Annotated in this window: 44 protein-coding genes and 1 riboswitch (1 of these 45 cut by a window edge); of the genes, 30 read left to right on the top strand and 14 right to left on the bottom strand. The window is 55.4% G+C overall.

Annotated features, from left to right (window positions below):
• Nucleotides 1–152: 152 nt before the first annotated feature.
• Nucleotides 153–423, top strand: a riboswitch (cobalamin riboswitch).
• A gap of 135 nt (nt 424–558) precedes the next feature.
• Both ACZ5CE_RS12440 and ACZ5CE_RS12435 read left to right on the top strand, forming a co-directional pair.
• Complete coding sequence (locus tag ACZ5CE_RS12440; protein ID WP_464575230.1) at nt 559–2,613, top strand: TonB-dependent receptor; 2,055 nt, start codon at nt 559–561, stop codon at nt 2,611–2,613.
• Between the two features lie 106 nt (nt 2,614–2,719).
• A complete protein-coding gene (locus ACZ5CE_RS12435; RefSeq protein WP_464575229.1) occupies nt 2,720–4,525 on the top strand; it encodes an ABC transporter transmembrane domain-containing protein in 1,806 nt (601 codons plus the stop codon).
• 54 nt (nt 4,526–4,579) lie between these two features.
• Here the strand turns inward: ACZ5CE_RS12435 and ACZ5CE_RS12430 are convergent, their stop codons facing one another.
• Together ACZ5CE_RS12430 and ACZ5CE_RS12425 are read right to left on the bottom strand one after the other, a co-directional pair.
• Nucleotides 4,580–6,553, bottom strand: coding sequence for a polysaccharide biosynthesis protein (locus tag ACZ5CE_RS12430; RefSeq protein ID WP_464575228.1), 1,974 nt, complete (start codon nt 6,551–6,553; stop codon nt 4,580–4,582).
• Nucleotide 6,554: 1 nt separating this feature from the next.
• Nucleotides 6,555–7,556, bottom strand: a complete 1,002-nt coding sequence (locus ACZ5CE_RS12425) for an MraY family glycosyltransferase (protein WP_464575227.1) — start codon at nt 7,554–7,556, stop codon at nt 6,555–6,557.
• 550 nt (nt 7,557–8,106) lie between these two features.
• On the opposite strand from ACZ5CE_RS12425, the gene ACZ5CE_RS12420 reads away from it, so the two are divergent.
• From ACZ5CE_RS12420 to ACZ5CE_RS12405, 4 genes are all read left to right on the top strand, one after another.
• Nucleotides 8,107–9,357, top strand: coding sequence for a dicarboxylate/amino acid:cation symporter (locus ACZ5CE_RS12420; protein ID WP_464575225.1), 1,251 nt, complete (start codon nt 8,107–8,109; stop codon nt 9,355–9,357).
• A 385-nt stretch (nt 9,358–9,742) separates the two neighbouring features.
• Nucleotides 9,743–10,588 (top strand): PA4780 family RIO1-like protein kinase, encoded by an 846-nt coding sequence (locus tag ACZ5CE_RS12415; protein WP_464575224.1) that lies wholly within the window; start codon nt 9,743–9,745, stop codon nt 10,586–10,588.
• Nucleotides 10,589–10,685: 97 nt separating this feature from the next.
• On the top strand, nt 10,686–11,876 hold the full coding sequence (locus tag ACZ5CE_RS12410; protein ID WP_464575223.1) for a sialidase family protein: 1,191 nt from the start codon (nt 10,686–10,688) through the stop codon (nt 11,874–11,876).
• A gap of 397 nt (nt 11,877–12,273) precedes the next feature.
• A complete protein-coding gene (locus ACZ5CE_RS12405) occupies nt 12,274–14,931 on the top strand; it encodes a TonB-dependent receptor (protein WP_464575222.1) in 2,658 nt (885 codons plus the stop codon).
• A gap of 114 nt (nt 14,932–15,045) precedes the next feature.
• On the opposite strand, the gene serB is transcribed toward ACZ5CE_RS12405, so the two are convergent.
• Nucleotides 15,046–15,876, bottom strand: a complete 831-nt coding sequence (gene serB / locus ACZ5CE_RS12400; protein ID WP_464575221.1) for a phosphoserine phosphatase SerB — start codon at nt 15,874–15,876, stop codon at nt 15,046–15,048.
• A 369-nt stretch (nt 15,877–16,245) separates the two neighbouring features.
• Here serB and purT point away from each other — a divergent pair, with 369 nt between their 5' ends.
• Together purT and ACZ5CE_RS12390 are read left to right on the top strand one after the other, a co-directional pair.
• Nucleotides 16,246–17,514 (top strand): formate-dependent phosphoribosylglycinamide formyltransferase, encoded by a 1,269-nt coding sequence (gene purT, locus ACZ5CE_RS12395; protein ID WP_464575220.1) that lies wholly within the window; start codon nt 16,246–16,248, stop codon nt 17,512–17,514.
• A gap of 77 nt (nt 17,515–17,591) precedes the next feature.
• Nucleotides 17,592–18,491 (top strand): SH3 domain-containing protein, encoded by a 900-nt coding sequence (locus tag ACZ5CE_RS12390; protein WP_464575219.1) that lies wholly within the window; start codon nt 17,592–17,594, stop codon nt 18,489–18,491.
• Between the two features lie 10 nt (nt 18,492–18,501).
• On the opposite strand, the gene ACZ5CE_RS12385 is transcribed toward ACZ5CE_RS12390, so the two are convergent.
• The 3 genes from ACZ5CE_RS12385 to recJ all read right to left on the bottom strand — a co-directional run bounded on the left by ACZ5CE_RS12385 (nt 18,502) and on the right by recJ (nt 25,710).
• Entirely contained in the window at nt 18,502–20,151 is a 1,650-nt protein-coding gene (locus ACZ5CE_RS12385; protein WP_464575218.1) for a sensor domain-containing diguanylate cyclase, read from the bottom strand.
• Nucleotides 20,152–20,297: 146 nt separating this feature from the next.
• Complete coding sequence (mfd, locus tag ACZ5CE_RS12380; protein WP_464575217.1) at nt 20,298–23,768, bottom strand: transcription-repair coupling factor; 3,471 nt, start codon at nt 23,766–23,768, stop codon at nt 20,298–20,300.
• 160 nt (nt 23,769–23,928) lie between these two features.
• A complete protein-coding gene (gene recJ / locus ACZ5CE_RS12375) occupies nt 23,929–25,710 on the bottom strand; it encodes a single-stranded-DNA-specific exonuclease RecJ (RefSeq protein ID WP_464575216.1) in 1,782 nt (593 codons plus the stop codon).
• A 351-nt stretch (nt 25,711–26,061) separates the two neighbouring features.
• On the opposite strand from recJ, the gene ACZ5CE_RS12370 reads away from it, so the two are divergent.
• Both ACZ5CE_RS12370 and ACZ5CE_RS12365 read left to right on the top strand, forming a co-directional pair.
• Nucleotides 26,062–26,394 (top strand): DMT family transporter, encoded by a 333-nt coding sequence (locus ACZ5CE_RS12370; protein WP_464575215.1) that lies wholly within the window; start codon nt 26,062–26,064, stop codon nt 26,392–26,394.
• A 430-nt stretch (nt 26,395–26,824) separates the two neighbouring features.
• On the top strand, nt 26,825–27,817 hold the full coding sequence (locus ACZ5CE_RS12365; protein WP_464575214.1) for a PEP-CTERM sorting domain-containing protein: 993 nt from the start codon (nt 26,825–26,827) through the stop codon (nt 27,815–27,817).
• Nucleotides 27,818–28,053: 236 nt separating this feature from the next.
• Here the strand turns inward: ACZ5CE_RS12365 and queF are convergent, their stop codons facing one another.
• Nucleotides 28,054–28,470, bottom strand: a complete 417-nt coding sequence (queF, locus tag ACZ5CE_RS12360; RefSeq protein WP_464575213.1) for a preQ(1) synthase — start codon at nt 28,468–28,470, stop codon at nt 28,054–28,056.
• Between the two features lie 98 nt (nt 28,471–28,568).
• On the opposite strand from queF, the gene smc reads away from it, so the two are divergent.
• The 7 genes from smc (at nt 28,569) to def (ending at nt 38,851) form a co-directional block, all read left to right on the top strand.
• The gene (gene smc, locus ACZ5CE_RS12355) at nt 28,569–32,132 is read left to right on the top strand and encodes a chromosome segregation protein SMC (protein WP_464575212.1); all 3,564 of its coding nucleotides are present in this window, start codon (nt 28,569–28,571) and stop codon (nt 32,130–32,132) included.
• A 13-nt stretch (nt 32,133–32,145) separates the two neighbouring features.
• Entirely contained in the window at nt 32,146–33,516 is a 1,371-nt protein-coding gene (locus ACZ5CE_RS12350) for a cell division protein ZipA C-terminal FtsZ-binding domain-containing protein (protein ID WP_464575211.1), read from the top strand.
• Entirely contained in the window at nt 33,517–35,589 is a 2,073-nt protein-coding gene (gene ligA / locus ACZ5CE_RS12345; protein ID WP_464575210.1) for an NAD-dependent DNA ligase LigA, read from the top strand.
• 182 nt (nt 35,590–35,771) lie between these two features.
• Entirely contained in the window at nt 35,772–36,656 is an 885-nt protein-coding gene (galU, locus tag ACZ5CE_RS12340; protein WP_464575209.1) for a UTP--glucose-1-phosphate uridylyltransferase GalU, read from the top strand.
• A 301-nt stretch (nt 36,657–36,957) separates the two neighbouring features.
• The gene (locus tag ACZ5CE_RS12335) at nt 36,958–37,506 is read left to right on the top strand and encodes a hypoxanthine-guanine phosphoribosyltransferase (RefSeq protein ID WP_464575207.1); all 549 of its coding nucleotides are present in this window, start codon (nt 36,958–36,960) and stop codon (nt 37,504–37,506) included.
• A 75-nt stretch (nt 37,507–37,581) separates the two neighbouring features.
• On the top strand, nt 37,582–38,328 hold the full coding sequence (locus tag ACZ5CE_RS12330; RefSeq protein WP_464575206.1) for an S-methyl-5'-thioinosine phosphorylase: 747 nt from the start codon (nt 37,582–37,584) through the stop codon (nt 38,326–38,328).
• Nucleotides 38,318–38,851, top strand: a complete 534-nt coding sequence (gene def / locus ACZ5CE_RS12325) for a peptide deformylase (protein ID WP_464575205.1) — start codon at nt 38,318–38,320, stop codon at nt 38,849–38,851. Before ACZ5CE_RS12330 ends, def begins: the two co-directional genes overlap by 11 nt.
• 28 nt (nt 38,852–38,879) lie before the next feature.
• Here the strand turns inward: def and ACZ5CE_RS12320 are convergent, their stop codons facing one another.
• The 5 genes from ACZ5CE_RS12320 to ACZ5CE_RS12300 form a co-directional block, all read right to left on the bottom strand.
• Nucleotides 38,880–39,503, bottom strand: a complete 624-nt coding sequence (locus ACZ5CE_RS12320) for a shikimate kinase (RefSeq protein ID WP_464577512.1) — start codon at nt 39,501–39,503, stop codon at nt 38,880–38,882.
• A gap of 276 nt (nt 39,504–39,779) precedes the next feature.
• The gene (locus ACZ5CE_RS12315) at nt 39,780–40,073 is read right to left on the bottom strand and encodes a hypothetical protein (protein WP_464575204.1); all 294 of its coding nucleotides are present in this window, start codon (nt 40,071–40,073) and stop codon (nt 39,780–39,782) included.
• Between the two features lie 82 nt (nt 40,074–40,155).
• Nucleotides 40,156–40,524 carry a hypothetical protein gene (locus ACZ5CE_RS12310; RefSeq protein ID WP_464575203.1) on the bottom strand — a complete coding sequence of 123 codons (369 nt, stop codon included), beginning with the start codon at nt 40,522–40,524 and terminating at the stop codon, nt 40,156–40,158.
• Nucleotides 40,521–40,889, bottom strand: a complete 369-nt coding sequence (locus ACZ5CE_RS12305; protein ID WP_464575202.1) for a phage holin family protein — start codon at nt 40,887–40,889, stop codon at nt 40,521–40,523. Before ACZ5CE_RS12305 ends, ACZ5CE_RS12310 begins: the two co-directional genes overlap by 4 nt.
• A gap of 21 nt (nt 40,890–40,910) precedes the next feature.
• Nucleotides 40,911–41,318, bottom strand: coding sequence for an ElaB/YgaM/YqjD family protein (locus ACZ5CE_RS12300; protein WP_464575200.1), 408 nt, complete (start codon nt 41,316–41,318; stop codon nt 40,911–40,913).
• A 387-nt stretch (nt 41,319–41,705) separates the two neighbouring features.
• On the opposite strand from ACZ5CE_RS12300, the gene rpsB reads away from it, so the two are divergent.
• The 13 genes from rpsB to ACZ5CE_RS12235 all read left to right on the top strand — a co-directional run bounded on the left by rpsB (nt 41,706) and on the right by ACZ5CE_RS12235 (nt 54,297).
• Complete coding sequence (gene rpsB, locus ACZ5CE_RS12295) at nt 41,706–42,443, top strand: 30S ribosomal protein S2 (protein ID WP_464575198.1); 738 nt, start codon at nt 41,706–41,708, stop codon at nt 42,441–42,443.
• A gap of 73 nt (nt 42,444–42,516) precedes the next feature.
• A complete protein-coding gene (gene tsf / locus ACZ5CE_RS12290; RefSeq protein WP_464575196.1) occupies nt 42,517–43,425 on the top strand; it encodes a translation elongation factor Ts in 909 nt (302 codons plus the stop codon).
• Nucleotides 43,426–43,433: 8 nt separating this feature from the next.
• Nucleotides 43,434–44,150: a UMP kinase gene (pyrH, locus tag ACZ5CE_RS12285; RefSeq protein WP_464575194.1), complete on the top strand. Its 717-nt coding sequence runs from the start codon at nt 43,434–43,436 to the stop codon at nt 44,148–44,150.
• A gap of 90 nt (nt 44,151–44,240) precedes the next feature.
• A complete protein-coding gene (gene frr / locus ACZ5CE_RS12280) occupies nt 44,241–44,798 on the top strand; it encodes a ribosome recycling factor (RefSeq protein ID WP_464575192.1) in 558 nt (185 codons plus the stop codon).
• Between the two features lie 109 nt (nt 44,799–44,907).
• A complete protein-coding gene (gene uppS, locus ACZ5CE_RS12275) occupies nt 44,908–45,705 on the top strand; it encodes a polyprenyl diphosphate synthase (RefSeq protein ID WP_464575190.1) in 798 nt (265 codons plus the stop codon).
• Nucleotides 45,706–45,755: 50 nt separating this feature from the next.
• Nucleotides 45,756–46,577, top strand: coding sequence for a phosphatidate cytidylyltransferase (locus ACZ5CE_RS12270; RefSeq protein WP_464575189.1), 822 nt, complete (start codon nt 45,756–45,758; stop codon nt 46,575–46,577).
• Nucleotides 46,574–47,761: a 1-deoxy-D-xylulose-5-phosphate reductoisomerase gene (gene ispC, locus ACZ5CE_RS12265; protein WP_464575188.1), complete on the top strand. Its 1,188-nt coding sequence runs from the start codon at nt 46,574–46,576 to the stop codon at nt 47,759–47,761. Before ACZ5CE_RS12270 ends, ispC begins: the two co-directional genes overlap by 4 nt.
• Before the next feature lie 227 nt (nt 47,762–47,988).
• Nucleotides 47,989–49,356: an RIP metalloprotease RseP gene (gene rseP, locus ACZ5CE_RS12260; protein ID WP_464575187.1), complete on the top strand. Its 1,368-nt coding sequence runs from the start codon at nt 47,989–47,991 to the stop codon at nt 49,354–49,356.
• A 3-nt stretch (nt 49,357–49,359) separates the two neighbouring features.
• Entirely contained in the window at nt 49,360–51,642 is a 2,283-nt protein-coding gene (gene bamA / locus ACZ5CE_RS12255; RefSeq protein ID WP_464575186.1) for an outer membrane protein assembly factor BamA, read from the top strand.
• Between the two features lie 211 nt (nt 51,643–51,853).
• Nucleotides 51,854–52,357, top strand: coding sequence for an OmpH/Skp family outer membrane protein (locus tag ACZ5CE_RS12250; RefSeq protein ID WP_464577510.1), 504 nt, complete (start codon nt 51,854–51,856; stop codon nt 52,355–52,357).
• Nucleotides 52,358–52,481: 124 nt separating this feature from the next.
• Nucleotides 52,482–52,919 carry a 3-hydroxyacyl-ACP dehydratase FabZ gene (gene fabZ / locus ACZ5CE_RS12245; protein WP_464577509.1) on the top strand — a complete coding sequence of 146 codons (438 nt, stop codon included), beginning with the start codon at nt 52,482–52,484 and terminating at the stop codon, nt 52,917–52,919.
• 93 nt (nt 52,920–53,012) lie between these two features.
• Complete coding sequence (gene rnhB, locus ACZ5CE_RS12240; protein WP_464575185.1) at nt 53,013–53,591, top strand: ribonuclease HII; 579 nt, start codon at nt 53,013–53,015, stop codon at nt 53,589–53,591.
• Nucleotides 53,592–53,817: 226 nt separating this feature from the next.
• Nucleotides 53,818–54,297: an FKBP-type peptidyl-prolyl cis-trans isomerase gene (locus ACZ5CE_RS12235; RefSeq protein ID WP_464575184.1), complete on the top strand. Its 480-nt coding sequence runs from the start codon at nt 53,818–53,820 to the stop codon at nt 54,295–54,297.
• Nucleotides 54,298–54,352: 55 nt separating this feature from the next.
• Here ACZ5CE_RS12235 and mutS read toward each other — a convergent pair whose 3' ends face one another.
• Entirely contained in the window at nt 54,353–56,953 is a 2,601-nt protein-coding gene (mutS, locus tag ACZ5CE_RS12230; protein ID WP_464577508.1) for a DNA mismatch repair protein MutS, read from the bottom strand.
• A 629-nt stretch (nt 56,954–57,582) separates the two neighbouring features.
• Nucleotides 57,583–57,671: the final stretch of a hypothetical protein gene (locus tag ACZ5CE_RS12225; protein WP_464575183.1), read on the bottom strand. It continues 109 nt past the right edge of the window; only the last 89 of its 198 coding nucleotides appear in the window; its start codon lies off the right edge, out of view — the gene reads right to left on this strand; its stop codon occupies nt 57,583–57,585.

Here is a 57,671-nt window from a genome sequence, read left to right as displayed (position 1 = left end):
GGGATATTTATCGGTCCACTATAGTTCTCAAGTCCTCGCGGCGTCAACTGGTCACGTTCATCTTCAGATGCCGCCTTTGCCCATTTTCCCACGTCTCCCGCGCAGCCGCTCGGATATCGAGGCTCGGGCGCCGGAGGGCGCCGTTTCTGGTAGAATTCCGCCACGTTTCAGGTGCTTTGATCGCTTTGAGCGATCGAGTTAAACGGGAACCAGGTAAAGGCAATCCTGAATTAGTCATTCGCCTGCGATTTGACGCAGAATCACGCGGCTCGCGAAGACTTGTTGAGAGATTTTCTGGATGCCTGGGCTGCCCCCGCAACGGTAAGCAAGTGTAGGCGTGCCAAGCAGCCACTGTGAATTTTCATGGGAAGGCGGTACGCAAGTCTTGCGAGCCCGGATACCGGCCTCGAACGCATACGGAAATATCGCGTGGGGCGGTATCCTGACCGATTCTCTTCGTTCAAGAAATCTCTCCACGGTATTTCCTTGTTTGCAATGGCGGACGGTGGGTCCGCTCAACAAGAAAATTCCATGGGTCCGTGCAAAAAAATAATCTGGATGGTTTTGACCATCCCTGGCTGCTCACTGCCTGTCTGTCTACTGGCGGCTGAATCGGAAGAAAAATTCGGGAAGCCGCTGGAGGAGGTGGTGGTAACGGCAACACGATTCACGCAGCGTGTGGAGCAATTGCCCATAGGGGTCTCCATTATCAGCGCGGAGCAGATAAAGAATAGTGCTGTATCCACCCTGCCGGAATTGCTGCAGCAATTGGCCGGAATTCATACCCGCAACCTGGACGGAAGTCCTGACCCGCAAATCGATATGCGGGGATTTGGCATTACGGGCAACGAGAACACCCTGGTGCTGCTTGATGGCCAGAGGATGAACGAAAAGGAACTGGTAGGCATACGCTGGTCCACTATTCCGCTCGATTCCATAGAACGCATCGAGGTGCTGCGCAATACCGGGGCGGTTACCTATGGGGGTGGTGCGACCGGCGGGGTGATCAATATCGTGACACGGGCAGCTCCGAAGCAGCATATCTCGGGGAGCGGGGGAATCTCCATTGGAAGCTATAGCGCGACCGAATTCAACGGCGCACTCAATGCGGCAGGAAAAAACCTTGCGCTGGCACTGACCGCCAATGCCCTGGAAACGGACAATTATCGCGTCAATAATGTCTTGCATCAAAAAAATCTTCAGGGCGACCTGCGCTATACGTTCGGGCCAAATGGCAGGACTCTGGTAAAGTTTGGCCTGGACGATCAAAAACTGGGACTGCCGGGCACGCGCACCGAAGCGCAACTGGAAACCGACCGAAGGGGAACCTCAAGACCGCGGGATTTCAGCACCCGCCAGGGAGCCTACGTCACCATGAGGGCGGAGCATACTGTTGGCATGGGTGATCTCGCCGCGGACCTGTCTTATCGAAACATTCACCGCACGGCGTTGTTCGATGACTACGCTATCGACTTTTTCAATTCCAAAACATTTATCAACACCCGTTCGGATGTATGGCTGTTCAATCCGCGTTTCAAGATGCCTTTTCAGGGCATGGGGCTGAATCATGAACTGGTGCTGGGGGCCAACCTGGAATGGTGGGATTATCATTCCAGGCGTTTCACCGGAGCGGAGACGGTACCGGGCGCCCTGTCGGCAAACATCCAGCAAACCGATGTGGTTGCGACCCAGCAGAACCGGGCCGTTTACCTGCAGCATATCGCGACTTTCCCGACGGATACGGTGCTGACGCTGGGCGGGCGCGCACAATGGGTACACAATAATGTCAACGATCGTTTCAACCCCGCGGCTTATGCCAGGGGGCGGCAGGACCGGCTGGTCTACGCCTACGATGTGGGGCTGCGCCAGCCCTTCAAGACGGTTTTCTCGTTTTATGGAAAATTTGGACGAAGCTTCCGCATCGCAACGGTGGATGAAACCTATAATCAGTTTGGCGGCCCCTCGTTCGATTCGGCTGTCAAGCTGCTGGAACCGCAAACTGCGCATGCCGCTGAAATCGGCCTGGAATATCAGGAAGGACCCGTTCGGACGCGCGCGTCGCTGTACAGGATCAATCTCAATAATGAGATCAGCTTCATCAATATCGATCCTTTCCTGTTTTTTTCCAATATAAACCTGCCTCCCACGCGGCGGCAGGGGGTCGAGCTGGAAGGTTCCTGGGCCGTCACAAGAGCGATAGATATATTTGGCAACTATACTTATAACGATGCGCGTTTTCGCGAAGGCACTTTCGGCGGGGTCGACGTTGCGGGAAACATCATTCCGCTGGTGCCTCGCCATAAGGTTTCAGCCGGCGGCACGGTGCGGTTTACCGATAATACCCGTCTTGCAACAGCCATGAACTATATAGGCGAACAGGTATTCGATAATGACCAGGCTAATACCGCGTCGCGGCGGATGCCGAATTATGTGACGGTCGACCTGAAGCTCACACACCAGATGAAGAGACTCCTGATCAGCATGGCCGTCAACAATTTATTCGACGAGAAATATTTTTCATACGGTATCCGCAATGCATCAGGCACGAGCTTCAATGCGCTTCCGGCGCGTGAGCGCAATATCTGGATTACCTTGAAATATCAATTTGATTAGATCGTCATTCGGTGTTGTCTGCCTGGTCATTTTTTGTTCCGTCAAGAAGTGACATAATGCCGTTTCTACGGATCACTCCTGCTTTTTTTCGTATTCCTGCTGAAGCATGCTGATGCAACCTGCGGAAACCATGAGCGGCTCCCGGTTTTATTCCTGTTTGAAGGAATACATCAGGCCCTATTGGCACGTGCTTGCGTTTGCCGCAATAAGCATGGTTGCAACCGCCGCTTCAGCGCCCATGCTGGCCGCGCTGGCAGTACCGGCGCTGGATGGCGTACTCGCAGGACAGGATGTCGAAACGATGCAACTGGTATTGCTGGCAATAATGGTGTTGTTTGCCGCTCGCGGCATGTCGGGTTTTATCGCGGCTTATTCGACGGCCTGGCTGGCAAATAAACTGATGCAGGATTTGCGTGGCGAGATATTCGATAAGCTGCTGACGCTTCGGGCAAGCTACTACGCATTTCGCGGCGGTGGCAACCCGGTTTCGAAAGTGATAACGGATATCGATCAGCTCGTCAGTTCCTTCACGAATGTGGCGACGGTCATGGTAAGGGACAGCTTCATTGTCGTAAGCCTGCTCGCATGGATGGTCTATCTCAATTGGAAACTTTCACTGCTGGCTGTATTGATGGTCTCGGTTATCGTGTTGATCGGGCAATTGATCAGTGATCGCCTGAAAAGGGCGGCCACGGAAGCATACGAAGCGGCGGATCATGTTACCGGTATCCTGAAGGAATCCATCGAGAATTACGCGGCGGTAAAACTATATGCCGGCGAGCAGTATCAGGCTGCCCGGATGCGGGAGGAGGCAGACAAGGTGCACGATACCCTCATGAGGCGAGCGGCTGCCGAGGCCCTGGCGATTTCTTTTGCGCAGGTTGCAGCCGGTATCGCGGCAGTCATCGTTTTTTATATTGCAACCCGCCAGGTGTTTGCCGGGGAAACGACGGCGGGAGGCTTTGCTTCTTTTGCTTTCGCCATATTGATGCTGATTCCGGCGGCGCGGCGCATTGCCGGGCTGGATGAATTTCTGCGTTCCGGCCTGGCGGCTGCTACCCGCATCTTTTCGCTGCTGGATGAGAAAGCTGAACCGGATAGCGGAACGATTCGCATGGAGCGCGCCAGAGGGCAGCTCAAGTTCGAGCACCTCACCTTTCGGCCGCCTTCGGTTCCGAAGGAACCCGATTCTCAGTCTTCTCATGGATCGAGCTGGTGCCACATCCCTCAACCAGGCGGCCCGCTGGAGGACATCCAACTGACAATTCAGCCGGGCGAGCAGGTTGCTTTGATAGGGCTTTCGGCAAGCAGCAAATCAACGCTTGCAGAACTGATCCTCCGCTTCATTGACCCGACTTCGGGAAGGATCCTGCTCGATGATCATGATATTGCGCATCTCACGCTAGCCAGCTTGCGCGGCAATATCGCGCTGGTATCCGAGAAAACGACGATATTCAGTGATACGGTTGCTGCCAACATTGCCTATGGCGAGATGGGCCGTGCAACCGAAGGAAGGGTTATGGCGGCGGCCCAGGCAGCGCATACCATGGAATTCATCAGGCATATGCCCCTGGGATTGCAGACTGTCGTGGGAGAGCGGGGAATACAGCTATCTGCGAGCCAGAAGTTGCGGGTATCCATCGCCAGGGCCCTGCTGAAAGATGCGCCTATCCTCATTTTCGATGAGGTGGCCGAGCCGTCGGCGGATCAGGAGTCGCTGCACCATGTTCTGGCGGCGTTGAGAACCGTAATGCACGGACGCACGACGCTTGTCATCGCCCGCTGCCTATCCACGGTGGAAAAAGCGGATCGTGTGGTGATGCTGCACCAGGGCCGTATCACCGAGGTGGTTCGCAGGGAATTACTCGCGACAAAAGAAGCTTATACCCGGCTGGAAAGCTACCTGGGCTAAAACCGGTTGTCTGGCGTGAATCGGGGGAAACTGGTCGTGGGGGGACCTGCCCGGTCAATCCGGATTCCGGTCGATGGCGCGTACCTGATCGTCAGGCTCCTGGCGCGCGTATTCAGGCACCCATCTGGTCAGTTCCTGTTTGACATCATCGTCATTCAATATCGGATGTGCTTGCAGCCAGATCAGTAAACTGGATAGCCATTGCCCATCCGCCGGGCGTGCCCGGGCTATGCGCAATTTGGGGTGAGGCGTCGGCAAACTGTTTTCGTCATCCGCCAGCAATTCCTCATGGAGCTTTTCTCCCGGACGCAATCCGTTATATACGATCTTGATATCTTCTTCGCCAAGCCCGGATAGACGGATCATGTCTCTTGCTAGATCGGCAATCTTGACGGGCGCTCCCATATCCAGTACGAAAATTTCTCCACTCTCTCCTTTTTTTTTCATCAGCGCGGCCTGCAATACCAGTTGGGTAGCCTCGGGGATGGACATGAAATAGCGCGTAATCTCCGAATGCGTGACGGTGACTGGTCCGCCCCTTGCAATCTGCTCGCGGAATTTGGGAATGACGCTGCCCGCGCTGCCCAGTACATTGCCGAAACGCACCATGACAAAAGAGGTGCCTGGCACGGCTTTCTGTTCATTGTTTTCGGAACGGCAAGTCGACTGCTGCAATGCCTGGCATACCATTTCCGCAAGCCGCTTGCTGGCGCCCATGACATTGGTAGGATTGACCGCCTTATCGGTGGAGATCAGAACGAACTTTTCCACACCATGCCGGATTGCGGCTTCGCCTGCGACATAGGTTCCGAGAACGTTATTCAGGATGGCTTGCCAGGCGTTCTCCTGCTCCATGAGAGGCACATGTTTGTACGCAGCCGCATGAAAAACGACCTTTGGCCGAAACCGGGAGAATACCTGCGCGACTCGCGCCCGATCCTTGATGTCGCCAATGGTATATATCGCCGGGACATCCGGGAAATCCGTCAGAAATTCCTGTTCCATTTTATAGAGCGCGAATTCATTCAGCTCGAATAGCACCAGTTGCCGAGGCTTGAATGGCGCAATCTGCCGGCAGAGTTCCGATCCTATCGAACCGCCAGCGCCCGTAACCAGAACCGTCGAGTCCGCCAGCAGATCGTGCAGGCCTTCGTTATCCAGCACCACGGGGTCGCGTCCCAGCAAATCGTCCGGTTCGACAGTCCGGATTTGCGAGACCGTGATTTTTCCGCTGATCAGATCCTCATAAGAGGGAACAATCAGCGCCTTTATCCCGGCGGTCGAACAGAGCTCCAGCGCGCGGTGGCGATCTCGATGAAGACGGTCGGGACGGCGGCGATCCACTTCCGGACGGTGGACATGGCGGCGATCCGGACTGGAAGGTGCCATGGCGATGATGGCGTGAGCTACGCCAAATCTTTTCGCGATGGCAGGCAGCTCATCGATTTTCCCCAATACCCGGAAACCATGCAGAAGAAGCCCCAGCTTGTGCGGATCGTCATCCAGCAGCCCCATTACCCTCCACTGCACGCTTCGGGCAAGCTCCTTCACCAGGCCGACCGCCATGTCTCCCGCGCCGAGGACCAGTACGAGCTTGCTTTCTTCTTTTTTGCGCCCATACAGCTTGTGTTCCTTCCATAAGCGATACGCGAGCCGATCGCCACCCATGATGAACAGGAGCAGAATGGGGGCCAGCAGCAATACGGTGCGCGGAACGCCTACCAGTACCTGCATCATATACAGCACCAGCGGCACCAGCCCGGCGGATATCATTATCGCCAGCACGATACGCCGCAGGTCGGGCAGGCTCGCATAATGCCAAAGCCCGTGATAAAGCCGGAATCCGAGAAACGTCATTGCATGCACGGGCACGACCCAAGGCAGAATTTCTTTCAGGGAAGAGAGGTACAGAGGAGGTATCTCAAAATTGAAACGGAACGAATAGGCGAGCCACCATGCGATGGCCGCCGCGAATAAATCGTGGACAAATGCAATGATCGTCCGTATGTTGGGAATTCGGGCAATCATGCTATAAGCTGTCCCAGCGCCGGGCCCAAAGGCGGTCGAACATGCCCATCATGACGAGATAGATTCCTGTCCATGCAACTCCCACTCCAAACTGGATGACAACATCATGTCCTGCGGCCCATATCGCGCTGGCGGCCGCCGCCAGCATCAGGATATAGGCGAGCAAAGCGGTATTGCGATGCCCAAGACCGCTTTGTACCATACGCTGATAGTAGTGTTCGCGATGAGCTTGCCAGAATTTATCGCCATGCAGAGCGCGTTTCGCAAGGGTAACCGAGGCATCGGCGATAAACGGAAAGAATACGAGCGCCGGCAGCCATAGAGGCCAGAGGCCGTCGGTCCAGCCGATGACGCCCAATGCGGCGGCCAGGAATCCCAGGGGAATCGCGCCGGCATCTCCCATGAAAATAAGCGCAGGATGAAAGTTGAATAACAGAAAAGCAGCGGCTGCGGCAGCGATACTGAAATTCATCATCGCAAACGGTTCATTTCCTGCCAGCCAGGCGGCACAGCCATAAGCTCCAAATCCAATGAGCGTCATGCCGCCAGCCAGGCCATCGGAACCGTCCATGAAATTATACAGATTGAGCATCCACGTAATCGCCATCGCGGCAATCGATGCCACCAGCCAGCCATGCTCCCCCGCCAATAATTCTGCGGAGAAGCAGGTTGCCGCAATAATATGCGCCAGCAGCCGTACCCAGATTGGGAGGCTGAGGACATCGTCGGCGAAAGATACCAGTACCAGAAGAATGACGCCCATCCATATGGATAGGGGAAGCAAGGGAGGGAGAAATGCCCAGGAAGCGAGTATTCCCGATATCAGGCCCACTCCGCCCGTGCGGGGAATGGCCTGGACATGAAGGGAGCGGGCATTGGGATGATCCAGTATCCGCAACGCCGTTCCCTTGATCAGCCAGCGGATCAAGCCCAGGGTTAGGGTAAATGCGACCAATGGCGCCATGGACATTGTGGCAAGTGAAAAAGAAAGGCCGGTCATCATGATTCCGGTTGCTCAGGGATTTCTTAAACCTAAATCCGGCAGTTGGACAGGGTAAAGTGCGCGGTTTTTGGGATGCAAGGCAAGACGCAACGACGCGGAACGGCCATTCCATTCCAGGGAGTTGCAACGCAGCCATGTGTCGCAAAAATCGCGCAATCTGCCCTGTAGCGAACTCACCATACAGGTGAACGTCGAGTACCGCGGAAAGTTTTTGTGGATCATAGCTCTAAACTGGAAATGAGTGGTCAGCTACCGGATTCAGGTTAAAACATCGCGCGATGTTTGCTGTGGATAATGTTCAGGCTACCGGTGGCGTGGGACGGAACTACAGGATACCGGCGAGCATGCTTTCTCGATGCATCTTTTCGATGCATAAGCGACGATGATGCCCAGTCCATCCTCAGGATCAAGGGAAACTTGAACCGGCTTCCTTCCTGTTTCTCAAATTCGAATCTGGTATCGTTCTGGTGGTTGAAAGGGATACTTGATTCCATGGCGGACAGGTCGCTCGATTCCGGATAAAAATTGTATTTCATAAGCAGGACCCGATGTGAAGAAAAGCTCACCACTTTCGCTTAACACCCAGATTCTCGTGGGCGCGCTGGCCGGCATCCTGCTGGGGCTGTGGATTTCCTCGTCCGGGAGCGAATCAGCCATTACCCAAGCCGGGCTTTATGCCGCGGGATTGGTCGGCGCCTTATTCATCGATTTGCTGAAAATGGTCATGATCCCGCTGGTGTTTACCTCGATTGCTGTAGGCGTGGCAAATCTGCGCGCCCACAGGCAGATCCACAAGGTGTGGAAGGCAACGCTGGGCTTCTTCCTGTTTTCAATGATGATCGCCATCATGCTCGGCCTTGCAGCCGCCAATATTTTCCGGCCGGGCGATGGACTGCAGCTTGCGATGTTTCAGGATGCCATTCAGGAATTTCAGGCAAGACAGTTGCCTTTGTCCGAGTTCTTTTCCCAGTTTTTGGGCTCGCTGTTTCAGAATCCAGTAGCCGCGCTGGCACAGGGGAATGTTCTGGCAGTAGTGGTCTTCGCTCTGTTACTCGGTATTGCGCTGGTGGTGGGTGGCGAGCGCTACAACAATATCCTCGTTCTGCTGCAGGAATTGCTGGAGCTGGTGCTGATGCTGGTGGGCTGGATAATGCGGCTTGCCCCGCTGGGTATCATGGCCTTGCTGTTGAAGCTGGTCGCTACCCAGGATATATCCTTGTTGGGAACGCTGGCAGAATTTGTCGTGCTGGTGGTTGGGACAACGTTGCTTCATGGCATGGTGGTATTGCCGTTGATTCTTTATCTCGTCACCCGCATGGCGCCGCTCAGATTCTGGCGTGGAGCGCGGGAAGCATTGATCACCGCTTTTGCCACCAGCTCCAGCTCAGCTACCTTGCCAGTAACCTTGCGCTGCGTGGAGCAGCACCTGCATGTCAAGCGCGATATCGCCGGCTTCGTCGTTCCGCTCGGGGCTACTCTCAACATGGATGGCACTGCGCTCTACGAGGCGGCTGCAGCATTATTCATCGCGAACCTGGCAGGTGTCGAGCTTAATCTGGCGCAACAGATGATCGTGTTCGTTACCGCCATGATTGCCGCCATGGGCGCACCGGGCATTCCCAGCGCGGGCATGGTGACCATGGTGATGGTGCTGCAATCGGTGGGCCTTCCCGCCGAAGCCATAGCCATCCTGATGCCGGTCGATCGGTTCCTGGACACCTTCCGCACCGCCGTCAATGTCGAAGGAGATATGGTTGCCAGCCTGGTGGTGCAGAAATGGGCAAAGAGCGACGAGGATTGAAGGCGCGCAAATCCTGCTGTGCCTTCCCGTAGCCAACTTGTTTCAACTTTCCTTGTAATTTCCCTTCCTTGCTCATAAAAAATCCAATCGGCGGGCGCGAAACAAGTGTCCAGCGCTTTCTTCGCAAGCTCTCAATCAGCTTGATCCCGACGCCAGGCGAGGTCATCGGGTGCGGCAATATGCCGCATTCCCAAGCCGGCCTTGCATCCCTACAATTAATCCGGTGGACAGATGAATATGGATTTTCCGGTAAAGGCCGCTACCGGGAGAGCTGGAATGCTTGCGGCACCGAAAGACTGTGCTTTTTCCGCGTCGTTATCGGTTTTTCTTTCCGATAGTATCTTCTTTTGAAGGAGGCGAGCAACCTGCGCGCTAATGGATCGTCATGAAAATCCCCAAGAGAATCGAACCGCTCGTTGAAGAAGGCCTGGTGGATGAGGTCATCTGTCAACTTATGAGCGGGAAGGAAGCGATGGTATACGTGGTTCGATGTGGCGCGGACATACGTTGCGCGAAAGTCTACAAGGAGATCGACAGGCGCAGCTTTCGCCACAGCATCGCCTACATGGAGGGCCGCAAGATCAAGAACAGCCGCCATGCCCGCGCCCTGGACAAGGGTACGCGTTATGGGCGCAAAGTACGGCACGATGCATGGCAAAGTGTGGAAGTGGACTCCCTGCATCGGCTTCTGGCCGCAGGTGTCCGTGTACCGCAGCCACATAGCTTTTTCGAAGGCGTGCTGCTCATGGAGCTGGTGGCGGATTCTGACGGGAATGCCGCATCACGCCTGAACGACATAGTGCTGACGGCCGGACAATCGCACAGGTATCACCAGGATCTGCTCAGGCAGGTGATACGCATGCTTTGCGCGGGCATCGTTCATGGCGATTTATCCAGATACAATGTGCTGGCCGGCAAGGAGGGGCCTGTCATCATCGATCTGCCCCAGGCGGTCGATGCTGCAAGCAACAGCAATGCCCACCGCCTGCTGCTCAGGGACGTGGATAACCTGACCGCTTATTTTGGTTGCTTCGCGCCAGAATTGCTCGAGACCGACTACGGAAACGAAATATGGTCTCTCTATCGGAGGGGCAATCTGCATCCTGACGTGAATTTGAGCGGAAACGCACAGCGAAATCCTTTTGATATGCCCAATGTCGCTCGAGCCGCGAAGAATGTGCTGAGGAGAGAACGTCCTCGGCAGCCTTACAGGCAGGCAATGAGGGGATAACAGGACAAAGGTTCCGGTTCCGAGCCTGCGACAATTTGTCGCATTTCCCTGAATCCGGAAATGGATTATTCTCTGTCCATTTGCTGGAGGGGCAGGCATGATCCGAATTATCGCCATTTTAATGTTGAGTGCGACAGCCGCGCTTGCAAGCCATCCTGACCCCGATGAGAGCCAGGATGCCGCCAAGCCCCGGCCTCCAAAAACAACACTGGCGGTTGGCGCCACGCTGGATCAGCAGGGACGGCTATGGGTAGCGAAAGTGGAAGATCAGCGCCTGCTGGTTTCCTGGTCGGACGATGGGGGAGAGAATTTTTCCAGCCCGGTCATGGTTACGTCTGAACCTGAAAATATCCCGGCGGATGGGGAAAATCGGCCGAAGATTGCCGTGGCGCGCGATGGCACTATCCTTTTGACCTGGATACAGTCTCTTCCGCAGAAATATGCCGGAAATGTCCGCTTTGCGCGTTCCATCGATTCCGGCCGGACCTTTTCCCCGCCCATTACCTTGAATGATGACGGCCGGGTGACCAGCCATCGTTTCGACACGCTGGCGATCAATGGCACAGGCGGTGCGGTTGTGGCGTGGCTGGATGCCCGCGACCGGGATGCCGCAAAGGAAAAAGGCGAAGCGTTTTCTGGCGTATCGATTTACACCGCCAGGTCCGGTGACAATGGCGCAAGTTTCGGCGCTAACCGGAGATTTCAGCAGCATACATGCGAATGCTGCCGTATCGCCACGGCGTGGACCGGCGAGGGCCCGATAGTTTTCTGGCGAAATATTTTCGATACCAATACGCGCGACTTCGCCATTGCATACCTGGACAAAGGGTGGGTGCGCCGCGCCACTCGCGACGAATGGAAAATCGATGCCTGTCCCCATAACGGGGGCAGCATCGCGGTCGATGGGCGGGGCCAGTTGCACCTCGCCTGGTTTACAAATGGAACGGTTCGCCAGGGATTGTTCTACAGAAGAATGGAAGGCAACTGGCAATCGGAACCGCTTGCTATCGGCAATGCCGCGGCGCAGGCAAACCATGCCTGGGTTGCCGCTGATGGCAGGACGGTTCTCCTGACCTGGCGCGAGTTCGACGGTACCGCCTACTCCGCACAAATGATGTACTCCAATGATTCGGGAGAATCCTGGAGCGAACCCCAGCGTTTGATGGAATCCGCCGGGGCGACCGACTATCCAGTTCCGTTGATCGACCGCAACAAGGTCCTGGTGGTGTGGAATACCGCAACCGAAGGCCTGCGGGTCTTGCGGTTCGACCGGTTGACCGGGAGATGATTTCAGGGGCGGGGACAAAACGGTTTTCCGGTAAAAAGAATGACATGATATGTTAAAAGCATACTAGGGCCTGTTAACACTTGTTTCTCACCCACGACGGCGATGGATCTCAGTCGGAACAAGGTACGAGCCGCACAGCAGAGTAAGCTCTGCAAGCGGCGAGTAACGATGGGTTGGGTGAAATTCCGTCCCGTCCCTCCGGATTGCGCACGAAAAAACGTGGGTGCGGTGTTGCAAAGCTGGGCCATAGGCCGGCTATGCCCTGCGCTTCGCGCCTTGCCCTCACGCTTTTTCGCACAGCAACGCGGGTGCGTAACAAATGTCAACAGTCCCTAGAACAGCATCCATAAGCTGGTAGTTATTAGAAATTAAAGACAGGCGAAGGCATTAGAACAATATGAAATCCATTTCCCTCGCCTTGGCGGGTTTGCTGTGCACATTTCTTGTTCCACCATGCAACGCGGAAAGTATGGAGCAATCCAGCGTTCCGGAGACGGAAGGGAACCCGAACGTTTCGCCCCCGGCATTTCCCAGCGCCAATGGCGCCTCAGATCTTGCTTCCAGGAGCGCCAAACCAACTGCTGGCAGCAGCAATTCGGTAATTCACGAGATTCCGGCTACCATCGTTTCGCGAAACGTGGCCGAGTTGAAGCAGGCGGCGCCCGCTTCGCCCGCTCCCGTGCGCCTTCCTGCTGATAAGGAGGTTAATGCTGAGGGAGCCGAAAAGGACGCAGCGGGAGATAAAGACAAGGAAAAAGGCGCGGTTGCGCCTCCAGTGATTCAGAAAGAAACGATATTCAAGGAAATGGTCGTAACCGGGGAGGTGGAGCGCGATTCCCATTATACTTCCCCTTCCACGCGCGTCACGCGCACCCAGATCGAGCGCCAGAACGCGCAGACCACGGAGGAAGTGCTCAAGTACCAGCCCAGTCTGCAGATCCGCCAGCGTTATGTCGGTGATCCCAACGGGGTTCTCGGCATTCGCGGCGCGGATATGTTTTCGACTGCGCGCAACATGGTCTACGCCGATGGGTTGCCGCTGCATAATTTTTTGCAAGCGTCATTCAACGGCGCGCCGCGCTGGTCGCTGGTCGGTCCCAACGAAATCGATGCGGTCGATGTCGTATATGGCCCTTTCTCGGCGGAATATAGCGGCAATTCCATTGGCGGGGTTGTCAACATCAAAACCCGCATGCCGCGCAAGCAGGAATTTTATATGGAAAGCAGCCTCTTCATTCAGCCCTACAATCTCTACGGGCCGGATAAGGGAACATTCATTGGCGACCGGCAATTCGTATCCTATGGCAACCGCTTCAAGGACGCACTGACAGTATTCCTGTCATACAACCGCCTTGAAGCGCAGAGTCATCCCATGAGCTATTTCATCGATAATACAGGATTGGGAATCCCTGGCAGCGGTACGACAGCTGTGACCGGAGGCATACGAACGCCGGATGCAAGAGGTACGCCCAGTCTTATTTATGGAGATACCGGACCGGAAAAAGTGAATACCCACTTGTTTAAGGGCAAACTGGGCTACGATATTACCTCCGATCTCCAGGCGATTTTCACGGTGGCTTACGAGGATCGGACGCGCAATCAGAATCATCCACGTAACTACTTGCAGGACGGCGCAGGGCAGCCATTCTGGGGTCCCGGGCAGTTGCCAAATGCCGCTTTCGATGGCTCATCATTTGACGTTACACGTAACCTTTTTGGCGCAAGTTCGGATAAACGCGAAACGCTGAATCTCGGCCTGCAACTGCGTGGTGCGCTGACTCCAAACTGGAACATCGATTCGACTATCAGTAATTTCGACGTCCTGAAAGACATTCGTGCGACTGCTTTTTTTAACAGAAACGATCCTGGAAATACGGGAGTCGGACAGCTCCAGGATTTCAAGAAATTCAGCTGGTTCAACTATGATCTCAAGCTGAGCACTCCTGCGTTATTCGGAAATGAAAAAATATCTCTGCTCGGCGGGTATCACTTTGATCTGTATAACTTGAGTTTCCGTCAGTACTCGCTTACGGATTATGCAACACTCACTCGTGGGGCACTGCAGGCGAATCGGAATAACGATGGCCAAACTTCGACTCACGCGGTTTTTGCCCAATCGGCTTATCGTTTCTTGCAGGGCTGGGACGTGACCGTGGGAGCGCGCCAGGAGTGGTGGTCGGCTACGAATGGCATTGTTGGCAGCGGCTCTTCCAATAATCCTCAAAGCACTGCGGTGCCGGATCGCAATATATCGGCGCTTTCCCCCAAGGTTTCCCTGGGCTATGAGCCTGGTCCCATGAAGATTCGCTATTCATTCGGACGAGCTCATCGCTTTCCGGTGATAGCCGAGTTATTTCAATCGCTTAATACACCACAGAGTATCACAAATGCGAATTCGCAGCTCAAGCCAGAAAATGGGGTGCACCATAATTTCATGGTCGAATATGGATTACCGCGCGGCTACATTCGCGTGAATGCTTTCCGTGACGATATCAAGGACGCTATTCAGCAAGTCCAAACAGTTTTAAACGGTGTGATACAGAATTCGTTTCAAAATATCGATCAGACGAGCACCACCGGCGTGGAACTGATATTCGATCAGCGCCGAATCTTCGGATCGAAATTCGATTTCATGTTCAATGGCACCTGGATGAATGCCAAGGTCGACAAAGGTCCCTTTGTTAACTTTACCGATCCAACTGGGAAACCAGCTGGTTTTAATCTGACTGGAAAGCAGCGCATCCGCCTGCCCCACTGGCGCGCCAACTTCTTTGCCACCTACAATGCTACCGAAGCATGGGATATATCGTTCTCCGGGCGTTACACCAGCGATTCGTTCAACGATCTGGATAACCGGGACCATGTGAACAACGTTTTTGGCGCGCAAAGCGACTTCTTCTTCATGGACTTCAAGACCAGTTACCGATTCAAGCTGCAGAATGGCCTGAAGAGCCGGGTTTCATTCGGCATTACCAATATCAATAACGATCAGGCTTTCGTATTCCATCCTTATCCGCAACGCACTTATCTGGTCGAGGCCGCCTTCAGCTATTGAGCATGGCATACCGAATGAGCGCGTATCCCGATGCGCTTCTCCTCCTGATAGCCTAATTTTCCAAACCTGGCCGGCGTATGCAGGATCGATAAAATTGAATGATGGCTGTGCCAGTTACGCGAACAGGTTCAGCACCCCATCCAGGCCGACGTGATTGAGTGCGTAAGTCGCCTTTTCCTGGACGATGGGCTTGGCGTGATAAGCGATGCTGACCCCAGCCGCCTCCATCATCCTGAGATCATTCGCGCCATCTCCTATGGCGATGACCTGCTCCCGTTTCAATCCAAGCTCGTTCCGGACTTGTTCCAGTGCCACGGCCTTGCCGCCCGCCCCTATTATTTCCCCTAGTACTTTTCCTGTCAGTTTGCCATCGACGATCTCCAGGGTATTGGCGGCCGTGTAGTCAAAGTGAAGATCTGTTTTGATCCTGTCGGTAAAAAATGTGAATCCGCCGGAGATGACCATCGTCTTGAGTCCGGCGGATTTCATTCCACGCAGCATTTTTTCCGCCCCGGGGCTCAGCCGGACCCGGCTTTCGTAAACCTCGTGCAGAGCGTGCTGATCCAGTCCCGCAAGCAGGGCGGTGCGCTGCCGCAGGCTTTCGGCGAAAACTATCTCGCCGCGCATGGTCCGCTGGGTGATCTCCGCCACTTGCGGCTTGATGCCTTGCATATCCGCTATTTCGTCTATCGATTCGATTGCAAGCAGGGTGGAATCCATATCCATTGCTACCAGCCCGAAATCCGCGAGCCGTACAGCTTCCCCGACAAAAGCAAAGTCAAGTTCGGCCTCGGCGCAATATTCCGCGATATGCTCGCGCTGCTTTGCATTTTTCAGCCGAAATGCCTCGCGGGTAATGCGCTCGATCTGGTCCGCGCCAGCGAGTTTTGCCAGTTCCCTTAAATCGTAATTCGCAATATCGGGGCCTTGAATAATGAGATTCATAATGGATAAATAAATTGTTGTTAAAAATGCTTCCTGGCGCTGCTCGCTATGAGCAGGCTTGCCGGATGTTGGTTGCCCTTCGAGGATTGCGTGTCCTGCCGGCAGGAGGGGCAATGATATATTCGGTGCCAGGAACTTTGGCACTGGCTTGCCGGCAAAAAATGGCGGAGCGATAGACGCGTGTATTTTGCCAGCAATCGCTGCCAATCGCCAGCGGATGCCATGCAGTCAGCATCACTGGTTTCCTGCCATCATTAGCTCCGAAAACGCCAAGCCAGGGATAGCGGTAGCCATACAGGAGGTCGTCGCGGTAGGATTAGGAATTTCTGGCGTATCCTTTAAAAGAATCATTGACGAGGAATTCATCCCATGGCTGAACAATATATATTCGGCACGCCGCTCAGTCACACCGCTATCCGGGTAATGCTGCTGGGCAGCGGCGAGCTCGGCAAGGAGGTCATCATTGCCCTGCAGCGTTTCGGCGTCGAAACCATCGCGGTGGACCGGTATCCGGATGCGCCGGGTCATCAGGTCGCCCACCGCGCCCATGTCATCGATATGGCGGATGGCGAGGCGTTGCGTGGTCTGATAATGCGGGAACGGCCTCACATCATCGTGCCGGAAATCGAGGCTATCAATACCGGTACCCTGATTGAAGTCGAGCGGGCAGGGCTGGCGCGGGTCATACCGACCGCGCGAGCCGCGCATCTGACAATGAATCGCGAGGGAATCCGCCGCCTCGCAGCCGAAACCCTGGGTTTGCTCACCTCGCCTTACGCTTTTGCCAGCAGTCTGGAGGAATTACGGCAGGCCGTGGAGAAGGGTATCGGCTACCCTTGTCTGGTCAAGCCGGTCATGTCGTCTTCCGGCAAGGGGCAATCGAAGGTCGATAATCCGGGAGCGCTGGAGGCGGCCTGGCACTATGCCGGAAGAGGCAGTCGGGTGGACCAGGGACGAGTCATTGTTGAAGGATTCATTCCTTTTGATTACGAAATTACCCAGCTTACGGTACGGGCGGCCAATCCGGCCGGCCAGGTGGAAACCTGCTTCTGCGAACCCATCGGCCATATCCAGGTTAACGGCGATTATGTGGAAAGCTGGCAGCCTCAGTCAATGCCGCCATTGGCATTGGAACGCGCGCGCCATATGGCCGAAAAGGTTACCGCGGACCTGGGAGGACGGGGTGTTTTTGGCGTGGAACTGTTTATCAAGGGGGACGATGTATGGTTCAGCGAAGTCAGCCCGCGTCCTCATGACACCGGGATGGTAACGATGTGCAGCCAGGTCCAGAGCCAGTTTGAGCTGCACGCCCGCGCCATCCTGGGACTTTCGGTAGACACGGGTTTGCGTGCGCCGGGGGCAAGCACGGTTATCTACGGAACACTGGAGGATCGGGCGATTGCATTTCGTGGAGTGGATGATGCATTGCGTGTTCCTCAAAGTGATTTGCGTCTCTTCGGCAAGCCTGAATCATTTGTCCGGCGCCGCATGGGCGTCGCGCTGGCCAACGGCGCCGATACTACCCAGGCGAGAGCGCGTGCCAGGCTTGCTGCAAGCCGCGTGGTGCCGATCAAGGAAGCGCTGCTTGAAAATGAAACACCCGGAAAACATGAGCCTGAGCTGGGTGGACTGGTATAGTTACGCCGCCGCTGTTTTTCAGAATGGAGCCATCGTGGTTGTACCATATAGCCGAATGGTGAAACGGGAGCCGCAGGATGGCATGTGCCTGCTGTGGATATCAGGATCATGGGATCGAGGTGGGAAGATTGTTGATACAGCGGCGTGATTCATACAGTACGAGTGCACGCGTGGTTTGCGCCAGCCGGATGCCGGGCTGGATAGTGGCAATCGTGGTGTGCCTAAACGTCATGGGGTGCAGCAGCATCATGAAGCCCGTCCCGGCTGGAGTACCGGCGCCGGCCATCCTCCCCGCCTTGTGCGTCGATGAGCAGCAGGAAATTGGACGCCTGCAGAAATTGCTGGCGGAAAGAGAAGTGCAGCAGAATGAAATCGAGCGGCTGCAGAAGCTGCTGGCAGAGAAGGAAGCACAGATCAGGACGCAACAGGCCCGTCAGCAGGATCAGGCCAAAACCTTGCAGGAAACCACCAACCAGGCGGCCTATGCACAGGTACGGCTTCGCCGGCTGGCTACGCGTCCAGCCGCGGCATCAACCATTGCGGAAGTGGAAATAGCGCTGGAGAACTTGAAATCAACACCTCTTTCTGCCACTGAACAAGGCCTGAGTGTGCAGGCAAAGCGCTTGCTGGATGCAGCCGCTACCTCCTATTCCGAGGATAACTATGGCGCGGCGATGGATCAGGCGGCACAAGCTGGAGAGGTTATCGAGATGGTAAAGCATAGCCGGTTGCGAAAAGCTTCCGATCCGCGCCAGGTGACGGTGTCGCTGCAAGTTCCCATCCCCATGCGTGCTATTGCCAATGCAAACCTCAGGCACAAGCCTGGCCCGGCGGGAATGGTGGCGAGTATGCTGCAAAAAGGTTCCTTGATTACGTCAGAAGCTTATCGAGGCGATTGGCTGCTGGTGCAAACTGCAGATGGGCGGTCAGGCTGGGTGCTGAACACATTGGTCGAGGCGGTTGTCGGAAAACCGTAAAGGAGGTTTCCTATAGTCCGTAATGGGCGCGGTTGCGGCCGGCGCGCTTCGCTTCGTAAAGAGCCATATCTGCACGGGCGAGAACCGCGGTTGGCGTCTCGTCCTCGGGCTGGCACTGGACGATGCCAATGCTCACCGTTACCGCTATTGACGAGCCATCGATGTTGTAAACCATGCCTTCCACCTGGTTGCAGATGCGTTCAGCGGTCTTCAATGCCTGCGCAGCCGATGTTTCAACCAGGATAATGATGAACTCGTCGCCTCCGTAACGCGCAGCGTAATCGATGCTGCGGATCGACTGGGAAAGTATTTGCGCTACAGCGGCAAGAACCTCATCTCCTGTCAGGTGGCCGTAAGTATCATTGAGTGTTTTGAAATGATCGATATCCATCATGAGCAGCGTAAATTCCCGCTGCGTGCGTCTGAAGCGCGCGAGCTGATCGCTGAGGATCGCATCCAGCTTGCTGCGGTTGTATAGGCCGGTGAGGCTGTCGGTGATCGAAAGGGTTTCCAGCACGCGATTCTGTTGCTGCATCGCCTGGTTTGCCGCCATGATTTCCGCATGATTCTGGCGCAGCCTGCCTGCCATCTCGTTGAATACCCGGGTGAGATGCCCTAGTTCATCGTTTCGCGTCGCTGTTAGCCGTATCTCGAGATCCCCGTCCGCAATCCGATCGGCCGCCGCCATAAGCTTTTGAAGCGGGCGCACTATGGAGCGTCCCATCTGAAAAGCTACTGCGGCAACCACTATTGCCAATCCGCTTACCAGTGCGAGAAACATATTGCGCCATTTTACCCAGGCATCGTAGACCTCCCCGCGATCGCGCTCCGCAAGGATGGTAATGGGTAATTCCGATGACGTATCAGCCAGCCCGATAACTTCCCTTTTGGTCATCCCTTTGAAAAACAGGGATTCTCCGGGATGCGCTTTTAGCTGGCTGAATACGGAGCTTTCCAGGGAAGCCAGCTGTTTGCCGTCCTCGTAACTGCTGGTAAGGACCTTGCCATCGGCGTCGAGCAGGAGCACATTCCCCGGCGGGGATTTCGTTGCGCTTTTTAGATGGGGTTGCAGCGTGCTCAAGTCGAGCACCGCGACCAGGGCGCCCAGCACCAGATTGTCGTAGGACAAAACCGGAATCGCGACAGCGAGGGTTGCGGCACCGTACTGCTCATCCCAGTGCGGCGGCACAACCACGAGACCATCCGTGAGCGCATCCTGGGACCATTCCTGAGGGAGCTTCACCGCAACGGGCGCCTGCGTGCTGCTGGCGACGATCCGCCCTTCAGGATTGACCACCGTAAGCTCCTGGAGAGTGTCGAGTTTTTCCTTGACGGAACGCAAATAGTGGGGTAAAGCCTGGATGCTTCCGGCACCCGAGCCTGCTCGCGGTTTTGCGGCAGGCCGCGCTATCGCGGATAGTCCGTCCATTACCGCGTTTGATGTGGAGGATACGCGTACTTCATGCATGCGCCTGTCGAGCCAGAGTTCGATCTCATGATCGGCATCACTCACAAGAGTACGCAGCTCCCTTGTGACAGTTTCCGAGATCAGCGCCTCGTTTTGCCGGAATGAGAGCAATCCCAGTCCCAGCGATGGTATCAGCGTTGCAAGAATGGAAAACACGACGATTTTGCTTTTAATACTGTTTAGCAGTGTCATCGGGATCGATTTCCGGGAAGGGCCATGCTGGCAATCAGGCGGTACCGATTGCCGACGTAACAAGCCATGGCTCTTGAATAGGGGGATATAGGCGCTACCATTGGGGAATGTGATTGAGATGCCGCGCACATTCTCATTTTTTCGTATCAGACAGTTTTGCCGCTTAGCTCGGCGATCAAATTCTTTATTTTTTTTACTTTTTCCGCCACGTTTGACATCCTTGCGCGAACCTTCAGGCGATCAGGTCCGGAGAATTCATATTCGCGGTTGCGCTGGATGAGCGCGATGATCCTTAAGGGATCCACCGGCGGGTCGGGAACAAAATGGACCTGAATAGCATCAGCGCCGGCTTCAATGCGCGTGATTCCAAGCGGCCTTGCGGCGATGCGCAGCCTATGGCAATCCAGCAGCGACCTGGCAGCCTCGGGCAATAAGCCGAAGCGATCGATCAACTCCTCTTGCATGTCGTCCAGTTGATCATCACTCCCGCAATTCGCCATCCGCTTGTATAGTACCAGTCGCTCATGTATGTCCTCGCAGTAATCATCCGGCAAGAGAGCAGGCACATGCAAATTTATCTCCGTGGTAATTCCCAACGGGTGCTGCATGTCGGGTTCCTTGCCTTCTTTCAGAGACGAAACGGCTGCATCGAGCATCGACGCGTAGAGATTAAAGCCGATTTCATGCATTTCGCCGCTTTGCGATTCTCCCAATACCTCTCCCGCACCCCGAATTTCCAGGTCGTGCATGGCGAGGAAAAAGCCGGCGCCCAATTCCTCCATTGCCTGGATGGCTTCGAGGCGTTTTCTCGCCTGGGCCCCGAGCGCTTCCCCGTCGGGGATCAGCAGATAAGCGTATGCCTGATGATGCGAACGGCCAACTCTTCCTCGCAACTGATGCAGTTGGGCTAGGCCGAACTTGTCCGCGCGATTGATAATGATGGTATTCGCAGTGGGAACATCGATGCCGGTTTCGATTATCGTGGTGCAAAGCAGCAGGTTGAACCTTTGCTGATAAAAATCTTTCATCACGTGCTCCAGCTCGCGTTCGCGCATCTGTCCATGCGCAATGCATACCCGCGCCTCCGGCAGCAGCCGGGTGAGCTTTTCCTGCATTTCTCCGATAGTGCTTACTTCGTTATGCAGGAAATATATTTGCCCACCGCGTTTCAGCTCGCGTAAACCTGCTTCGCGGATGATCCCCTCCGAAAAGCGGGTGACAAATGTCTTGATGGCGAGGCGCCTCTGAGGAGCAGTTGCAATCACGGAAAAATCACGCAGACCTTCCAGTGACATAGCCAGGGTTCGGGGAATGGGCGTGGCGGTAAGGGTCAATACATCCACTTCGGAACGAAGGTTTTTCAGCTGTTCCTTGTGGCGCACGCCAAAGCGGTGCTCCTCGTCGATGATGATCAGGCCCAGGTTCTTGAATTTTACACCTTTTTGCATGAGCTTATGGGTACCGATAACGATGTCTATCTGCCCTGTGGCCAATCCCGCCAGCGCCTGGGTTTGCTCCCTGGGGGAGCGAAAACGCGAAAGTTCCGCGATCCTGACCGGCCACTCATCCGCGATAAGGCTGAAGCGATCGGAAAAGTTCTGGAAGTGCTGCTCGGCCAGCAAGGTGGTTGGCACCAGCACCGCCACTTGTTTGCCATCCGAAACCGCAATGAAAGCAGCCCGTAACGCCACTTCGGTCTTTCCGAAGCCCACGTCCCCGCATATCAGCCTATCCATGGGCTTGCCGGCGGTCAGATCTTCGATGACCGCACCGATGGCGGCCGCCTGATCCGGCGTTTCCTCAAAGCCAAAACCGTCAACGAAGGCCTCGTAATCAGATTCCTTGAGCTTGAAGGCGTGGCCTAGCCTCGCGCTGCGCTGGGCATAAAGATTCAGCAATTCGGCGGCAGTATCGCGCACCTGCAGCATTGCCTTGCGCTTTGCCTTGTCCCATTGGCCGCTTCCCAGTTTGTGCAGCGGTGCGGTTTCCGGCGCCGCGCCGCTATATCTTCCAATAAGGTGCAATTGCGAGACCGGCACATAAAGCTTATCTCCCCCCGCATACTCGAGCGACAGGAATTCAGTCATGCCTTCTCCCATATCCATGCTCACCAATCCCAGGTAGCGACCGATGCCATGTTGCTCGTGCACCACCGGATCTCCCGATTTGATCTCGGAGAGGTCGCGAAGCATGGCATCGCTTGCGGCAGTGGCTTTGCGTGAATCCCGCTCGCGGCGTCCATGCAGGTGGCGGGCGTAGAGCTCGTTCTCCGTGACGAACGCCATTCCCTCGCCCGCAAGTATGAAACCCGAATGCAGCGGGCCAACCCCCAGCATGAACGGCTGCGTGCCAGCCAGGAACTGCGCATAATCGTTGCAGCTATCCGGATGCAGGCCGAATTGGTTCAGGTGGTCGGCCACCAGTTCCCGGCGGCCCAGGCTTTCCGCCAGCAGCAGTATGCGGCCTTCCGGCAGGCTGGATGCGCCCGCAAATTGGGAAACGAATGCGGCAAGATTTCCAGCGGGATGCTCAGCTCGTCGGTCTATCCGAAGGGATGGGAGTTGCTCGGTCCATTTTTCGCCGTCCTGCAGGGTGCTTGCGCCATCGGACGGAATCTCGACACGGGGATAAGGTTTTAGCGCCCCAAAGAAAGCATCCGCAGAGATGAATAAATCGGCGGGAGGCAAAAGCGGATGTTCGTTGTCTCCGCGCAGCAACTGATAGCGCGACTGGGTGTCGCGCCAGAAATTTTCGATCGTCGGCTGGAGCTCATGATGAAGACACAGAAGCGTCGTTTGCGGCAAATAGTCAAAAAGGGTTGCGGTATGCTCGAAAAACAGCGGCAGATAATACTCGATACCGGGCGGCGCGATCCCTTTGCTCACATCCTTGTAAATGCGCTTTTTTGAGGGGTCGCCCTCGAATTTTTCGCGAAACTTGCCACGAAAGCGCGTGCGCCCTTCTTCATCCAGGGGGAATTCACGCGCCGGCAGCATTTGTATCTGCGTGACGGGATACACGCTCCTTTGCGTATCCACATCGAAAGTTCGAATCGTTTCTATTTCATTATCCAGCAAATCGATCCGGTAAGGCAGCGCGCTTCCCATCGGGAACAGGTCGAGCAGCCCGCCGCGCAGGCTGTATTCCCCGGGTGATATCACCTGGGTCACGTGGGTGTAGCCTCCCAGCATCATTTGGGCTCGCAGCGCATTCAGGTCGATTACCTGCCCGCGTTCAAGAAAAAACGTATTCGCCGCGAGATATTTCGGAGGCGGCATGCGATAGAGCGCCGTGGTCACGGGCACGATCAGCACATCGCAGGTTCTGCTCATGAGCTGGTAAAGCGTGGCCAGCCGTTCTGAAATGAGATCCTGGTGTGGCGAGAAAGTGTCGTAAGGCAGCGTTTCCCAATCCGGCAGCAGGCTCGTCTTCAGCTCTGGCGCAAAAAATGGGATTTCCTCCAGCAGTCTCTGCGCAGCAAGGGCGCTGGCCGCAATGATGGCAAGGGGTTTTGTCCGCTGCGCCAGCCGCGCAAGAGCCAGGGCATCTCCGGATCCATCAAAAAGGGGGTACCGGGCTATCGAGCCTTGCGAGGGAATGGCTGGTGAGGAAGGCATCTGAGGTTGTTACTGATGGAGGCAATAAACCGCATCATTCAGAAAAAGACGGACATTATATGCCAGTTGTCCGAGCCGTTCCCGGGGTCTGTTGCGGGTTGTGGATGAGGAAGATGAAGTTGCAGGTACCGATCAAGCCGCCGAGGGGAAGAGCCCGACTTCAAGCCTCACATTGTTTCCAATGTTCCAGAATGAATTGAAGATTGTCGTCGCCGTTGAATTCGTTTATCTGCACCCGATAGACCGCATCGATGACATCCGGCAGGGGACCAGTATGAAAGAATAACATGCCGTCATATATACGGCCTTCCCCCGCTGGTTCGGGTCCTGCTTCGAGTGCCGCCGGCCCGGAACCGCGCCTTTTCAGCTTTAGCTTTAGATGCTTGTCGCCGACGATCCGCTGATTTGCTACAAGGAAGCGGGTATTGAAGGCGGGTTGCGCAAAACCTTGTCCCCACGGCTGGACTGCGAGATGCCGGGCAAGCTCCAGGCTTATTTCCGATTCGTCGAGATCACCGTCGGTTTCGATGATGGATATGAGATCGGAGGGCTTGAGCAATACTTGAGCAGCTTGTTCGAAAGCATCGCGAAACTTTTCGAAATCGCAGCTCCGTATCGTGAGTCCGGCCGCGGCGGCGTGCCCGCCAAATTTCAGCAACAGGCCGGAATGCCGCTTGGATACGAGGTCCAGCGCATCGCGCAGGTGGAAGCCTTTGATGGATCGCCCCGAGCCCTTTATCTCGTCATTGCTGCCCGGAGCGAATGCGATAACCGGACGGTGGAATTTTTCCTTGAGGCGCGATGCGAGGATGCCTATGACGCCTTGATGCCATCCGGGATCAAACAGGCTGAGGCTATATCTGCTCAAGGGGCCGGAAGGTTGCGGTTCACGCGAGGAAAAGAGAGTGTCGACCATGGAGACCGCCGTTTCCCGCATGTCTGCTTCGATCTCCCGACGCTGGCGGTTGAGCGCGTCGAGTTGAAGGGCAATTTGTGTGGCCCGGGTTTCATCGTCCGTGATGAGGCACTCGATCCCCAGCGCCATGTCATCAAGGCGTCCCGCCGCGTTCAATCGTGGACCCAGAACGAAAGCCAGGTCATAGGTCGATATTTTCCGGCAATTTCGTTGAGTGACCCGCAGCAGTGCGCTGATCCCTGCGCAGGCGCGGCCCCGGCGGATGCGCTCCAATCCCTGGTGCACGAGAATGCGGTTATTGTCATCGAGCTTTACCACATCAGCGATGGTGCCGAGCGCGACCAGATCGAGCAGGCTGCCAAGGTTGGGCTCGATCCGGGAAGAGGAAAATACGTTCCTGGCACGCAGTTCGGCTCTTAGCGCCAGCATCATGTAAAACATGACGCCCACTCCCGCGAGATGCTTGCTCGGGAAAATACAGCCGGGCTGGTTGGGATTCACGATCGCTGCGGCGCCTGGCAGTTCTTCCCCCGGCAGGTGATGATCAGTAATCAATACCTTGATGCCGAGCCTGCTGGCCTCAGCTACGCCTTCAACGCTGGCAATGCCGTTGTCCACCGTGATAATGATGTCCGGAGGGCGTGCGCCAGCAGCAGCGAGGCGCACGATCTCGGGGGTAAGGCCATACCCGAATTCAAAACGGTTGGGTACAAGATAATCCACCACGGCTCCAAATTTCTTCAATGCGCGAATACCGACCGCACAGGCGGTGGCGCCGTCGGCATCGTAATCCGCCACGATCAACAAGCGTTTTTCCGCAAAAATGGCATCGGCGAGGAGCGCGGCCATGGCAGAAGCATTCTTCAGGCGATCAAACGGAATCAGGCGGCGCCAGCTTACATCCAGCTGCTCCGGTTCTTCTATGCCGCGAGCGGCATAAATCCGGGCAAGCACCGGATGCACGCCATGTTTGACGAGCGTATCAAATGCTCGTATTGGGTAAGATCGGCCGATAGTATCGGGCATGAGTCGAATAGGAGAACCGAAGTTATGCCCAGTATACCTTCCGCAGATACTGAAATAATTCCTGCTATCTCAATAATGAGTGACAGCCTCCTTTATCATTCGTAATCCGCCCGCCGCGCACGCCATCTATTTCCAGTATTTGCGCTGCTTGCCCTGCGTGCATTCTTGCAGCAAAATATTTTTGTTGCGGTGGTCGTTCGGCATAGCACGGAATCAGGAGGTTGCCCAACCCGTGCTGGCGCGACTCCGGAGATGCATTGACGCAACCAGTAATCGATCAGCCAAAGCGCGCACAAAATATTCTTGATGTCATCGGATGTGCCGCTCGGGTTTTATTTTTTTGGGTCCGATATGAACCAGTGGTTTTTCCTGACGATTGCCATAGTAAGCGAGGTGATCGCCACCTCGGTCTTGAAATCCAGCAATGGTTTTACGCAACTATGGCCATCGCTGGTCGTAATAGCGGGATATGGGGCTGCGTTTTACTTTCTGTCCCTGGCTTTGCATACCATCCCGGTGGGCATTGCCTACGCGGTCTGGTCCGGCGCGGGCATCGTGCTTATTACCCTCGTGGCATGGCTGGTACTGGGACAAACCCTGGACGCCCCGGCCATCCTCGGATTAGCGCTGATTGTTGCCGGGGTGATCATCCTGAACGTATTTTCCAAGACGACAGCTGAGTAACGTATAAATTGGACATATGCGGCGGCGGTAATTTTTTAGTAACGATCGCTTGTCCTTTTCCAGCTTCTCCTGCTCCTGTCTGGCTCGTCCATCACCAGGCCCTTTCTCGTCATTCCATCCTGCAGTTCTATTGCCTGCCGGGTTGACGCACAAGCAATGAGTCAAGGCCGCCGGGCTGGATCCACGTCACTGCAAATCGGGAATAGCATGGACAAGCGTGCCCTCCAAAGCCGGCAATCGTTATACCGGACGGAGAGCGGGATGTACCAAGGTCCAATTGTCCCTATTGCCAGAATTGTTAAGATGCGCCCATTGAGGAATGGCTTGCCTGAAGGCTACAAGCACGGTAGCAAGCGGAGATTTAGAAGAAATATCTCGGACTGTCTTGGATTGTCTTGGATTGTCTTGGATTATCTTGGATTATCTTGGCATGGACGTAAAAAACTTCATTTTGCGATTGGGGTTGTTGTCCGCATTTCTGCTTTCGGAGAATGGCTATGCTATTCCCATACTGATGGGACTGGCACATTCGGAGGAGGCCGAGGATCATGGCGCGGGATCCATCAGTATGGTTGGCGCCAATAAAAGCAGACCGGGTTCCGATGAGATGCAGCCGTTTGCTCGCACGCTGCCGTGGAATTCAGAAAGCCTCGGCATTAGTGCGCTGCTGGGTAAATATCACGGACCATTCGATTTTCTTCCCGAATTTCATCTCCCTTTCGGATTCTCGGTGCAGGACGGGAGCATGGAAAAATTCATTGCCTCGGCAATCTCCGGGCCTCATGATGATATCGTCATTTCCGGTTTTGGATTTGATTACGATGACATGGCCATGGCAGAGTTTTTCGCGACATTGGGCATCGATATCGTGGATTGGCGCGCGATGGTAGAAAACCAGCACATGTCCGGCCATGATGCGGCTCCCCTTTCTGATGGCCAGACCATTGCCAGGCCGGGCCAGCGGAAAGAGTGCATGCAACGCCAGCGCTACTTTGGAGGAAAATCGGAGTTGCACGATAATGATTGCTTCGGAGAAGGCGGTCTGGCGAACATCAGCAGTAACGCCGGCAGAAATCGCCTTGACGCTATTGTGAATAGCAATAACGCCAATTCCAATTTGAGAAATAATCCTGTTCCCGCCTATACCGCCAATAGTCCCGGCGGAGGCGCCCCGGGCGGCGCCAGCGGCGGGATCACTCCAAATACTTCTTCTGGCGGTGGCGATGGCGATAAGGGGAGGGGGAGCGGAAGCGGCAGTGCTCCTGATACAGGCGCCACTCCCGGCATGGGCACGGGAGATGGAGAAATCGGCGGAGGCGGCAGGGAGGTCCAGCCGGTGCCAGAGCCAGGAACAGGAATCCTTCTGCTGCTCGGCTTCATCTGCATGTATTGCACGCGAAGCCAAAGAAGGTGGGCGTGCTGAAGGACGCTTCCGAAAAAAATGGGGAAATTGCCCGCGTTTGATTGTCATCCCCGAAACCGGGGCAACAGCTCACATGCTTTTTTTATGACAGGGATCGATTCGGGAGCGCGCGGAATAGCAGCAGGACCGGGATTTTGCTTGAGCATGAATCCAGAGCAGCGATGCAAGGCCTCGGGCAATGGATAAAAGCCGGGAATGGCCATTTCCATGCCATCCGTCTGCCAGCATCGGCGGATTCATTCGCGCGTCGAATGCTGACTGTCAAATCTTGCCAGTTCTACCGCAGGCGACGGCTCCCATCCCGGTTTGCGATAATCCACCACGACCGTGGTGAAAATGCCTCCTCGTACATAAAATCTCGCCGTAAGACGCAAATATCTTGGTTTCACTGCGCTGACCAGGTCATCGGCAATGCGATTCGTCACCGCTTCGTGAAAAGTGCCTTCATCGCGGTAAGACCATATGTAGAGCTTGAGGCTTTTAAGCTCGACGCATTTTTTATCCGGAATGTAGTCCAGGATGAGAGTTGCAAAATCCGGCTGTCCGGTTTTCGGGCACAGGCAGGTAAATTCCGGAATTTCCATGTGGATATGGAAGTCACGGGTTGCCGGATTGGGGAAAGTTTCCAGCTTTTTCGAAGACTTACTGGGCATTCTCTTATCTCTGTCAAATCGGTTAGAATGGATTGCTCGAAGGCGTTCTTCAGAAAAAGTGCCACAAGCCGCCGATTATACTTGCTGCAGACCTTAAATTGCGCCTCTCTCACATCAAACTGGCCGGTTTCAAGTCGTTCGTGGATCCCACCGAAATTTCCCTTCCAGGTACTCTGGTAGGGGTGGTCGGCCCCAACGGCTGTGGGAAATCCAACGTTATTGACGCGGTGCGCTGGGTTCTGGGTGAATCCCGCGCGGCTGCGCTGCGGGGTGAATCGATGCAGGATGTGATTTTCAACGGATCCGCCAATCGGGCATCCGTGGGACGCGCCAGCGTGGAGCTGGTTTTCGACAATAGTTTGGGCAAGGCGGCAGGCCAGTGGTCGAACTATGCGGAAATTTCAATCAAGCGGATATTGCGGAGGGATGGCGAATCCACTTACCACATCAATAATATTCACGTGCGTCGCCGGGATGTAGCCGATATTTTTCTGGGTACGGGCATAGGCGGGCGTGGCTACGCCATAATAGAGCAGGGAATGATTGCGCGTATCATAGAGGCAAAGCCGGAAGATCTGCGCCTATTCCTGGAGGAAGCCGCGGGTGTTTCCAAATACCGCGAGCGGCGTCGCGAAACCGAGTTGCGCCTGGCGGACACGCGGGAGAATTTGTTGCGGCTGAACGATATTTGCCGGGAACTTGAAAAGCAGCTGTCACATCTGGATGAACAGGCCAGGGTGGCGCACCAGTTCAATGAGGCGAAGATGAAATTGCGGACCGCGCAAAACCTTTTATGGTGTGCGCGTAAACAGGAGGCCGTTGCGCGCCGCATTCTTGCAGAGGAAGAGCTCCAGTCGGTCCAGGCAAGTCTGGAGCTTGAAATTGCAACTCTTCGCCGAACTGAAAAACATCTCGAAGAGAAGCGCGCCCGGCACTATGCCGCCAGCGATACCGTGCATCAGGCACAAGGGGATCTTTACGCTGCAAATGCGCAGGTAGCTCAGGTGGAGCAGCAAATACGGCATCTGCGTGATAATCGGGAACGCGTGGTACAGCAAATTGGCGAAGCAAAAACCCGGCTTGAGCAGCACGAAAAACAGGCGGCCGATACGATCGACGGCTTGCACCGGAAGACCGCGGAACTTCGGCTCGCAAGCGAGATGCGCGAAACCTGCGCCCGAAAGGCCGCGATGGAAAATGAGAAACTGCCCGTGGCGGATGCCGCGGCCCGTTTGCATCATGGCAGGGTAATTGAAACCCAGCATGATCTGTTGCTCGTCGAACAGGCCGGGAAGCTGGAAGAAAGTCATCGCGATCATGCCGAAAAAAACTTTCGGTATCTGGAGGTGCGGCGCACGCGCCTGCTGCGCGAGCGAGAAGCGCTGGCGCAGCCTGAAACCGAGGCGTTGGCGCGCCTGCAGGGGCAAGCGGAAGGCGCCGCGGTTGACCTGGAGCAGAAACGCCGGATACTTGCGCATACGGAGAACCGGTTGCGGGATGCCGAAGAAGTCCGGTATGAGCATGTCCGCGACGTGCAAGCAACAGAGCAGCGTATCGTTCAGGCAGAGGCTCGGGTAAATGCATTGCAGCGCTTGCAGTCCCGCCTGGAAGGCAGCGAGGGGCTCAGTGACTGGCTTGGCAGGCACCAATTGCATGGCTTGCCGCGCTTATGGCAGAGTCTGCAGATCGCCGACGGATGGGAAGATGCGCTGGAGGCGGTGTTGCGCGAGCGGCTGAACGGCACGCAACTTGATCAGTTGGAGGCGGCAGGTCGCTGGTTGACCGACCCGCCTCCTGGCAAGTGGGCGCTTTTCGAGTCGCTGGGTTCTGCGGCAAGCCTTGCGGCGGAAAGAGCGCATGACGGAGAAGCAGGAGAAGCGGGGGAAGTAAAGGCAGGGGAAAAGATGTCATTGCGGCACTACGTGGCCTGCAACAGTCACGCAATAAAACCGGTGCTGCACGAATGGCTGAACGGCGTTTTCATGGCTGATGATATCCCGGAAGCGTTGGCGCAACGAGCCTCGCTTGCCTTGGGAGAAATGCTGGTAACGCGGCATGGACACATTGTCACGCGGCATAGTCTTACCTATTACGCGCCTGATTCGCAGTTGCACGGCGTGCTGGCGCGGCAGCGCGAAATAACCCAGGCCGAGACTGAGATGCGTCCACTTGGAGATCGTCTGATAAACGAAAAATCCTCCCTGGAGGCTGCGGAAGAAGGTTGCCGGGAACTGGAATCGCTCATATCACGGCTGCGCCACGATGTGGACGCGCTTCTGCCTTTGCAGCATGACGTCCAGATGCAGATATTGAAGCTCACCCAGTTGAACGAACGCACTGGCCAGCGCCGCAGGCAGATCGATGCCGAGTTGGCGGAAATCGGGCAACAGGCAGAGACAGAGGTTTTGCGTAAAGGCCACAGCGAAACAAAACTGGTGGAACATCGGCATCAAATCCAGCGGCTGCGGGAGCAACTGCGAAAAGATACATGCGAAGCCGAGGCTGCGGAACAGTTCCTTCAAGAACAGCGTCAACTTGTCGAGAGTTCAAGGAAGGAAATGCAGGAGGCGGTGTTCCACGAAAAGACTTGCCAGAATAATATCGCCGAACTGGAAAATACCGCTCGCGGCATCGACGAGAATCGGGTGGCGCTCCAGGTCCATCTGGAGCGGCTGCAAACCGAACAGGAGGTCTTTGACGATACCCGGTTGAATGAGATGTTGAAGGAATGGCTGGCGCATCGCGAGCAGCGGGAGGGACGGCTCGGAGAGTTGCGCAATGCCCAGGAAACCCTGGGAAATGAATTGCGTGAAATCGAGCAGGAGCGCATGGCTTCGGAGCAAAAATGTCATCCCTTGCGCGAGGCCATCAACAGCGTGCGCCTCAAGCAGCAGGAAGCACGAATTACCGAAAATCAATTTGGCGAACAGTTAAGGGAATCGGGAGCCAATGAGGAGGAATTGCTGCCGGCCCTGGGAAAGACGCGCCCTTCCGCTCTCCAGGCTGAGATCAACCGGCTCAACCTTGAAATAGCAGGTCTGGGTGCCGTCAACCTGGGTGCGCTGGAGCAGTTACAAGCTTGCCAGACACGCAAGAGCTATCTGGATTCGCAGGTACAGGATTTGAATGAGGCATCGGAAACGCTGAAAAGCGCAATCCGGAGAATAGATTCCGAAACCAGGGAGCGTCTCCTGGCGACGGTTCACCAGGTAAACGATCATCTGGGCGAATTATTTCCCACGATATTCGGCGGCGGCGAGGCGAAGCTGGTTTTGAATGGCGAGGAAATTCTCGATTCAGGCGTGCAAATAGTGGCGCAGCCGCCGGGCAAAAAGAACAGTTCCATTCATCTGCTCTCGGGAGGCGAGAAGGCGCTTACCGCGCTTGCGCTCGTGTTCTCGCTATTCCGGCTCAATCCGGCGCCTTTTTGCCTGCTGGATGAGGTCGATGCGCCCCTGGATGACAGCAATACCGAGCGTTTTTGTAACCTCGTTCGAAAAATGTCGCGCTACACCCAATTCGTGTTCATCACGCATAATAAGATCACCATGGAAATGGCGCAGCAACTGGTAGGGATAACCATGCAGGAAAAAGGTGTCTCAAGAGTGGTTGCGGTGGAAATCGAGGAAGCAATCAAACCGCATGTGGCCCTGGAATTCTGATCAACTTGCGAATATGAGTGAATTGCAGATCAGCCTGATCGCTATTGGTTTCATAGTAGTGATGGGAGTCGTATTGTTCAACTGGATGCAGCAGCGGCGCTATCGGCGGGGCGCGGAGCAGGCGTTCGGCTCCCGACATGAAGATGTGCTGCTGAAAACCGGCGCCACCGCCGACGACAATGGGCGGATCGAACCGCAACTGGGCAAGGAGATCCTGCAGGATCCGGACATGCTGGATGCTGTGCCACCGGAACCACCGCCCCTGGTTCCACCGGACGCGGTCAAGGTTTCTCCGCCTGATTCCAAGGCTTCCTCAATGCCGGCGGCGGCACCAGTTGCACCAGCAGCAACGGCTGCGCGTGCTGCATCAACTGCGCGTGCTACATCAACTGCGCGGGTCGCACCAACTGCACGAGCTGCACCAACTGCACCAACTGCACGGGCTGCACCAGCGGCACCAGTTGCACCAGCAGCAACGGTTGCGCGGGTCGCACCAACTGCACCAACTGCACCAGCGGCACCGGCGGCACCGGCGCCTCGAAAGTTCCAGGAAAACAAAAATGCCGAGATCGTAGATTATGTTGTCAGCATAAATGGAGACCAGCCGATCTCCGGATATAGTCTCGCGGAGTTGCTTCAGCGAAAAATGGATTTTGGCAGGCCCTTGCGATGGCTGGGGCAAAGGGAGGCGGATGCTGGCTGGGAAGAAATCACGGCGGAGAGCAACGCAAGGGAGAGCAAAGGCTATCACAGCCTGAAAGGCCGCCTGAAGCTCGTGGACCGTACCGGTCCGATTAGCGAGGTCAGCCTTTCCGAGTTCCGGGACATGGCGGAATCCTTTGCGCAACGCATCAATGCATCCGCCGCCTGCCCCGACATTCACGAAGCCTATATTCAAGCCGTATCGCTCGATGAGTTCTGCACCGAGGTCGATGTCATGATCGGCATCAATATTATCAGCAGGGACGCGGCGGTATTTACGGGCACGAAAATCCGCATGCTGGCTGAGGCGGCGGGGTTGAAACTGGGAACAGAAGGTGTCTTCGATTATTATGATGAAAGTGGCTTGCCTCTGTTTTCACTTGGTAATTTTGAGTCTTCCGTTTTTCTTCCTGCCAGTATCCGGACGCTAACCACCCGGGGCGTCACTTTTCTTCTCGATGTGCCGAAGGTGGCAAATGGCGAAGCTGTTTTCGCCCAGATGGTTCATCTTGCCAATACTTTCGCCGATGACCTCGGGGGAGTGTTGGTGGACGACAATGGCTTCCAGTTGAACGATAGTGGCATTGCAAAAATCAGGCAGCAGCTGAGTGCGATCCAGACCATGATGACGGCACGCGGCATCCCCGCGGGCAGCGAGACCGCCTTGAGATTGTTTGCGTGAATGAGTATTCCGGAAGATATCGTTCAGCGGATAAAGGAATTGCGCGATGCAATAGAGCTGCATGATTATAATTACTACATGCTGGATACCCCGGCCATTCCCGATGCCGAGTACGACGGGTTGTTTCGGGAACTCCAGGAACTGGAGCGAAGCCATCCTCAGCTCGTTACGCTCGATTCTCCCACCCAACGCGTAGGCGGATCTGCTCTTAAGGAATTTTCACAGGTTTTTCATCGTACGCCGATGCTTTCGCTCGGCAATGCGTTCAATGTGTCCGAGGTTGAGGCATTTGACCGGCGTGTGCGTCAGACCCTGGGGCTGGATAACGTGGAATATGCGGTGGAGCCCAAATTCGACGGCCTGGCCATAAGCCTTTGCTACGTGGATGGGCTATTGGCGACCGGTGCAACCCGGGGTGATGGCTACATTGGCGAAGATGTCACCGCGAATTTGCGCACTGTCAAGTCGATTCCATTGCAGCTTTTGGGCAGTCCTGCCGGTGGTCGGCGTCCGCCACGGTTTATGGAGGTGCGCGGGGAGGTGCTGATGCTGAAAGCCGATTTCGAAAAGCTTAATCTGCAACAGCGCGAGAGAAAGGAAAAAGAATTCATCAATCCCCGTAACGCAGCGGCGGGCTCGCTGCGGCAACTCGATCCCGCCATTTCGGCAAACCGCAAGCTGACCTTCTATGCTTACGGCATAGGTGTTTCCGAAGAGGGCGAGGTGCCGCGGGATAAGCACGATCATGTGCTGGATTATCTGGCATCCCTGCGTTTTCTGGTGGCGCGCGAGCGCGGTGTCGTCATGGGCGCGGCAGGATTGCTGGACTATCACCAGCGAATAGGAGCGAGCCGCGTATCCCTGCCCTATGACATAGATGGCACGGTCTACAAGGTGAACAGCCTCGTCCAGCAGGAAAAGCTCGGGTTTGTCTCGCGCGCCCCGCGATTCGCCCTGGCACATAAATTCCCGGCGCAGGAAGCCTCGACCGAGTTGCTCGATATCGGGGTGCAGGTGGGCCGCACCGGAGCCTTGACGCCGGTCGCGCGGCTCAAGCCCGTGTTCGTCGGCGGCGTCACGGTGACCAATGCAACGCTGCATAACGAGGATGAGATCAAGCGCAAGGATGTGAGGATCGGGGACCATGTAATAGTGCGCCGGGCGGGTGACGTGATTCCGGAAATCGTAGCTGTACAGAAAGAGAAAAGACCGCCCGATGCCAAGCCCTTTGTCATGCGCGATGACTGTCCTGTATGCGGGTCCAAGGCAGTGCGCCTGCCCGGTGAAGCATTGACGCGCTGCACGGGCGGGTTGTTCTGCCCGGCGCAGCGGAAACAGGCGATCCTGCATTTTGCATCGCGACGTGCCATGAATATCGATGGCCTGGGAGAGAAACTGATAAATCAGCTGGTCGAGAATGCACTTGTCCGAACTCCTGCGGACCTTTATAGATTGGGCATAGCTGCGCTGGCGACCCTCGAGCGGATTGCGGACAAGTCTGCCACAAATATACTGAAAGCCATCGAAAAGAGCAAAGATACGACACTGTCGAGATTCATCTATGCTCTGGGCATCCGCAATGTTGGTGAAACCACGGCCAAGGATCTGGCCAGGTATTTTGGAGGGCTTGATCCCATGATAGCGGCGGACGTGGAAGCCCTGCAGCAGGTGCCGGATATCGGCCCGGTAGTGGCGGAAAGTATTGCTGACTTTCTTGACGAGAGGCACAATCTCGAAGTCATCGAGCAATTGCGCGCTTGTGGAGTACGATGGAAGGAAGGCGATGGCACATGTCGGGCGGCGATAGCCCATCCGGGAAGCAGCAATAGTTTACATGCCAGCGAAATTGCCGGTAAAACCTTTGTATTGACAGGCGCCTTGCTCAATCTGGCGAGGGAGGATGCAAAAGAGAAAATCGAAGCCGCTGGTGGAAGGGTTAAAGGAACGGTTTCGAAAAAGACCGATTACGTCGTCGCCGGAGCCGATCCCGGCAGTAAATATGACAAAGCGGTTGAATTGGGAGTTACCGTGCTGGATGAGGAAGGGCTCTTGCGACTATTGGGGGATCTTTGACCAAGCTGCCTTGGCGCGATGGCAGTCTGGCAGGACGGCGTGCGCAAAAGGCGGCGGCAGAATGACCGATCATCCCGATTTTACCAGCAATACACGCGGCGAAGATTTGTTCCGAAGTTTCCTGGAGCCCGGGGAATTCGCCCGGCGTCTTACCGAACCCCCGAGTTTTTGCCGGACAGTTTATGCCAAAAATTACTAAAGCCGTTTTTCCAGTGGCAGGCATGGGAACCCGTTTTTTGCCGGCGACCAAGGCAAGTCCAAAGGAAATGATGCCGATAGTGGACAAGCCCCTGATTCAATACGCGGTGGAAGAAGCCATCGCCGCCGGGATTACCGAAATGATTTTCATCACGGGACGCAATAAGCGGGCCATCGAGGATCATTTCGATAAAGCTTACGAAATGGAAGCGGAGCTGGAAGCCAGGGGAAGGGGCGATACCCTGGAAATGCTGCGAAACATGCTCCCGAAAAAGACGCACTGCATTTATATCCGACAGTCCAAAGCTTTGGGGCTGGGGCATGCGGTTTTATGCGCGCGTCCCGCAGTCGGTAATGAGCCATTTGCGGTACTGCTTGCGGACGATCTGTTGCTGGGACCGGAGCCGATCATGCGGCAGCTCTGCCACGTATATGAGCAGAATGGCTGTTCCATTCTGGCAGTACAGAACGTGCAGCCGAAAGATACCGTCAATTACGGCATTGTCAAGTGCGGGCCGGGAATGAATGGCCTCCATCCCATGACAGGTATCGTGGAAAAACCCCGGCCTGAAGATGCGCCCTCGACACTGGGCGTGGTGGGGCGCTACGTTTTGACTCCCAAAATTTTTGAACATCTGGAACAGGTCCAACCCGGTTCGGGTGGAGAAATTCAACTCACCGACGGTATCGCATCCCTGTTGCAGGAAGAGCGAGCCCTGGCGTATGAATTTGCGGGTATCCGCTACGACTGCGGGACCAAGATAGGTTATCTCAAGGCCATGATCGAGCTGGGACTCGGACATCCCGAGGTGGGCAGGGAATTCGCGCAATACCTTGAGACACGAGGCTGGCGTAGTTCCGGCCACTGATGGTATTGAACCTAAATCCGGCAGTTGACAGCTCATTTCCAGTTTAGAGCAATGATCCACAAAGACTTTCCGCGATACTTGGCGTTCACCTGCATGGTGAGTTCGCTTCAGGGTGGATTGCGCTATTTTTGCGGCACATGGCAGCGTTGCAACTGGAGGAATGGTCATTCCGCGTCGCAGCACCTTGCCCTGCACTCCAAAAACCACATGCTCCACCCTGTCCAGCTACCGGATTCAGGTTGAAAGGTTTGCAAGTGCTGCACTGATAGTATGCCGAGTGTTCACCAGAGACCATGCCCTGATGATTACATCCAGTAACGCCAAAAAAATTCTCGATGAGGCAGACCAGCTATTTTCCGCGTCGGCAGTGGCGCAGTCGGTAAAGCGGATGGCCGAGGACATCACGGCGGCGCTATCCGGTCAATATCCACTGATATTGACCGTGATGGGAGGAGCGGTCGTATTTACCGGTCAATTGCTGCCGTTGCTGGCATTCCCGCTCAGTTTCGACTATCTCCATGTCAGCCGCTACGATAACAAGATCCGGGGGGGTGGAATCAACTGGAAAATTGCGCCGCCGGACAGTGTGCAAGACAGGGTGGTGCTGGTGCTCGACGACATCCTGGATGAAGGAATCACGCTGGCTGCGATACGCGAGCGCATCATGCGGCAAGGGGCGGCAGCGTTTTACAGCGCGGTTCTCGCCGAAAAGGATATCGGCCATCCAAAGCCAATCCGTGCCGATTTCGTGGGGCTGACGCTGCCGAACCGCTATGCGTTTGGCTTCGGCATGGATGTCTACGGCGCCTGGCGGAATTTGCCGGCGATATATGCGTTGAGGGACGGATAGCCCCGAGGCCCAAGAGATTCACACTGGACTGCTTTTAGCGTTTATTTTCTCAATTTTCCACCAGCTTTCCTGAATATGCTTGCAATCATTGGCGGCACAGGCATGGCTCAGCTACCCTGCCTTGAAATATCGCATCGAAAAGTCATGAGAACGCCTTATGGAGAACCTTCCGGGCCACTGACCTTCGGCAGAATCAAGAACAACCAGGTTGTGTTTCTGGCTCGTCACGGCTATGGCCACATTATTCCGCCCCACGCGGTAAACTACAGGGCGAATTTATGGGCATTGCAATCGCTCGATCTGACGCGTGTCATTTCCGTGGCTTCGGTCGGGGGAATACGCGATGATCTGGTTCCCGGTGCAATAGCCATTCCAGACCAGATAATTGATTACACTCACGGCCGCAAGTATACTTATTACGAAGGCATAGAAAAACCGATCACCCACATAGATTTTACCGAGCCATATTGCCCGCTGACGCGCAGTCGCTTGCTGGATGCGGCAAGACATGCCGGTAAAAAAGTGATCGATGGCGGTGTTTACGGCGCTACCCAGGGTCCGCGCTTGGAGACGGCTGCTGAAATCAATCGGTTCGAGCGCGACGGTGTCGACATGGTAGGCATGACCGGCATGCCGGAAGCAGCGCTTGCCAGGGAACTGGGCTTGTGCTACGCGACGATCGCAGTGGTGGCTAACTATGCCGCCGGTAGAAAAACGAGTGTTCGTGAGATCCGGTTGGAGGCCGCGCACGCGGTTCTGGAGAAGGCGATGGTTGAAGTGAGAAATATCCTCGAGTATGCGGTGGAGCTGGATGTCGATTAAGCCCGTGTTGAGGATGGGTGATCCCCGGCTGCTGGACGTGTCTCGAGAGGTGGCGGAATTTGGCACATCGGAGCTGAAGGCGCTGGTGCAGGACATGCATGATACGATGGCAGCACTGGATGGCGCTGGACTCGCTGCTCCCCAGATCGGCGTCAGCCTTCAAGTCGTCATATTCGGCGTGAAACGCAATCCGCGTTATCCGGATGCCGAAGAGGTACCCTATACCGTCCTGGTAAATCCTGTGATTACGCCGCTGACGCAAGAAATGGAATCGGGATGGGAAGGTTGCCTCAGTGTTCCGGGGTTGCGAGGCATGGTGCCGCGTTACAGCAGAGTCCGATATACCGGCAAGGACCAGCATGGGGAAACGATAGATCGCAGCGTCGAGGGTTTCCACGCTCGTGTGGTGCAGCATGAATGCGATCATCTGCTCGGTATTTTATATCCGATGAGGATGACCGACTTTCGCACCTTCGGCTTTACCGATGTCCTGTTCCCGGATGGCGCGCCAATGGACGAGTAGATTGCCTGGATCTGCGTCAGCAATAACGTCAAGCGCCCGTTTTCTCGTCTGGATTGCCTTCTTCCTGGCCCGTCCTGATGGCGGAGCACGCAATCTGCTGCGCCAATAATTGAGCCAGGTGGCGCGCGCTGCGTTTTCCGCTCTCTACGATGATGTGCGCTGTTTCCCGATACAGCGGATCGCGTTGGGCATAAAGTTCGACAAGGCGTTTTCTGGGATCCGTGGTTTGCAGCAGGGGCCTGTTTTTGTCCTGACGGGTTCGTCGCCACAGATCGTCGATGGTGGCGCGTAAATAAATAACGGTGCCATGCCGAGCCAGCAGGTCCCGGTTTGCTGCACTCAATACCGCTCCGCCACCTGTTGAAAGCACGATATTCTCGCCTCTCACCAGCTCGGACAGCACCTCGGTTTCCCGCTTGCGGAAACCTGCCTCTCCTTCTATTTCAAAGATGACGGAAATGCTTACCCCGGTTTTTTTCTGTATTTCGCGATCCGAGTCGAAAAAGGTTTTATCCAGGTAATGGGCCAGCAGTTTACCTATGGTGGTTTTGCCGGCCCCCATCATTCCTATCAGAAATATGTTTCTCCGCACTTCGCCGGACAATGTATGTATCGGATAGCTAGACGCTCCTGGCGTGTTGAAGGGTTCCATCATGCAATTGTAACGGAATTGCCATCAGCGACGAACGGAGTTCCGCCGGGTGCCAAGCGATGAAAGCCGTATCGACCGCGCCACGGTATTGTTGGGGTGCAGGCATTCTGCTGCGGGACCGCATCTTGCTTCGGAAGACGCGGCTCAATCCTTCGCGTCGCCGCTTTTTTACGCATCCCATCCCACAAAGCCGCTGTCGCGCCAGCAGAGATTTGTTCAGCGGTTCCCTGGATTACGTCCGGGTGCCGTAACGTGCAGAGTAGTGCGGGGGCAGGATTATCTTTCTTCCACGCCAAGAGGCGGCATCTTGCTGAACTCATCCTTGTTCAGCCTTCCGTCATGATTGATATCCAGGCTTTGAAAAACGCGGCTCGACATTCGTTGCGCCGCCGCTTCTTCCGCAGAGACATATCCGTCTTTGTCTGTGTCGTAAAATTCCATTGGAGGTGTCACTGCTTTATCCCTGATTTCCAGCCTGGATTCGCCGAAAACCGTCCCGCAGGTGGTCAGCAGCAGGGCGGAAATCGATAATTGAAATGCTTTTTCCTGCGATATTGACGGGATTCTCACGATATTCCCTTTACTGAAAAATAGCTGGCTCATCAAGAGAGAATGGCTATCGGAACGGTAGCTGGAATTTCCAGGGACGGAACTATTGCTTCCGTGAGTGCATCAAGCGGATCATCGAGGGCAGCAATTCCCGCACCATCAATGTCCTTGCCTGGCTTCCTATCATTCCCGCTGCAAACACGGCGCTGCCCTTCACCGCCTTTTTAACCGCTTCTCCCGGTATTGCCGCAATCAGGACGCCAGCAGCCAGGGCGGCGGCATACGGGTGACGCTGCACGAACCTGAAGGTATGGCTTCTGGGGAAGAGTTGTTCACTGTGGAGAGGGGAAGGGGCCGGGTCATGGGACTGTTCTGGCTGCGTCTGGGGTGGAAAGCGCGAGCGATAGACTTCGCGGCTTGCCTGCATGCGCGCGAGCAGCGCACGTTTTTCCTCTTCCAGGGGCGTGCTCATACCACATCCTTCATCAGCTTGATATCCTCCTGCAACTCATTGCGCACCGTATCGAGGGTCGAAGCCTCAGCCGGTTGCGCCGGAGCGGACATGAACGCCAGGAAAGCAACCAGGGCATAGCCTGCGGCCACCCCCCAGGCCGCCATCAACCGATAGGGCGTATCCCAGAAAGTGGCGATGAGAGCGGCTCCCAGGAAGATGAGAGCCAGCACCGCAAACAATGCCACCACCAGCAAATGGACCAGGCGCCGCCGCAGATACCGCCCCTGGATCTCCGCCGAGATCTTCACCAGCTCCAGGTATTCGTCCACCCGCTCCAGGGCGAGCGCGCCAAGCAGCCTGGCTTTCTCCACGGTCCTGAACATCGGGGCGGACGATAGCCCGGATTAACGCCGGGTGATCAGCAGGCCGACCAGAAAGCCGATGGCCGCGCCATAGCCCACCGACTGCAAGGGATGTTCCTGGACATAGTGCCGGGAGCACTCCACCCCCTCGTCGAACTGCTGGCGGGCATCATCGGCCATATCCCGGGCCGCCTCCCTGGTGGCGGCGATCTTGTCCATCAGCTTTGCCTTGGCCTCCTCCAGATCGATATCCGACAGGCTGGGGATGCGCAAAATCAGATCGTCCAGGTCGGCCCGCAGGTTGGAAAGCTCCTCGCTGGCCACCGACCCCACCCGCCGCCCGGCCGATCTTGCCGCCTCTCCCACATTGCGCGCTGAAGTCTCCGCCTGCCTGGCCAGGTTCTCCGCCGCCGCCTTCGCATCCGTGTCGTTCGATGTATTCGATTTCATGAATCACTCTCCTTTTTGTAATAAAACAGCAATGCCCTACCCAATACCTTACTGCGGGCTGACAAACCCTGGTCCATAGTGTCGCCCGTTTCGGCAATACCGGTATGTACGTTGACACACATACCAATGCTGAGCTAGCAACCTGCCGGACTTAAGGAAGTGCTGAACAAATCCTTGCTGGCATCGCTTCGGAAATCCCAATTGAGCGGGCCGCGGCAGAAATGTTATAATAGCAAGCTAATCTGAATTTGTGGCCGCTTGTTCCTTGCCCTTAGCGGGTTTTCCATAATTTCTGTATTCAGATTAAATTCGCATATCCGCCATTCCAAGGGTGCTTCGAAAGAGCGATTGCGGCGGATAGAGGCTTAACCCTAAAGGAGAAAATTCATGTCGGTAACCATGCGTCAAATGCTGGAGGCGGGTGTTCATTTCGGACATCAAACCCGATTCTGGAATCCGAAGATGGCCCCGTATATTTTTGGCCATCGGAACCGGATACATATCATAGACCTGGAAAAAACCCTGGTGATGTACCAGGAGGCGATGAAGTACGTTCGCCAGTTATCCGCCAACAAGGGAATCATTCTGTTTGTGGGAACGAAGCGGCAAGCGCGCGATATCGTCAGGGAGGAAGCCATCCGTTGCGGTTCTCCCTATGTTGACCAGCGCTGGCTGGGGGGCATGTTGACCAATTTCAAGACGATCAAGCAATCGGTCAAGCGTCTTCACGATATGGAAACCATGGTTGGGGATGGCACGCTGGACAAGCTTTCCAAGAAGGAAGCATTGGATATCCAGCGCGAGCTGGAGAAGCTCAATCGCAGCCTTGGCGGTATAAAAGAGATGAAAAACCTTCCCGATGCCATGTTTGTAATCGACGTGGGCTATCAGAAAGGCGCCATCATAGAGGCAAAAAAACTGGGAATTCCAATAGTAGGAGTGGTCGATTCCAATCACAGCCCGGATGGGCTGGATTACGTGATTCCGGGCAACGACGATTCCAGCCAGGCAATCCGCCTGTATGCACGCGGCGTAGCCGATGCGATTCTGGAGGGGCGCAACCAGATCATGGAAGAGCTTGTAAAGAATGAGTTTGCCGAAGCGGACGAGGCTGTGGCGGATTAGATGGGATAAATGGGCCCTGACAGCCCGGCGGGTGTGAGGGTAATCTTTGAACAATTTGTTCCTGGAGTGACATATGGCGGATATTACCGCAGGGATGGTGAAGGAATTGCGCGAAATCACCGGCCTTGGCATGATGGAGTGCAAAAAAGCACTGGCTGAAACTGAAGGCGACATGAAAGCGGCTGAGGATCTGCTGCGTGTCAAGAGCGGAGCCAAAGCAAGCAAGGCGGCCGGCCGTGTCGCGGCCGATGGAATGATATCAGCATATATTGCGTCCGATGCCAAAAGCGGTGCCTTGGTGGAAGTCAATTGCGAAACGGATTTCGTCGCGAAGAATGAGGATTTCATCCATTTCACCCGCGATCTGGCTCAGTTGGCGACTGTAAATAATCTGGCAGATACGGAAGGGCTTGCGCCGGCTATTCTGGAGACGGGCCAGAGCGTGGAGGAGTTCCGCAAGGCCCTGGTAATGAAGTTGGGTGAGAACATCAGTGTGCGCCGCCTGGTGCGATATGCGGCACAGGGCCGCCTTTCGTCCTACCTGCACGGCGCCAGAATCGGCGTAATGATCGATTACAGCGGGGGCGACGAATCGCTGGGGAGAGATCTGGCGATGCATATCGCAGCCAGCAAACCGATATGCGTTTCGCGTGAACAGGTGTCGTCTGAGCTGCTGGAGCGGGAGCGCCAGATTTACGCGGCGCAAGCAGTGGAAAGCGGCAAATCCGGTGACATTGCCGCAAAAATGGTGGAAGGGCGGATTGCCAAGTATCTTGCCGAAGTGACGCTCCTGGGCCAGCCATTCGTAAAAGACCCGGATCAGACGGTAGAAAAATTGCTGGCAGCGAAGTCGGCGAAGGTGCACGCCTTTACGTTATTCGTGCTGGGCGAAGGCATCGAAAAAAAATCGGGCGATTTTGCAGCCGAGGTAATGGCCCAGGTCAATCAGGCGAAGGATGAGAAGGCTGCCCGGCCGGCTTGACGAAGTCCATGACCACTCCCTCTTACAAGCGAATTTTGCTGAAGCTGTCGGGCGAAGCCTTGATGGGCGATGACAGCTATGGAATCAATCGCGCAATAATTGAAAGAATTGTTTCGGAAATTGTCGAGATAACCCAACTGGAAGTTCAGGTGGCGGTTGTAATAGGAGGCGGCAATATATTCCGTGGAATAACTTCCGCTGAAGATGGAATGGACCGCGCCACTGCCGATTATATGGGAATGCTCGCGACCGTGATGAATGCCCTCGCGCTACAGGATGCGATGCGCCGTGCCGGACTGGCAAGCAGAGTGCAATCGGCGCTTCGTATCGATCAGGTAGTGGAACCGTACATTCGCGGCAAGGCGATGCGCTATCTCGCGTCCGGCAAGGTCGTGATCTTTGCGGCTGGTACGGGAAATCCTTTTTTCACCACCGATACGGCTGCCGCGCTGCGGGGCATGGAAATGAACGTGGACATCGTTCTCAAAGGTACCAAGGTGGATGGCGTGTATGATTCCGATCCCAATGCCAACCCCGAGGCGAAACGTTACCAGCGGCTTACATTCGATATGGCCATCGCCCAGAACCTGAAAGTAATGGACGCCACGGCGCTTACCCTATGCCGGGATCAGAAGCTGCCGCTCAAGGTTTTCAGCATTTTCAAGGCAGGGGCGTTAAAGCGGGTAGTGATGGGGGAAGACGAGGGGACGCTGGTACAGGTATAAATCATCAGCGCTATAATGCGTTTTCGAGCAGTCTATCATTGCACGACGGCAGCGTGCCGCTTTCCGCTTCTTATATTACCGACGACTACCATGATTGCCGACATCAAAAAATCGACTGAGCAAAAAATGCAGAAGAGCTTTGAAGCACTAAAGGCGGATCTGGGAAAGGTGCGAACGGGCAGAGCCCATACCGGGCTGCTTGATCATATTACAGTCGACTATTACGGAACGCCTACGCTCATCAGCCAGGTGGCAAATATCAGTCTGGCCGATGCGCGCACCATTACGGTTGCGCCCTGGGAAAAGAAGATGCTGAGCGCGGTCGAGAAATCCATCAGAAATTCCGATCTCGGACTGAATCCGGTAACGGTAGGTGAATTGATCCGCGTGCCTATGCCACCTCTTACCGAAGAGCGCCGGCGCGATCTCGCCAAAGTAGTAAGGCACGAGGCTGAAACGGCGCGTGTAGCGATGCGCAATATCCGGCGCGATGCGAATGCCCACTTGAAGGATTTGCTCAAGGAAAAAAAGATTGCTGAAGATGAGGAGCGTCGCGGCCAGGATGAGATCCAGAAGATTACGGACCGCCACATCGCGGAAATAGATAAGCTGTTGCAAATCAAGGAAGCCGAATTGATGGCGATCTGATCCGGACGAGAAGCGATCGATGGGGTATGCATGCTATTCCCCAGCAGAGCCCCAGCAGAACGGACAATTTGGATTTTGGAGAGGTTCTCAACTCTACGTTATCTGCCTCATGCCCCCTCCCACCAGTTCAACCCGGGAAATACCCGACATCAGCACAGTTCCGCGACATATCGCCATCATCATGGACGGGAATGGCCGCTGGGCAAAAAACAGATTCCTCCCGCGCGTTGCCGGTCACAAGCGTGGGGTGGAAACGGTACGCACCGCGGTCAAGGCCTGCATGGAGCGCGGTGTCGAATTTCTGACTCTGTTCGCTTTCAGCAGCGAGAACTGGCGCCGCCCGACGGATGAAGTTGCATTTCTGATGCAGCTTTTCATAACAGTCCTGGAGCAGGAAGTCACCAAGCTGCATGAGAACGGGATACGCTTCAAGGTCATCGGTGATTTATCGAAATTCGAATCGAAGATCATCGAGTTTATCCGGAACGGGGAAGCGCTTACCGCCGAGAATACGCGTTTTACCCTCACCATCGCCGCAAATTATGGCGGCCGGTGGGATGTCATGCAGGCTATGCGCAGGCTGCTTGCCGAGCATGCACACCTGGCTGCGGGTTTCGAAGAATCGGATTTGATGCCGTATTTTGCATTGAATTACGCTCCGGAACCTGATCTGTTCATTCGTACCGGCGGAGAAAAGCGCATCAGCAATTTTCTGTTATGGCAGCTTGCCTATACCGAGTTGTATTTCACCGATACTCTGTGGCCGGATTTTGACCGGCGTGCGCTGGATCTCGCCATTCAATCCTATCAGCAACGGGAGCGCCGCTTCGGACGGACGAGCGAGCAAGTTCAGAAAAGCTTATCCGGCAATGGAGGAAGCGAACTTGCCGCGAAGCAGACGGCGTAGCATTCACGCTTTTCCACTCTGCGGCATTGCTCTCGCCATCCGCGCGGGCCATGGTTAAAACCAGGATACTCACTGCTGTCGTCATGCTGCTACTCTTCCTGGCAGCACTGTTTTACCTTTCTCCCATTTTCTGGATGGCGCTTCTGCTGGCCCTGACCGTGGCAGGCGCCTGGGAGTGGCGGCGGCTGGGCGGATTTTCTGCGGCCCACTCCGCCATTTATCTCATCTTGACAGCAATACTGGCTGGAGAGTTGCTCTTTTGGCTGGACAGGTCCATTCTGGCCGATCCGTATACCTTGTCCTTCTCATGGCTTTATGCTGTTTCAGCAGTATTCTGGATCTTTTACGTTCCCCTCTTCCTCAAAGCGAGACATCCCATCAGGAATCCATTGTTGATGGCGCTTGCCGGTTGGATAGTCCTGCTCCCTACATGTCTTGCCTTATTTCAGTTGCGCGCAATCGATCCTGCTTTACTGCTAGGTTTCATGGCGGCAATCTGGATCTCCGATACCTCCGCTTACTTTACCGGACGTTCTCTCGGAAAACATAAGCTTGCGCCGCAAATCAGCCCGGGCAAGACATGGGAAGGAGTAGCCGGAGCGCTGGCTGCGGTTGCCATTTATGCGCTAAGCTGGAGCTGGGCGGCGGAAGAGTGGTTTCTTGCCCGATGGTTGCTGCCGCTGCTTCTGGTGCTTGCCGCACTGGGCATTGTCGGCGATCTGTTCGAATCATTGTTGAAACGTCATGCCGGAGTCAAGGACAGTGGTAATATTTTACCCGGTCACGGTGGTATACTTGACAGGATTGACGCGCTTACCTCGACTCTGCCATTGGCCATCCTGTCACTCCTCTATTTACAGTCGGAATCATGATAATCATTCGTCATATCACCGTCCTCGGCTCTACCGGGAGCATTGGCGTAAGCACGCTGGATGTGGTGGCACGGCATCCCGAGAGATTCCGTGTCGCTGCGCTTACCGCCAATACCAGCGCCAAGGAGATGCTGGAACAGTGCAAGCGCTTCCAGCCACGCTATGCGGTATTGCTGGAAGAAGCCAGTGCGGACTGGTTGCGAATGGAAGTTCGCGCCGCGGGCCTTGCTACCGAAGTCCTGTGGGGTGTTGCGTCGCTCGAAAAAGTGGCTTCGCTGCCTGAAGTCGATATCGTCATGGCGGCGATCGTCGGGGCTGCGGGAATACGGCCCACGTTCGCAGCGGCTGCCGCAGGCAAGCATGTACTGCTGGCCAACAAGGAAACAATGGTCATGGCAGGGCGAATTTTTATGGACGTGGTCAAGCAGAACGGAGCCACCCTGCTTCCGATAGATAGCGAGCACAATGCGATTTTTCAGTCGCTGCCGCAGCATTTCAACGGAAACCTGGGACTGATCGGGGTGCGCCGTATTCTTCTGACCGCCTCCGGGGGGCCGTTTCGCAAAACGCCGCTGAGCTCACTGCAAACGGTTACGCCGAGGCAGGCCTGCGCGCATCCCAACTGGGTCATGGGGCAGAAAATTTCGGTTGATTCGGCCACCATGATGAACAAGGGTCTGGAAGTCATCGAAGCCCATTGGTTGTTCGAAGCAGACCCTGAGCAGATCCAGGTTGTGATCCATCCTCAGAGTATCATCCATTCCATGGTCGAATATATCGATGGCTCAGTGCTGGCTCAGCTCGGAAATCCTGATATGCGTACGCCTATTGCGCACGCGTTGGGTTTTCCCGAGCGTATCGAAACGACGGTCACTCCCCTGGACATGTTCAAGGTGGGACGGCTGGATTTCGAAGCGCCGGACTTCGAGAGGTTTCCCTGCCTGGGGCTTGCTTACAGGGCGCTGGAATCCGGGGGCAATATGCCGGCAGTACTCAATGCGGCCAATGAAGTCGCCGTCGAATCTTTCCTTGGATCCCGCATGCCTTTTACCGCGATTCCCGAAATGATCGGTGACGTGATGCAGAGGGTTGGCCGCAAGGATATCGCTACGCTCAGCGACGTGCTGGCGGCGGATGCAGTGGCGCGTGAGGCCGCGCATGAATGGCTTGCCTGCTTCGCGTAAGGGATAGTCATTGGCCTCGAAAGCTGGCCGTCCTGATGAGTAATTTCTTTCTTGATCCGCTTCATTCCAGCCGGATCGGTTCCTTCGGAGCAAAGAGGCAGGGGGAACGAGAAATCGGCATGGCCTCGAACATCGAGGCTGTCCCGCTTCGCTTTGCAGCACATTCCCCTTTCCTCTGCGTTGCACCCCGCCGAGTCACTCAAGTCTGAGCCGCACCTAAAACTCCCATGACTTTCCTTGTAACCATTATCGCATTTGTCGTGGCCTTGGGGATATTGATCGTTTTCCACGAATTCGGCCATTACCTGGTGGCGCGGTGGTGTGGAGTGAGGGTGCTCCGTTTTTCCGTAGGATTCGGCAGGCCTTTATACCGCAAACGCCTGGGAACCGATCAAACGGAATGGGTGATTTCTGCCTTCCCGCTTGGCGGTTATGTAAAAATGCTCGACGAGCAGGAAGGGAAGGTTGCTCCGGAAGATCTCTCCAGGGCATTCAATCGAAAACCCGTTGCGAATCGGTTTGCAATCGTTGCAGCCGGACCTGTTGCCAATTTTTTGCTGGCAATACTTCTTTACTGGGTTTTATTCATGTCGGGCGTCGCTGGCATGAAACCCATACTGGGCCCTGTGGTTCCCGCTACGCCTGCGGCATTTGCTTCCTTCCAGGAAGGCGAAACCATAACACGGATCGGAGATGAAGCCGTATCAACCTGGCAGGACGCCCGCTGGCTGCTGCTGGCCCAGGCGATGGAAAGGGCCGCCTCCGTGAGCGTCCACACCATCAGCCCGGCAGGGGAAAGCGCCTTGCGGCGGCTTGACCTGAGCCAGGTGGAAGGCAGCGATCTGGAAGGGGATTTCCTGGCGAAGATCGGTTTGAACAGTTATCAGCCGCCAATGGATCCGATCGTGGGGATGCTCGTTGCCGGAGGTGCGGGAGAGCGCGGCGGTCTGCGGGTTGGTGATGAAATTATTGCAGTCGACGGAAAGAAAATCACCCTGTGGGAAGATCTGGTACTGGATATAAGGAAGAATCCCGGGAAACTCCTGAAACTTGAGATTCTCCGCGGCGGCAAAACCGTGCAGCTTGAGATCGTGCCGGATATCTCTTCCGAAAGCGGGGGGAAAGTGGGAAAACTTGGCATAGGTCCGCAAATCGATCGAGGCGAACTGGATAAGTTGATGATCAGCATAAGCTATCCACCCCTGGCCGCCATGGCAAAAGCAATAAGGAAGACCTGGGAAACTTCCCTGTTCACGCTGCAAATGCTCTGGAAGATGGTGGCGGGCGAGGTATCGTGGAAAAACATAAGCGGTCCGATCACGATCGCGGATTATGCCGGGAAGTCAGCCCAACTCGGTTTTGCCTCCTACCTGGCTTTCCTTGCTCTCATCAGCATCAGCCTCGGCGTATTGAACTTGTTGCCCATCCCGTTATTGGATGGGGGCCACCTGCTGTATTATTTGATCGAGGTCGTGAAAGGTGCTCCGCTTTCTGTCAAGGCCATGGAGACAGGTCAGCAGATGGGAATGGCGCTGTTATTCGCATTGATGGTCTGCGCAATCTATAACGACGTCGCTCGGCTCATGTCCGGTTAGCGCATGAAGGCCAGTTCCCTCGTCGCGCTCGTGTCGTTTTTATGCGCTTCGGTGTCGTGGGCGCGCGAACCGTTCATTGTGAAGGATATCCGGGTCGAAGGAATACAACGCACGGAAGCCGGAACGGTTTTCAGCTATTTACCGGTCAAGGTAGGGGATGTGCTCGATGACGAAAAAGCGGCGACTGCTATCAAGGTTCTCTATGCTACCGGTTTTTTCAAGGATGTGCGGCTGGAGTCGGAAGGAGGCGTGCTGCTGGTCGTAGTTGAAGAGCGTCCCGCCATCGCGCAAATTACCATCGTGGGTTCCAAGGAGTTCGAGAAAGACAAGCTGAAAGAGGGATTGAAGCAGGCGGGACTCGCGGAGTCGCGTATCTTTGATCGTTCCCTGCTGGAGAGGGCTGAGCAGGAACTGAAGCAGCAATATATCGCCAGGGGCAAGTATGGAGTGAAAATCACTACCACGACGACCCCGCTTGACCGCAACCGGGTGGGTATCAACTTCCATGTGGATGAGGGCAAGACTGCCAAAATCCGCAAGATCAATGTAGTCGGCAACCAGAATTTCAAGGAAAAAGAACTTCTGGCCGAATTTGCGTTAAGGACGCCCGGACTGTTGACCTGGTTTACCAAAGAGGATCAATATTCCAAACAAAAACTTGGTGCGGACCTCGAATCGCTGCGGTCCTTTTATCTCAATCGAGGCTACCTCGAATTCAGTATCGAGTCGACGCAGGTCTCGATTACACCCGACATGCGTGACATCTATATCACCGTCAATATCACTGAAGGCCCAAAGTACACGGTTTCGGAGGTAAAGCTCGGGGGCGAACTGCTGCTGCCCGAAGAGGAATTGCGCCAGCTGATAAAAATCGCTCCCGGCGATGTGTTTGCGCGGGAACGCTTGACGGAATCCGTCAAGCTCATCACCGACCGTCTTGGGGACGATGGCTACGCATTCGCCAACGTCAATGCATCGCCCCAACTGGACAAGGAAAAGCAGCAGGTGGCTTTTACCTTTTTCATAGACCCTGGCCGCCGGGTCTATGTGCGGCGCATCAATATCACAGGCAATAGCCGCACTCGCGACGAAGTGATACGCCGGGAGATGCGCCAGTTCGAAGGTGGCTGGTACTCGACCACGAAAATCAATCTCTCCAAGACGCGCGTGGACAGGCTGAATTTCTTCAATGCCGTGAATGTCGAGACACCGGCGGTTGAAGGGGTTACCGACCAAATCGACGTAAACGTCGAAGTCAAGGAAAAGCCGACTGGCGCTGTCATGTTTGGAGCCGGCTATTCCAACATGGAGGGCTTGATACTGAGCGGTTCCGTTGCTCAGGACAACATATTCGGCACTGGCAAGCTGGTTAATTTGATGGTCAATACGGGGAGCGTCAACAAGACCTATTCGCTCTCATACACCGATCCCTATTTCACCCGCGACGGCGTGACCGGCGGGTTCGATCTTTATAAGCGTACCCTCAATACCAGCACTCTGATATCCGTGATGAGCTTCAATACTAATACCACCGGAGCCAATTTGCGGTTTGGCTTTCCCATCAACGAAAGAGACAGCATTCAAGCCGGCCTGGGTGCGGAAAATACGATCGTTTCCCTGGGTGCAAACAGTCCACAGCGCAATATCGATTTTGTAAACGAGTTCGGGCGGAGTACCCTCAACATACCATTAACGCTCAGCTGGCGGCGCGACGGCAGGGATAGTGCGATCTGGACAACCGCCGGCACCACGCAGACCGCATTCGCCGAATCAGGTCTGCCGGGAGGAGATCTGACTTACTATAAATTGAACTACACGCTCAAATGGTATTATCCTCTTTCAAGCCTCTTTACACTCATGTTGCACGGAGAACTGGGCTATGGCGACGGTTATAATGGAAAGCCGCTGCCTTTCTTCAAGAACTTTTTCGCGGGTGGCAATACTTCTGTTCGCGGCTACAATATCAGCTCGCTGGGTCCTCGCGATGCCAATAACAGGACGCTGGGGGGTAACAAACGCGTGATCGGCAGTGCAGAAATAATGTTTCCCATGCCGGGAATGAGGAATGACAGATCGGTCCGGCTGAGCGCATTCGTTGACGCTGGAACGGTATACGGGCCCGGGGGACAGATTCCTGCGCAAGAGGGGTTACGCTATTCCGCTGGGCTAGCTGTCATGTGGATTTCTCCTATGGGTCCTCTCAAGGTCAGCATTGCGCAGCCCATCAACAATCAGCCCGGGGATAATCTGCAGCGGTTTCAGTTTCAATTTGGCCAGCAGTTTTAGGGAATCCCGAATAAATCCTCGAGGAGTACGTTGCTGGTAAAATCAGGATAATCATAAGACGCGACGAAGCCCGGACAGGCCTCGTACCTCGCCGCCTTTCGCGCGAATTTACCCGAAAGATCGCCGGATATCGGCGTGTAGTTTGTTCAGGGGTTCCCAAGTTAACCGAATAAAATCGGAGAGAAAATTGACGCAAGTGTTATTGGCTCGACTGCGAGTTGCTGCTGCGTGGACTATTTGCGCGGGCATCGGCTGTTCTTTCGTAGCCCAGGCTGATGAAATCAAGATCGGCGTTGTCGATACCGAAAGGGTTCTGGCCGAATCGGCGCCTGCGATACGGGCACTAAGGAAGATAGAAAAGGAATTTCTCCCGCGTGACCAGGAAATCAAGAAGATGGCTACCCAGGCAAAAGCCCTGCAGGATCTTCTGGAAAAGGATGGAAAAACGATGCCGGAAGCTGATAGGCGCGGCAAGGAGCGGGATCTGGCGACACTGAATCGCGAGTATCAGCGTGCTCAGCGGCAAATGCGGGAAGACCTCAGCTTGCGCCAGAACGACGAAGTTGCCACGCTTCAACTAAGCGCAACCAAGGCTATCCAGGTTATCGCGGAAACCGAAAAATACGATCTGATATTGCCATTGCGGGATCTCGTCTACCGCAGCCAGCGCATGGATATCACCGAAAAAGTGATCAAGGCGCTGGCCGACAAGTAGGCAGGCAATAACGCTTGCCGGGAGAAGACTCGGCCAGCCTGGTGGATATGATTTTCAACGAATGATAAATGACAAGAAGATGGAAGAGCCTGCAATAAAAACAACGGATAGCGTGAGTGGGTCGATGGATATCCACGAAATTCTGAAATACCTGCCTCATCGGTATCCTTTCCTGCTGGTTGACAGGGTACTGTCACTGGAGCCTGGCAAGGATATTGCCGCGCTAAAGAACGTTACCATCAACGAGCCTTTTTTCCCGGGCCACTTCCCTCATTACCCCGTCATGCCCGGCGTGCTGATTATCGAGGCGCTGGCGCAAACAGCTGCAATCCTGACTCTCAAGACCATGAATACGCAGGTAGATGAGAATTCCGTCTATTATTTTGTCGGCATAGACGGCGCCCGTTTCAAGAAGCCGGTCCAGGCCGGGGACCAGCTGATACTCAAGGCAACCATACTGCGGGAGCGAATCGGTATCTGGAAATATTCTGTCCGGGCCGAGGTGGACGGCCGTGTGGCTACAGAAGCGGAACTGATGTGCACCGTGCGCAACAAACAATAACGGTTGCCGGTTGTGGAACTGGCGGGAGGAAGGCGTTGAGCCCGTTTCCTGATTATTCTGGCATGGGGAATCCGGAAGCGGGGCAGGCGACCGATGAGTGAGTGGATTTGCGGAGTGGATGAATCCGGCAGGGGACCGCTGGCGGGTCCCGTATTCGCAGCCTGCGTGATACTCGATCCGCAGCACCGGATAGAAGGCCTTGCGGATTCCAAAACGTTAACGAAAGCACAGCGAGACGCGCTGACCGTTGCCATCAAGGCTTATTCACTCGCCTGGGCAATCGGTACCGCATCCGTCCGGGAAATCGATTGTCTGAACATCCTCCAGGCCAGCCTGCTCGCCATGAAGCGCGCGGTCGAAGGCCTATCTTTCAGGCCCACCCGCGTGCTCGTGGATGGAACCCATGGTCCCCGATTGAGATATCCGGTAACCACGATAATCAGGGGCGATAATCTCGTGCCGGAAATTTCCGCCGCTTCGATTCTTGCAAAAACGGCGCGGGATGCAGAAATGACCACTTTACACCGGCGATTCCCGCTTTATGGTTTTGACCGCCATAAGGGATACTGTACACAGCAACACCTTGCAGCCCTCAAAATTCATGGCGTATCGGCGGTACACCGGCGCAGCTTCGCGCCCGTGAGGGAGTTCATGGTGAACTGCAAGACGTGAACGCAACAATCGGGCGAATTGCAGCTTATGCGAATTCAAGGTATCGTGCAGGGAAATGAGGAGAATTTGCATCATCGACTGTCGCTAGTGCCATAATCGGACCGCTCCGTTTCGTTTCCTTGATCCGAGGTTTCCCAGGCAAGCAATGGGCGGAAATGGCAGATAGGAAGTACAGGTGCAGTCTGCACGTTGAACAGATATTTAACGGAAGATAGAGGGCGTGCCCATGCGGATCGAAAAGAATACCGTTGTATCCCTGGACTATGAATTGCTGGACATGGAAGGGAAGGTAATGGAAAAGCCCGACTCCCCGATCAGCTATCTGCATGGGGGCTATGACGGTATCTTCCCCATGGTGGAAGAGAAGCTGCATCTCAAGGAGGTGGGCTATCGCTGCTCTGTGGTGATGGAGCCGGAATACACCTTCGGCGAATATGACGCCGAGCTGGTAAGAATGGAGCCGCGGGATGTATTCCCGGAAAATGTCGAAATCGGCATGCAGTTTGAAGGCGGGGAAGAAGGTTCGGATGAGGTGACCGTCTACACCGTAACTGACATCGCGGATGACAAGGTGATCGTGGATGGGAACCATCCGCTCGCGGGTATGACCTTGCGCTTCGATTGCACTGTCACCGCCGTGCGTCCCGCTACCGCGGAGGAATTGTCTCACGGCCATGCCCATGGGATTCACGGTCACGCGCACTGATCGGCAACCGGATCAAGCAGCAGGCGGGCTGGGCGTCAGTCGTTTTGCCTTCCGACTACTCTTTTGGCTGGCTGTCCTTCTGCATCATCTTTTTCATTTCGTAAAGTTGCTCCAGGGCTTGCCGAGGACTCAGTTCGTCTGGCGCTATTGCCTGCAACCGCGTTAGGGCAGGGTGTTCCCGCTGCGTGCTTTCAGGTAGTGCCGCCCCGGCAAACAGGTCTCCTTGCGGCTGCCGCTTCACGTTTCCCTGTTCCAGTTTTACGAGGTATTTTCGTGCGGTCCGGATTGCGGATTCAGGCACGCCCGCCAGCGCGGCCACCTGAAGCCCATAGCTCTGGCTGGCCGGACCTTCGTTGACCGCATGCAGGAACACGATGGAATGCTTGTGCTCGATCGCCCGCAAATGGACATTGGCGATCTGCGGGAATTCTTCCGCCAGCCGTGTCAGTTCAAAATAATGCGTTGCGAACAGCGTATAGCTGCGATTTTTTTCCAGCAGGTGCCGCGCTATGGCAAAGGCCAGCGCCAGGCCATCGAAAGTGGAAGTACCTCGGCCCACTTCATCCATCAATACCAGGCTTTGCTCGCCGGCGTTATGCAGGATATTGGCGGCTTCGGTCATTTCCATCATGAAGGTCGAGCGTCCTCCCGCAAGATCGTCGGATGCGCCAATGCGGGTAAATATCCGATCCAGAGGGCCGATGCGCGCGCTGTTTGCCGGGACGAAGCTCCCGCAGTGCGCCAGCAGGGCGACTAGCGCGACCTGGCGCATGTAGGTCGACTTGCCGCCCATATTGGGACCGGTAATGATAAGCATCTGGCGCGTTCCGTTTTCTCCGGCGCCCAGCCGCAAATCGTTTGCGACAAAGTCTTCCACCTGTTTTTCCACCACGGGATGACGTCCCGCCTTGATTTCGATCACCGCTTCGCCAGTGAAAAACGGCATGACGTAGCCGAGCGCAAGCGCACGTTCGGCAAAGGTGGCCAGCACATCCAGTTCGGCGATGCCCTGAGCGATTTGCTGCACATGAGTCACAAAGGGTGCAAGCCTATCCAATAGCACATCGAACAGGAATTTTTCACGCTGCAAGGCGCGCTCCTGCGCGGACAGCGCTTTTTCCTCGAAGGTTTTCAGCTCGGGGGTGATATACCGCTCGGCGTTCTTCAGCGTCTGCCTTCGGCGGTAATCGCCGGGTATCTTATCGCTATGGGCATGCGTGACCTCGATGTAAAATCCATGGAGGCGGTTATATTCCACTTTAAGGCTGGCAATGCCAGTACGGGCTTTTTCCCGCATTTCCAGTTCCAGCAGGAACTCGCCACAGTTGTTCTGCATGGCGCGCAACTCATCCAGCTCCGCGTCGTAGCCATCGGCCAGGACGCCGCCTGCACGCAATACCACACTTGGTTCTTCCATCAAGGATTTTTCCAGAAGCGCGGCAAGTGCGGAGTCGGGTTCCATTGCCCGCCTCAATGCGTTGATGTGATGCGTGGCTTGCCCGGCAAGATCCGTAAGACCGGCAATGGCCGCGGTTGCCTGCTGTAATTGCTGCAGACTGTCGCGCAGTCCCGACAGGTCTCTGGGGCGGGCCGACCTCAATGCGATACGGGCGGCAATGCGCTCGATGTCGGCCATATGCTTGAAATGCTGGCGAATGACGAGATAAGGAGCCGGGTCCGCTTCATTCATCAAAAAGGATACCGCTTCGAGCCGATCCTGGATCGTGGCCCTGTCGCGCAGGGGATGATGCAGCCAGTGCCTGAGCATGCGGCTTCCCATGTTGGTCGCGCAGGTATCGAGCAGGGAGAGCAAAGTGTGGGAGGCATCTCCCAGTATGGTTTCGGAGATTTCCAGGTTGCGGCGGGTCGCTGCATCCATGCGCACGAAGGCGTCGTCCCGCTCCACCTTCAATGCCTGGATGTGGGCGATATTCATGCCTTGCGTCAAGCGGACGTAATCCAGCAGGGCGCTGGCCGCCCCCAGGGAAATGCTCAGGTCTTCGCAGCCAAAACCGGACAGGTCATGGGTTTCAAATTGCCTCGAGAGATTGCGAACCGCGGCATCCTCATCGAAGTGCCAGGACGGCAGCCGCTTGAGGCACAGTTTCTCGCGCGCCGCCGTGGCTTCGAGCTCAGGCAGCGCGAGCGGCTCCGGCAGGAGAATTTCCGCCGGTTTCAGGCGCTCGAGCTCGCTTGTGAGATCGCCGACGCGGGTCTCCAGGACGCGAAATTGGCCTGCCGCCAGATTGAGCCATGCCATCCCCAAGGCCGGTTCGCGCACGCTTATGGCAAGCAGCGTGCAGTCGCGCTTTTCTTCCAGCAGCGCTGCATCGGTCAATGTTCCCGGGGTAATGATGCGCGTGACCTGACGCTCCACGGGACCCTTGGCGGTCGCCGGATCACCGGTCTGCTCGCAGATGACCACCGATTCACCAAGCCTCACCAGTTTCGCCAGATACTGCTCGGCCGAATGGTAGGGCACACCTGCCATCTTGATGGGCTCGCCCGCTGAAACCCCCCGCCGGGTCAGTGTGATATCCAGCAGTTTTGCGGCTTTTTCGGCGTCATCAAAGAATAATTCATAGAAATCCCCCATGCGGTAAAACATCAGCATATCGGGATGTTGCGCCTTGATGCGCAGATACTGCTGCATCATGGGCGTGTGTTTTTCCAAGTCGTTAATTTCGTTATTGCTGAGTAATGAATTCAACTATCTTTAATCAAGCTATTGAATACTATTTATTAATCCGGCCCAAAAATAGCGACCGTCAATTTAGTTATAAGTGGCTAATTTCTATCAGGCTAATGCAAGGGTATTAGGGAAGCGCTGAATAAATCCTCGCTGAGCGCGTTGCTGGTAAAATCGGGATGATCATAAGACGCGCGACGCAGGTCGTAGCTGGGACTACGATGCCAAGGAGCGCAACGCAGTGAGCGCCCGATTTTACCACAACCCTTATGGGGCGGGGTTTTGCGGGCGGTCTGCCTTGTCAGACTTCTAGCGAAGGGAATAACCATTCGCGTCGTCGCCTTTCGTGCATCCCATCCCGCAAAGCCACCGCCGCGCCAGCGGAGATTTATTCAGCGCTTCCCTAAAAGGCCACCTTAATAATTCGGTGGGCAAACAGTCCGAACGCCATATCGGCGGAAGCCGGTATCCCGGAGAGCTCTAAAGCCCGCAATTATTGGGTTGGGCTGGATTCGGATCAAGCTCGGAATGATGAGATTCATAGTACCTTATTCAGTGGCTCTAAATCTTCTCATGGCGTTCAATATCCCTTTCGCTCAGGTGTTGTTGAGCCAGTCGGTCGGTATGCATGCAGTCACGAATGCTGGAACGCGTTCCAGCATTTCACAGTCGAGAGTGATGAGCA

It is taken from the genome of Nitrosospira sp. TNL200, assembly GCF_055386305.1.
The sequence above is the reverse complement of the archived record's forward strand: the minus strand, read 5'-3'. Positions and strand labels throughout refer to the sequence as shown.

Coding starts and splice junctions, on each gene's coding strand:
- rnhB (WP_464575185.1), top strand. CDS start 53,013: ATGAGTGAGTGGATTTGCGGAGTGGATGAATCCGGCAGGGGACCGCTG.
- ACZ5CE_RS12435 (WP_464575229.1), top strand. CDS start 2,720: ATGCTGATGCAACCTGCGGAAACCATGAGCGGCTCCCGGTTTTATTCC.
- pyrH (WP_464575194.1), top strand. CDS start 43,434: ATGACCACTCCCTCTTACAAGCGAATTTTGCTGAAGCTGTCGGGCGAA.
- ACZ5CE_RS12270 (WP_464575189.1), top strand. CDS start 45,756: ATGGTTAAAACCAGGATACTCACTGCTGTCGTCATGCTGCTACTCTTC.
- ACZ5CE_RS12410 (WP_464575223.1), top strand. CDS start 10,686: ATGATCCGAATTATCGCCATTTTAATGTTGAGTGCGACAGCCGCGCTT.
- ACZ5CE_RS12405 (WP_464575222.1), top strand. CDS start 12,274: ATGAAATCCATTTCCCTCGCCTTGGCGGGTTTGCTGTGCACATTTCTT.
- mfd (WP_464575217.1), bottom strand. CDS start 23,768: ATGCCTTCCTCACCAGCCATTCCCTCGCAAGGCTCGATAGCCCGGTAC.
- ACZ5CE_RS12235 (WP_464575184.1), top strand. CDS start 53,818: ATGCGGATCGAAAAGAATACCGTTGTATCCCTGGACTATGAATTGCTG.
- purT (WP_464575220.1), top strand. CDS start 16,246: ATGGCTGAACAATATATATTCGGCACGCCGCTCAGTCACACCGCTATC.
- ispC (WP_464575188.1), top strand. CDS start 46,574: ATGATAATCATTCGTCATATCACCGTCCTCGGCTCTACCGGGAGCATT.
- ACZ5CE_RS12385 (WP_464575218.1), bottom strand. CDS start 20,151: ATGACACTGCTAAACAGTATTAAAAGCAAAATCGTCGTGTTTTCCATT.
- uppS (WP_464575190.1), top strand. CDS start 44,908: ATGCCCCCTCCCACCAGTTCAACCCGGGAAATACCCGACATCAGCACA.
- ACZ5CE_RS12350 (WP_464575211.1), top strand. CDS start 32,146: ATGAGTGAATTGCAGATCAGCCTGATCGCTATTGGTTTCATAGTAGTG.
- ligA (WP_464575210.1), top strand. CDS start 33,517: ATGAGTATTCCGGAAGATATCGTTCAGCGGATAAAGGAATTGCGCGAT.
- recJ (WP_464575216.1), bottom strand. CDS start 25,710: ATGCCCGATACTATCGGCCGATCTTACCCAATACGAGCATTTGATACG.
- bamA (WP_464575186.1), top strand. CDS start 49,360: ATGAAGGCCAGTTCCCTCGTCGCGCTCGTGTCGTTTTTATGCGCTTCG.
- def (WP_464575205.1), top strand. CDS start 38,318: ATGTCGATTAAGCCCGTGTTGAGGATGGGTGATCCCCGGCTGCTGGAC.
- ACZ5CE_RS12440 (WP_464575230.1), top strand. CDS start 559: ATGGTTTTGACCATCCCTGGCTGCTCACTGCCTGTCTGTCTACTGGCG.
- rpsB (WP_464575198.1), top strand. CDS start 41,706: ATGTCGGTAACCATGCGTCAAATGCTGGAGGCGGGTGTTCATTTCGGA.
- ACZ5CE_RS12390 (WP_464575219.1), top strand. CDS start 17,592: ATGGCATGTGCCTGCTGTGGATATCAGGATCATGGGATCGAGGTGGGA.
- ACZ5CE_RS12365 (WP_464575214.1), top strand. CDS start 26,825: ATGGACGTAAAAAACTTCATTTTGCGATTGGGGTTGTTGTCCGCATTT.
- tsf (WP_464575196.1), top strand. CDS start 42,517: ATGGCGGATATTACCGCAGGGATGGTGAAGGAATTGCGCGAAATCACC.
- galU (WP_464575209.1), top strand. CDS start 35,772: ATGCCAAAAATTACTAAAGCCGTTTTTCCAGTGGCAGGCATGGGAACC.
- ACZ5CE_RS12425 (WP_464575227.1), bottom strand. CDS start 7,556: ATGATGACCGGCCTTTCTTTTTCACTTGCCACAATGTCCATGGCGCCA.
- ACZ5CE_RS12310 (WP_464575203.1), bottom strand. CDS start 40,524: ATGAGCACGCCCCTGGAAGAGGAAAAACGTGCGCTGCTCGCGCGCATG.
- ACZ5CE_RS12330 (WP_464575206.1), top strand. CDS start 37,582: ATGCTTGCAATCATTGGCGGCACAGGCATGGCTCAGCTACCCTGCCTT.
- ACZ5CE_RS12320 (WP_464577512.1), bottom strand. CDS start 39,503: ATGGAACCCTTCAACACGCCAGGAGCGTCTAGCTATCCGATACATACA.
- ACZ5CE_RS12370 (WP_464575215.1), top strand. CDS start 26,062: ATGAACCAGTGGTTTTTCCTGACGATTGCCATAGTAAGCGAGGTGATC.
- ACZ5CE_RS12300 (WP_464575200.1), bottom strand. CDS start 41,318: ATGAAATCGAATACATCGAACGACACGGATGCGAAGGCGGCGGCGGAG.
- ACZ5CE_RS12430 (WP_464575228.1), bottom strand. CDS start 6,553: ATGATTGCCCGAATTCCCAACATACGGACGATCATTGCATTTGTCCAC.
- ACZ5CE_RS12305 (WP_464575202.1), bottom strand. CDS start 40,889: ATGTTCAGGACCGTGGAGAAAGCCAGGCTGCTTGGCGCGCTCGCCCTG.
- rseP (WP_464575187.1), top strand. CDS start 47,989: ATGACTTTCCTTGTAACCATTATCGCATTTGTCGTGGCCTTGGGGATA.
- fabZ (WP_464577509.1), top strand. CDS start 52,482: ATGGATATCCACGAAATTCTGAAATACCTGCCTCATCGGTATCCTTTC.
- frr (WP_464575192.1), top strand. CDS start 44,241: ATGATTGCCGACATCAAAAAATCGACTGAGCAAAAAATGCAGAAGAGC.
- ACZ5CE_RS12415 (WP_464575224.1), top strand. CDS start 9,743: ATGAAAATCCCCAAGAGAATCGAACCGCTCGTTGAAGAAGGCCTGGTG.
- mutS (WP_464577508.1), bottom strand. CDS start 56,953: ATGATGCAGCAGTATCTGCGCATCAAGGCGCAACATCCCGATATGCTG.
- ACZ5CE_RS12335 (WP_464575207.1), top strand. CDS start 36,958: ATGATTACATCCAGTAACGCCAAAAAAATTCTCGATGAGGCAGACCAG.
- serB (WP_464575221.1), bottom strand. CDS start 15,876: ATGAATCTCATTATTCAAGGCCCCGATATTGCGAATTACGATTTAAGG.
- queF (WP_464575213.1), bottom strand. CDS start 28,470: ATGCCCAGTAAGTCTTCGAAAAAGCTGGAAACTTTCCCCAATCCGGCA.